49 protein-coding genes and 1 tRNA gene (1 of these 50 only partly in view) are annotated in these 54,440 nt (G+C 71.7%); 39 read left to right on the forward strand and 11 right to left on the reverse strand.

The features are described 5' to 3' along the window. The 27 genes from ABZW17_RS01570 to ABZW17_RS01700 form a co-directional block, all read left to right on the forward strand. Positions 1-296: the end of a sugar ABC transporter permease gene (locus ABZW17_RS01570; protein WP_354808502.1), read on the forward strand. 607 nt of this gene lie to the left of the window's left edge; the window shows 296 of its 903 coding nt (coding positions 608-903); the start codon falls outside the window, past its left edge; its stop codon occupies positions 294-296. Then, positions 296-1,129, forward strand: a complete 834-nt coding sequence (locus ABZW17_RS01575; protein WP_354808504.1) for a carbohydrate ABC transporter permease — start codon at positions 296-298, stop codon at positions 1,127-1,129. Before ABZW17_RS01570 ends, ABZW17_RS01575 begins: the two co-directional genes overlap by 1 nt. A gap of 22 nt (positions 1,130-1,151) precedes the next feature. Next, a complete protein-coding gene (locus tag ABZW17_RS01580; RefSeq protein ID WP_354808506.1) occupies positions 1,152-1,610 on the forward strand; it encodes an SRPBCC family protein in 459 nt (152 codons plus the stop codon). A gap of 168 nt (positions 1,611-1,778) precedes the next feature. Continuing rightward, complete coding sequence (locus ABZW17_RS01585; RefSeq protein WP_354808508.1) at positions 1,779-2,588, forward strand: CoA-transferase; 810 nt, start codon at positions 1,779-1,781, stop codon at positions 2,586-2,588. Continuing rightward, positions 2,585-3,343, forward strand: a complete 759-nt coding sequence (locus tag ABZW17_RS01590; protein WP_354808510.1) for a CoA-transferase subunit beta — start codon at positions 2,585-2,587, stop codon at positions 3,341-3,343. Before ABZW17_RS01585 ends, ABZW17_RS01590 begins: the two co-directional genes overlap by 4 nt. Further along, entirely contained in the window at positions 3,340-4,521 is a 1,182-nt protein-coding gene (locus tag ABZW17_RS01595) for a thiolase family protein (protein ID WP_354808512.1), read from the forward strand. Before ABZW17_RS01590 ends, ABZW17_RS01595 begins: the two co-directional genes overlap by 4 nt. 11 nt (positions 4,522-4,532) lie before the next feature. Continuing rightward, positions 4,533-5,270, forward strand: coding sequence for a protocatechuate 3,4-dioxygenase subunit beta (gene pcaH / locus ABZW17_RS01600; protein ID WP_354808514.1), 738 nt, complete (start codon positions 4,533-4,535; stop codon positions 5,268-5,270). Continuing rightward, on the forward strand, positions 5,267-5,821 hold the full coding sequence (pcaG, locus tag ABZW17_RS01605; protein ID WP_354808515.1) for a protocatechuate 3,4-dioxygenase subunit alpha: 555 nt from the start codon (positions 5,267-5,269) through the stop codon (positions 5,819-5,821). The genes pcaH and pcaG overlap by 4 nt, the downstream gene beginning before the upstream one ends. Before the next feature lie 5 nt (positions 5,822-5,826). After that, positions 5,827-6,603 carry a 3-oxoadipate enol-lactonase gene (gene pcaD, locus ABZW17_RS01610; protein WP_354808517.1) on the forward strand — a complete coding sequence of 259 codons (777 nt, stop codon included), beginning with the start codon at positions 5,827-5,829 and terminating at the stop codon, positions 6,601-6,603. Beyond that, complete coding sequence (gene pcaC / locus ABZW17_RS01615) at positions 6,600-7,001, forward strand: 4-carboxymuconolactone decarboxylase (protein WP_354808519.1); 402 nt, start codon at positions 6,600-6,602, stop codon at positions 6,999-7,001. Before pcaD ends, pcaC begins: the two co-directional genes overlap by 4 nt. 10 nt (positions 7,002-7,011) lie before the next feature. Continuing rightward, a complete protein-coding gene (locus ABZW17_RS01620) occupies positions 7,012-7,839 on the forward strand; it encodes an IclR family transcriptional regulator C-terminal domain-containing protein (RefSeq protein ID WP_354808521.1) in 828 nt (275 codons plus the stop codon). Positions 7,840-7,886: 47 nt separating this feature from the next. Continuing rightward, a complete protein-coding gene (locus ABZW17_RS01625; RefSeq protein ID WP_354808523.1) occupies positions 7,887-8,009 on the forward strand; it encodes a hypothetical protein in 123 nt (40 codons plus the stop codon). Positions 8,010-8,142: 133 nt separating this feature from the next. Then, positions 8,143-8,730: a nucleotidyltransferase family protein gene (locus ABZW17_RS01630; RefSeq protein ID WP_354808525.1), complete on the forward strand. Its 588-nt coding sequence runs from the start codon at positions 8,143-8,145 to the stop codon at positions 8,728-8,730. 28 nt (positions 8,731-8,758) lie between these two features. After that, positions 8,759-9,628: a MoxR family ATPase gene (locus ABZW17_RS01635; RefSeq protein WP_354808527.1), complete on the forward strand. Its 870-nt coding sequence runs from the start codon at positions 8,759-8,761 to the stop codon at positions 9,626-9,628. Positions 9,629-9,674: 46 nt separating this feature from the next. Continuing rightward, positions 9,675-11,441, forward strand: coding sequence for a hypothetical protein (locus ABZW17_RS01640; protein ID WP_354808529.1), 1,767 nt, complete (start codon positions 9,675-9,677; stop codon positions 11,439-11,441). A gap of 310 nt (positions 11,442-11,751) precedes the next feature. Further along, a tRNA-Arg gene (locus tag ABZW17_RS01645) sits at positions 11,752-11,825 on the forward strand. Between the two features lie 23 nt (positions 11,826-11,848). Next, positions 11,849-12,961: a VWA domain-containing protein gene (locus ABZW17_RS01650; RefSeq protein ID WP_354808531.1), complete on the forward strand. Its 1,113-nt coding sequence runs from the start codon at positions 11,849-11,851 to the stop codon at positions 12,959-12,961. Continuing rightward, positions 12,954-14,066 (forward strand): XdhC/CoxI family protein, encoded by a 1,113-nt coding sequence (locus ABZW17_RS01655; protein ID WP_354808533.1) that lies wholly within the window; start codon positions 12,954-12,956, stop codon positions 14,064-14,066. The genes ABZW17_RS01650 and ABZW17_RS01655 overlap by 8 nt, the downstream gene beginning before the upstream one ends. Before the next feature lie 215 nt (positions 14,067-14,281). Then, complete coding sequence (locus ABZW17_RS01660; RefSeq protein ID WP_354808535.1) at positions 14,282-14,806, forward strand: (2Fe-2S)-binding protein; 525 nt, start codon at positions 14,282-14,284, stop codon at positions 14,804-14,806. Continuing rightward, on the forward strand, positions 14,806-17,247 hold the full coding sequence (locus ABZW17_RS01665; RefSeq protein ID WP_354808537.1) for a molybdopterin cofactor-binding domain-containing protein: 2,442 nt from the start codon (positions 14,806-14,808) through the stop codon (positions 17,245-17,247). Before ABZW17_RS01660 ends, ABZW17_RS01665 begins: the two co-directional genes overlap by 1 nt. Beyond that, entirely contained in the window at positions 17,244-18,098 is an 855-nt protein-coding gene (locus tag ABZW17_RS01670; RefSeq protein ID WP_354808539.1) for a xanthine dehydrogenase family protein subunit M, read from the forward strand. Before ABZW17_RS01665 ends, ABZW17_RS01670 begins: the two co-directional genes overlap by 4 nt. A gap of 100 nt (positions 18,099-18,198) precedes the next feature. Beyond that, a complete protein-coding gene (locus ABZW17_RS01675) occupies positions 18,199-19,164 on the forward strand; it encodes an SRPBCC domain-containing protein (protein WP_354808541.1) in 966 nt (321 codons plus the stop codon). Positions 19,165-19,487: 323 nt separating this feature from the next. Next, entirely contained in the window at positions 19,488-20,780 is a 1,293-nt protein-coding gene (locus tag ABZW17_RS01680; protein WP_354808543.1) for a GGDEF domain-containing protein, read from the forward strand. Between the two features lie 725 nt (positions 20,781-21,505). After that, complete coding sequence (locus tag ABZW17_RS01685; RefSeq protein WP_354808619.1) at positions 21,506-22,573, forward strand: NAD(P)-binding domain-containing protein; 1,068 nt, start codon at positions 21,506-21,508, stop codon at positions 22,571-22,573. Positions 22,574-23,089: 516 nt separating this feature from the next. Further along, positions 23,090-24,643 carry a discoidin domain-containing protein gene (locus ABZW17_RS01690; protein ID WP_354808621.1) on the forward strand — a complete coding sequence of 518 codons (1,554 nt, stop codon included), beginning with the start codon at positions 23,090-23,092 and terminating at the stop codon, positions 24,641-24,643. Positions 24,644-24,653: 10 nt separating this feature from the next. Next, the gene (locus ABZW17_RS01695; RefSeq protein WP_354808545.1) at positions 24,654-25,883 is read left to right on the forward strand and encodes an MFS transporter; all 1,230 of its coding nucleotides are present in this window, start codon (positions 24,654-24,656) and stop codon (positions 25,881-25,883) included. Next, the gene (locus tag ABZW17_RS01700; RefSeq protein ID WP_354808547.1) at positions 25,880-26,833 is read left to right on the forward strand and encodes a hypothetical protein; all 954 of its coding nucleotides are present in this window, start codon (positions 25,880-25,882) and stop codon (positions 26,831-26,833) included. The genes ABZW17_RS01695 and ABZW17_RS01700 overlap by 4 nt, the downstream gene beginning before the upstream one ends. On the opposite strand, the gene iolD is transcribed toward ABZW17_RS01700, so the two are convergent. The 8 genes from iolD to ABZW17_RS01740 are packed head-to-tail and all read right to left on the reverse strand — an operon-like array spanning position 26,818 to position 35,058. Next, entirely contained in the window at positions 26,818-28,653 is a 1,836-nt protein-coding gene (gene iolD, locus ABZW17_RS01705; protein WP_354808549.1) for a 3D-(3,5/4)-trihydroxycyclohexane-1,2-dione acylhydrolase (decyclizing), read from the reverse strand. The genes ABZW17_RS01700 and iolD overlap by 16 nt on opposite strands. Then, positions 28,650-29,540 carry a 5-deoxy-glucuronate isomerase gene (iolB, locus tag ABZW17_RS01710; protein WP_354808551.1) on the reverse strand — a complete coding sequence of 297 codons (891 nt, stop codon included), beginning with the start codon at positions 29,538-29,540 and terminating at the stop codon, positions 28,650-28,652. The genes iolD and iolB overlap by 4 nt, the downstream gene beginning before the upstream one ends. Continuing rightward, positions 29,537-30,427 (reverse strand): aldolase, encoded by an 891-nt coding sequence (locus ABZW17_RS01715; protein WP_354808553.1) that lies wholly within the window; start codon positions 30,425-30,427, stop codon positions 29,537-29,539. Before ABZW17_RS01715 ends, iolB begins: the two co-directional genes overlap by 4 nt. Further along, entirely contained in the window at positions 30,424-31,353 is a 930-nt protein-coding gene (iolC, locus tag ABZW17_RS01720; RefSeq protein ID WP_354808555.1) for a 5-dehydro-2-deoxygluconokinase, read from the reverse strand. The genes ABZW17_RS01715 and iolC overlap by 4 nt, the downstream gene beginning before the upstream one ends. Then, on the reverse strand, positions 31,350-32,120 hold the full coding sequence (locus ABZW17_RS01725; protein WP_354808557.1) for an ATP-binding cassette domain-containing protein: 771 nt from the start codon (positions 32,118-32,120) through the stop codon (positions 31,350-31,352). The genes iolC and ABZW17_RS01725 overlap by 4 nt, the downstream gene beginning before the upstream one ends. Further along, positions 32,117-33,160 carry an ABC transporter permease gene (locus ABZW17_RS01730; protein ID WP_354808559.1) on the reverse strand — a complete coding sequence of 348 codons (1,044 nt, stop codon included), beginning with the start codon at positions 33,158-33,160 and terminating at the stop codon, positions 32,117-32,119. Before ABZW17_RS01730 ends, ABZW17_RS01725 begins: the two co-directional genes overlap by 4 nt. After that, positions 33,157-34,155: a sugar ABC transporter substrate-binding protein gene (locus tag ABZW17_RS01735; RefSeq protein ID WP_354808561.1), complete on the reverse strand. Its 999-nt coding sequence runs from the start codon at positions 34,153-34,155 to the stop codon at positions 33,157-33,159. The genes ABZW17_RS01730 and ABZW17_RS01735 overlap by 4 nt, the downstream gene beginning before the upstream one ends. A 24-nt stretch (positions 34,156-34,179) precedes the next feature. Continuing rightward, on the reverse strand, positions 34,180-35,058 hold the full coding sequence (locus ABZW17_RS01740) for a TIM barrel protein (protein ID WP_354808563.1): 879 nt from the start codon (positions 35,056-35,058) through the stop codon (positions 34,180-34,182). A gap of 113 nt (positions 35,059-35,171) precedes the next feature. Here ABZW17_RS01740 and ABZW17_RS01745 point away from each other — a divergent pair, with 113 nt between their 5' ends. Together ABZW17_RS01745 and ABZW17_RS01750 are read left to right on the forward strand one after the other, a co-directional pair. Further along, complete coding sequence (locus tag ABZW17_RS01745) at positions 35,172-36,194, forward strand: LacI family DNA-binding transcriptional regulator (RefSeq protein WP_354808565.1); 1,023 nt, start codon at positions 35,172-35,174, stop codon at positions 36,192-36,194. Beyond that, positions 36,191-37,189, forward strand: coding sequence for a Gfo/Idh/MocA family oxidoreductase (locus ABZW17_RS01750; RefSeq protein WP_354808567.1), 999 nt, complete (start codon positions 36,191-36,193; stop codon positions 37,187-37,189). The genes ABZW17_RS01745 and ABZW17_RS01750 overlap by 4 nt, the downstream gene beginning before the upstream one ends. A 227-nt stretch (positions 37,190-37,416) precedes the next feature. On the opposite strand, the gene asnB is transcribed toward ABZW17_RS01750, so the two are convergent. Further along, on the reverse strand, positions 37,417-39,258 hold the full coding sequence (asnB, locus tag ABZW17_RS01755; protein WP_354808569.1) for an asparagine synthase (glutamine-hydrolyzing): 1,842 nt from the start codon (positions 39,256-39,258) through the stop codon (positions 37,417-37,419). 404 nt (positions 39,259-39,662) lie between these two features. On the opposite strand from asnB, the gene kdpF reads away from it, so the two are divergent. Genes kdpF through ABZW17_RS01790 form a run of 7 tightly spaced genes read left to right on the forward strand, consistent with a single transcriptional unit; the run spans position 39,663 to position 47,575 of the window. Continuing rightward, positions 39,663-39,764 carry a K(+)-transporting ATPase subunit F gene (gene kdpF, locus ABZW17_RS01760; RefSeq protein ID WP_354808571.1) on the forward strand — a complete coding sequence of 34 codons (102 nt, stop codon included), beginning with the start codon at positions 39,663-39,665 and terminating at the stop codon, positions 39,762-39,764. Next, positions 39,764-41,425, forward strand: coding sequence for a potassium-transporting ATPase subunit KdpA (kdpA, locus tag ABZW17_RS01765; RefSeq protein ID WP_354808573.1), 1,662 nt, complete (start codon positions 39,764-39,766; stop codon positions 41,423-41,425). Before kdpF ends, kdpA begins: the two co-directional genes overlap by 1 nt. Further along, positions 41,422-43,479, forward strand: a complete 2,058-nt coding sequence (gene kdpB, locus ABZW17_RS01770) for a potassium-transporting ATPase subunit KdpB (protein WP_354808575.1) — start codon at positions 41,422-41,424, stop codon at positions 43,477-43,479. The genes kdpA and kdpB overlap by 4 nt, the downstream gene beginning before the upstream one ends. A gap of 5 nt (positions 43,480-43,484) precedes the next feature. After that, entirely contained in the window at positions 43,485-44,096 is a 612-nt protein-coding gene (locus ABZW17_RS01775; RefSeq protein ID WP_354808577.1) for a potassium-transporting ATPase subunit C, read from the forward strand. 4 nt (positions 44,097-44,100) lie between these two features. Further along, complete coding sequence (locus tag ABZW17_RS01780) at positions 44,101-46,647, forward strand: DUF4118 domain-containing protein (protein WP_354808579.1); 2,547 nt, start codon at positions 44,101-44,103, stop codon at positions 46,645-46,647. Beyond that, the gene (locus tag ABZW17_RS01785) at positions 46,644-47,342 is read left to right on the forward strand and encodes a response regulator (protein ID WP_354808581.1); all 699 of its coding nucleotides are present in this window, start codon (positions 46,644-46,646) and stop codon (positions 47,340-47,342) included. The genes ABZW17_RS01780 and ABZW17_RS01785 overlap by 4 nt, the downstream gene beginning before the upstream one ends. Positions 47,343-47,371: 29 nt before the next feature. Next, a complete protein-coding gene (locus ABZW17_RS01790) occupies positions 47,372-47,575 on the forward strand; it encodes a hypothetical protein (RefSeq protein ID WP_354808583.1) in 204 nt (67 codons plus the stop codon). Here the strand turns inward: ABZW17_RS01790 and ABZW17_RS01795 are convergent. Next, positions 47,572-48,711: an acyl-CoA dehydrogenase family protein gene (locus tag ABZW17_RS01795; protein ID WP_354808585.1), complete on the reverse strand. Its 1,140-nt coding sequence runs from the start codon at positions 48,709-48,711 to the stop codon at positions 47,572-47,574. The genes ABZW17_RS01790 and ABZW17_RS01795 overlap by 4 nt on opposite strands. Positions 48,712-48,776: 65 nt before the next feature. Here ABZW17_RS01795 and ABZW17_RS01800 point away from each other — a divergent pair, with 65 nt between their 5' ends. Further along, positions 48,777-49,418 (forward strand): helix-turn-helix domain-containing protein, encoded by a 642-nt coding sequence (locus tag ABZW17_RS01800; RefSeq protein WP_354808587.1) that lies wholly within the window; start codon positions 48,777-48,779, stop codon positions 49,416-49,418. A gap of 46 nt (positions 49,419-49,464) precedes the next feature. Here ABZW17_RS01800 and ABZW17_RS01805 read toward each other — a convergent pair whose 3' ends face one another. Then, on the reverse strand, positions 49,465-50,064 hold the full coding sequence (locus ABZW17_RS01805; protein WP_354808589.1) for a hypothetical protein: 600 nt from the start codon (positions 50,062-50,064) through the stop codon (positions 49,465-49,467). A 173-nt stretch (positions 50,065-50,237) separates the two neighbouring features. Between ABZW17_RS01805 and ABZW17_RS01810 the strand changes: the two genes are divergently transcribed. Further along, positions 50,238-50,525: an acylphosphatase gene (locus ABZW17_RS01810; RefSeq protein WP_354808591.1), complete on the forward strand. Its 288-nt coding sequence runs from the start codon at positions 50,238-50,240 to the stop codon at positions 50,523-50,525. A gap of 169 nt (positions 50,526-50,694) precedes the next feature. Beyond that, positions 50,695-54,297 (forward strand): chromosome segregation protein SMC, encoded by a 3,603-nt coding sequence (smc, locus tag ABZW17_RS01815; protein ID WP_354808593.1) that lies wholly within the window; start codon positions 50,695-50,697, stop codon positions 54,295-54,297. Positions 54,298-54,440 lie beyond the last annotated feature (143 nt).

The raw sequence follows: 54,440 nt of genomic DNA on the forward strand, positions 1-54,440 counted from the left end.
GGCAGGCGTTCCGGTACATCACGCTGCCGCAGCTGCGGAACACGTCGGTGGCGGTGCTCCTGCTGATTCTCATCGCCGCGTTCCAGGCGTTCGACGAGTTCTACAACCTGTTCGGCACCGGGCTTTCCGGCACCGCGACCGCGCCGGTGAAGCCGCCGCTGGTCTACCTGTACGACTCCGCGCTCGGCGACCAGAACTACGGCGTCGGCTCGGCGGGCGCGTTCCTGCTGACGGTGATCATCGTCGTGATCACGCTGCTGCAGGGCCGGTTCGTCGGCTTCGGGAAGAAGGACTGATGGCCGTCCTGACCGCGCCTCGCAAGGCGCCGAAGTACGTCCTCGCTTCGGTGCTTGCGGTGGTCTTCCTGCTGCCGTTCTACATCATGCTGCGCAACGCGCTGATGACGCGGCAGCAGGTCAGCTCGCCGGACTGGTCCTGGCTGCCGGACCCCCTCTCGTGGGTGAACTTCGGCGACCTGTTCGCCGACGCGTCGGTGCCGATGGCGCACTCGTTGGGGAACTCGTTCCTGGTCGCGATCGTCACGGCGCCGGTGGGGACGTTGTTCGGCTCGATGGCGGGGTACGCGCTGGCCCGGATCAACGTCCCGGGTAGGCGTGCGGTGTTCACGTACGTGCTGGTCACGCTGATGATCCCGCAGTCGGTGACGTTCGTGCCGACGTTCGTCGTCGTCGGCTCGATGGGCGGGGTCGACACGGAGTGGGGGATCATCGCGCCGAACCTGTTCAGCGCGTTCACCGTGATCCTGTTCCGCAACTTCTACCTGCGGTTCCCGGCCGAGATCGAAGAGGCCGGGCGGCTCGACGGGCTCGGCTACCTCGGCGTCTACCGGCGTCTCGTGCTGCCGAACTCGGGCAGCATGATCGCGTCCCTCGGCGCGCTGATGTTCATCGAAAGCTGGAACGCGTTCCTGTGGCCGCTGGTCATCGGGCAGGACCCGTCGTCGTGGACCGCGCAGATCGCCCTTTCGACGTTCCTGACCGCGCAGTCGGTCAACCTGCCGGCGCTGTTCGCCGGCGCTCTGGTCACCATCGCGCCGCTGGTCGCGATGTTCCTGGTCGCCCAGCGGTTCATCGTCCGCGGGATCGCGGCGAGCGGGCTCAAGGAGTAGGCCCACGCCGTAGGGTCGGGACATGACGCGTTTCGAGGTCAGCACCGGCATCGCGGCGCCGCCCCGGCGCGTCTTCGAGCTCTCCCTGGAGGTCGAGGTGCACACCGCCTCGATGGCCGGCTCCGGTGAGTGGGCCGTCGGCGGTGTCACGTCCGGCCGGATGCAGCTCGGTGACACCGTCACCTGGCAGGCCAGGCACTTCGGCCTGCGCTGGCGGATGACCTCCCGCATCAGCGCCTGCGAGCCGCCCGGTTACTTCGTCGACGAGCAGGTCGCGGGCCCGTTCGAGCGGTGGCACCACGCCCACCACTTCGAGCCGGACGGCACCGGCGGCACCGTCATGCGCGACGTCATCGAGTTCGCGGCCCCGCTCGGCCCGCTCGGGACCCTCGCCGAGCGGACCGTGCTCGGCTGGTACATGCCCCGGCTCATCCGGCTCCGCAACGAGCACCTCCGGAACGCCGCCGAGACGGCCGGCTGAAGTCCGCTCTGCTCGGTTTTTCGCTTTCCCGCTGCCTCGGCGAGGAAAAGCCCCTTCGACGTGCGTGCGTCATCCATTGGGTGGAAGACGTCTGGTCGGGTCGCGGCCCGTCGTGCTATGTTCGGTGGCAGAACGAGTGTGCGTCATGCGAACAGTGCGGAGGGTGTGATGGCGGAGCTGCTGACGCTGGAGGAGGCCGTGGCCCGGCTGGTGCACGACGGCGACACCGTCGCGCTCGAAGGGTTCACGCACCTCATCCCGGTCGCGGCCGGGCAGGAGATCATCCGGCAACGCCGGCGGGATCTCACGCTGGTGCGCATGACGCCCGACATCGTGTACGACCAGCTCATCGGCGCCGGGTGCGCCCGCAAGCTGATCTTTTCGTGGGGCGGCAACCCGGGCGTCGGCTCGCTGCACCGGTTCCGCGACGCCGTCCAGCACGACTGGCCGGTGCCGCTGGAGATCGAGGAGCACAGCCACGCGGGCATGGCGAACCGGTACGTCGCCGGGGCGTCCGGCCTGCCGTTCGCGGTGCTGCGCGGCTACACGGGCACCGACCTGCCGGCCCAGACGGCCACGATCAAGCCGATCACCTGCCCGTTCACCGGCGAACAGCTCACCGCGGTGCCGGCGCTGAACCCGGACGTCACGATCGTCCACGCCCAGCGTGCCGACCGGGACGGGAACGTCCAGATGTGGGGCATCACCGGTGTCCAGAAGGAAGCGGTGCTGGCGGCGAAACGCTCCCTGGTGACGGTCGAGGAGGTCGTCGACGAACTGGAGCCCCGCCCCGGGGCGGTCGTGCTGCCGGCCTGGGTGGTCACGGCGGTGGCGGAGGTCCCGGGCGGCGCGAAGCCGTCGTATGCGGCCGGGTACTACGAGCGGGACAACGCGGCGTACCAGGCGTGGGACAAGGTGGGCCGCGACCGCGAGGAGTTCACGAAGTGGCTGAACGAGCTGACCGGGGTGAAGGCATGAGCGCGGAGCACTCGGCCGACGAGATGATGAGCGTCGCGGCGGCCCGCGCCCTCGGCGACGGCATGTCGTGCTTCGTCGGGATCGGCCTGCCGAGCAAGGCGGCCAACCTCGCCCGCCGCGCGCACGCCCCGAACCTGACGCTGATCTACGAGTCGGGCTGCCTGGGCGCCAAGCCGTCCCGCCTGCCGCTGTCCATCGGCGACGGCGAGCTGGCCGACACCGCGGACGCGGTGGTCAGCGTGCCGGAGGTGTTCAACTACTGGCTCCAGCCCGGCCGCATCGACGTCGGCTTCCTCGGGGCGGCCCAGCTGGACAGGTTCGGCAACATCAACACGACGGTGATCGGCTCGGACTACCACGACCCGAAGGTCCGCCTCCCGGGCGCGGGCGGCGCCCCCGAGATCGCGGCCTCGTGCGGCGAGGTGTTCGTCGTCCTGCGCCAGAACCCGAGGGCCTTCGTGGAGAAGGTCGACTTCGTGACGTCGTTCGGCCACGGGAGGGGCAAGGGCGACCGCGAACAGCTCGGCCTCCCCGGCCGGGGCCCGACCCTGGTGGTGACGGACCTGGGCCTGCTGCGCCCCGACCCGGAGACGTCGGAACTGACGCTGACGCAGCTCCACCCCGGCGTGGACCTCGACCGCGCCGTCGCGGCCACGGGGTGGAAACTGAAGGTGTCCGACGACCTCGAGACCACCCCGGCCCCCACGGAGCAGGAGCTGACCCTCCTGCGAGACCTGGAGAAGGCAAGCGCATGACCGACGTCTACATCCTCGACGCGATCCGCACCCCGTTCGGCCGCTACGGCGGCGCCCTGGCCGGCGTCCGTCCCGACGACCTGGCGGCCGGGGTCCTCAAGGCCCTTCGGGAACGCACCGACCTCGATCCGTCCACAGTGGACGAAGTCACCCTCGGCGACGCGAACGGCGCGGGCGAGGACAACCGCAACGTCGCCCGCATGGCCGCCCTCCTCGCCGGCTGGCCCACGACCGTCCCGGGCAGCACCGTCAACCGCCTCTGCGGTTCGGGCCTCGATGCGGCCATCCAGGCCAGCCGGGCGATCCAGGTCGGCGACGCCTCCCTCGTCGTCGCCGGCGGCGTCGAGTCGATGACCCGCTCGCCGCTGGTCATGCCGAAGCCCGAGAAGGCGTTCCCCGCGGGCAACCAGACCCTCTACAACACCGCGCTCGGCTGGCGCATGGTGAACCCGGCGATGCCGTCGCAGTGGACGGTCTCCCTCGGCGAGTCCACCGAACAGCTCGCCGAGCGCTACGGCATCGGCCGCGACGAGCAGGACGCCTTCGCCGCCCGCAGCCACGTCAACGCGGCCAAGGCGTGGGACGAGGGCTTCTACGACGATCTCGTGGTCCCGGTCGAAGGCGTGGACCTGAGCCGCGACGAAGGCATCCGCCCGGACTCCAGCCCCGAGAAGCTCGCCAAGCTGAAGCCGGTGTTCCGCAAGGAGAACGGCACCGTCACCGCGGGCAACGCGTCCCCGCTGAACGACGGCGCCTCCGCCCTCCTCCTCGGCAACGAAGCCGCCGCCGGCCGCCTGGCCAAGGCCCCGCTGGCCCGGATCGCCGGGCGCGGCGCGGCGGGCGTCGACCCGGACGTCTTCGGCATCGGCCCGGTGCGGGCGGCGGAGATCGCCCTCGAACGCGCCGGCATCGGCTGGGACGACCTGGCCGCCGTCGAACTCAACGAGGCCTTCGCCGCGCAGTCGCTGGCTTGTCTGCGCGACTGGAAGGACCTGGACCCGGAGATCGTCAACACCCACGGCGGGGCCATCGCCATCGGCCACCCGCTCGGCGCGTCCGGCGGCCGGATCCTCGGCACCCTGGCGCACGACCTGCACCGCCGCGGCGGGGGCTGGGGCCTGGCCGCCATCTGCATCGGCGTCGGCCAGGGGCTGGCTGTCGTCCTCGAAGGCCGATAAGGGAGACGAACGTGGCCACTCCGACCGAATTCAGGCTGCCGCGCTACGGGGAAGACCCCGAAGGCACCCACCCCCCACTGGATTCCCGCGGCTACCGCTCCACGGCGCTGCGGCACCCGAAGCAGGACCTCGTCCTGCTCCCGCAGATGCTGACCGAGGTCACCGGCCCGCTGCTCGGGCCCGGCCGCCTCGGCGAGCACGACAACGACCTCACCCGGCAGCACGCCGGCGAGCCGCAGGGCCAGCGCATCATCGTCACCGGACGGCTCCTCGACGGCGACGGCCGGCCGGTGCGCGACTCCCTCGTCGAGATCTGGCAGGCGAACGCGGGCGGCCGCTACCGGCACACCGGCGACCGCTGGCCGTCGCCGCTCGACCCGAACTTCGACGGCGTCGGGCGCACCCTGACCGACGGCGACGGCCGCTACACCTTCACCACCATCAAGCCCGGCGCGTACCCGTGGAAGAACCACGACAACGCCTGGCGCCCGGCGCACATCCACTTCTCGGTGTTCGGCTCGGCCTTCACCCAGCGGCTGGTCACGCAGATGTACTTCCCGGACGACCCGCTGTTCTCCCAGGACCCGATCTTCAACTCGATCCCGGACGAGCAGGCCCGGCAGCGGATGGTCTCGCGCTACGACCACGAGATCACCCAGGCCGAGTGGGCGCTCGGCTTCCGGTTCGACATCGTGCTGCGCGGGCGCGACGCGTCGGTGTTCGAAGAGGAAGAGGACGAGGACGAATGACCAGGCTGCTGCCCACCCCTTCGCAGACCGTCGGCCCGTACCTGTCGATCGGGCTGCCGTGGCCCGACGGCCCGCACGTGGTGCCCGAGGGCACGCCCGGCGCGGTCTGGATCCGCGGCACCGTCCGGGACGGCAACGGCGACCCGGTCCCGGACGCGATGATCGAGACGTGGCAGGCCGACCCGGAAGGCGGCTTCCGCCACCCCGACGACCCGCGCGGCGCGGCGTCCGGCGAGTTCCGCGGCTTCGGCCGCTGCCCGACGAATCCGGACGGCACGTACGGGATCCTCACCCTGCTGCCGGGGGCCGTCCCCGGTGAGGGCGGCACCACGCAGGCACGGCACATCGACGTTTCGGTGTTCGCGCGCGGCCTGCTCAACCGGGTCGTCACGCGGATCTACTTCGAGGACCAGGACAACACCGGCGACGCGGTGCTGGCGACGGTCCCGGAGGAGCGGCGCGGCACGCTGATCGCGGCGAAGACCGAAGACGGCTACCGCTTCGACGTCCGGCTGCAGGGAGACGGCGAGACCGTCTTCTTCCGGGTGTGAGGCCCGTGGGTGCCGTGAAGCTGCACCGGGTCGTGGAGGGCCCCGGGGACGGGCCGGTGGTCGTGTTCGGCGGCTCGCTCGGCACTGACCTGCGGATGTGGGAACCCCAGGTCGCGCCGCTGGTCGAGCGCGGCTTCCGGGTGGTCCGGTACGACACGCGCGGGCACGGCGGCTCGCCGGTCCCGCCGGGCCCCTACGAACTCGAAGACCTGGGTGCCGACGTCCTCGCGCTGCTCGACGAGCTCGGCGTCGGGCGGGCGCACCTGGTGGGCCTGTCGCTCGGTGGCATGACCGGGATGTGGCTCGGCGTCCACGCGCCGGACCGCGTCGCGAGCCTGGTGCTGTGCTGCACGTCGGCGAAGTTCGGCCCGCCGTCGATGTGGGCCGACCGGGCCCGCACGGTCCGCGCCGAAGGCACCGCGGCGGTGGCCGAAGCGGGCGTGCACCGTTGGCTGACCCCGGGATACCGAGAGCGTCATCCGGACCGGGCCGAGTTCCTCCGCGCGATGATCGCGGCGGTCCCGGCCGAGGGCTACGCGGCGTGCTGCGAGGTGATCGAGCGGATGGACCAGCTCGACAGCCTGCCGAAGATCACCGCCCCGACGCTGGTGGTCGCGGGCGCCGACGACCCGGCCACCTCGCCGGAGGACCACGCGCGGCCGATCGCCGAGGGCATCCCCGGCGCGCGGCTGGCGGTCGTGGCGGACGCCGCGCACCTGGGCAGCTACGAGCAGCCGGGCGAGTTCACCCGGCTGATCCTGGATCATTTGGAGCGAGCGTGACGGACCGCCACGAGCAGGGCATGAAGGTGCGGCGCGAGGTGCTCGGCGATGAGCACGTCGACCGCGCGGTCGCGGGCACCACGGAATTCAGCCGCCCGTTCCAGGACTACATCACCGAGGGCGCGTGGGGCTCGGTGTGGGCCCGCGACGGCCTGGACCGCCGCACGCGCAGCTGCGTGACGCTGGCAGCGCTGACGGCGCTGCGGGCGCACAACGAGCTGGCGATGCACGTCCGCGCCGCGGTCCGCAACGGCCTGACGGCGGCGGAGATCGGCGAGGTCCTGCTGCACACGGCGGTGTACGCGGGTGCCCCGGCGGCGAACGCGGCGTTCGCCATCGCCCAGCGCACCCTGGCCGAGCTCGGCGAGCCGGGCGCCCGGCCCGCCGACGCCGGATAGGGTGCCGGGAATGGACGCGATGAGGCCGCGGATCGAAGCCCGCCTGGAACCGGCGCCTCGTGGTGCCCACCACGTGCAGTCGCTGGAGCGTGGCCTGGCGGTCATCAAGGCGTTCCACGCGGGCGCGTCCGAGCTGACCCTGAGCGACGTGGCCCGCGCAACGGGCCTCACCCGCGCGGCGGCGAGGAGGTTCCTCCTGACGCTGACCGACCTCGGCTACGTCCGCACCGACGGCAAGCACTTTTCGCTGACGGCCCGGGTGCTGGAGCTGGGCTACGCGTACTTGTCGAGCATGACGCTGCCGGAGGTGGCACAGCCACACCTGGAACACCTGTCGGCGCGCGTGCACGAGTCGAGCTCGGTCTCGGTGCTGGAAGGAACGGACATCGTCTACGTGGCCCGGGTGGCGGTGTCCCGCATCATGACGGTGAGCATCAACGTGGGCACCCGCTTCCCGGCCCACGCGACCTCGATGGGCCACGTCCTGCTGGCCGGCCTGAGCAAGGCGGAGCTGGAGGCGTACTTCATCGTGGCCAGCCTGGACCGCCTGACCGACCACACGGTCACGGCCCCGGCCACCCTGCGAGCGGAGCTGGTCAAGGTGACCGACCAGGGCTGGGCGATGGTGGACCAGGAACTGGAGGAAGGCCTCCGTTCGGTGGCAGCCCCGATCCGCGACCGCCGGAATCGCGTGGTGGCCGCGGTGAACCTGTCGACCCACGCAAGCCGCACAACGGCGGAGTCGGTGGAGAGCGACCTGGTCCCGCCCCTCCTGGAGACGGCCCAGGCAATCGAAGCGGACCTGGCCATCGGCGCCCCCAGCCACGCCCATGGCTGAGGAAGAGACGAACGGCCACCGGGCTGGGGGAGCCGCCGGCGAGGTGGGTGCCCGATGCGGCGGAGGTCGGCGGCGCCCGGCGGCCGGGCCAGCCGCTGGTGAGGTGGGTGCTCGGCGCGGCGGAGGCCGCCTGCGGCCGGCGGCCGGGCGAGCCGCCGCCGGGCTTGTAGCCGCGGCAGATGGGCATCACGCTCCGCAGCCGGCTGCGGTGTTGGTGGCCGGAGCGCCGCCCTCGGGCGGGCCGGCGACCACCACCGCCAACCGCCCGCCCGCAGAACCACTGCCCGCGGCCGGAGCGCCGTCGTGACCACCCCACCAGTCGCCGGGCTTCTCCTCGCCGCCGGGGCGGGTCGTCGCTTCGGCGGCCCCAAAGCCCTCGCCCGCCTCGAGGGCGAACCCCTCGTCCTCCGCGCCCTCCGCACCCTCACCGCCGCCGGTTGTCACCCGGTCCGGGTTGTCGTCGGTGCCGCCGCCGAGCAGGTCCGTGACCTGCTTCCCGACCCCTCCCTGGCCGTTCCGGCCGATGACTGGCAGACCGGCATGGGCGCCTCCCTCCGCGCCGGCCTCGCCGCCCTCGCCGCCGCCCCCGAACCCGTCGGCGCCCTCGTGCACCTCGTCGATCTGCCCTGGGTCGGGCCCGACGTCCTCGCCCGCGTTGCCGCCCTCGCCGCCCCCGAGACCGTTGCCCGCGCCGCCTACGACGGCGCTCCCGGGCACCCCGTCCTCCTCGGCCGCCGGTGGTGGTCCGAGATCGCCGGCACCGCGCGGGGCGATCGCGGGGCGCGGGACTGGCTGGCCGGGCGGGCCGACCTCACCCTCGTCGAGTGCGGTGACCTCGGCAGCGGGCGGGACGTCGACCGGCCCGCCGACCTCCCGGGCGGCCCGGCGTGAGCACCCTTCGCCGCCTACGATCGTCAGCGTGACGGACTCGCCCGAAGCACTCGCCGCCGCTCTGGACGCCACCGGTTACCTCGCCGATGACGGGCTCGCGACCGCCGGTTTCCTCGCCCTGCGGATGGGGCGGCCCCTCTTCTGCGAAGGCGAACCCGGCACCGGCAAGACGTCGCTCGCCCTCGCGCTGGCCACCGCGCTCGGGCGGCCGCTCGTCCGCCTCCAGTGCCACGAAGGCATCGACGCCTCCCAGGCGCTCTACGAATGGGACTTCCCGCGGCAGCTCCTGCACCTGCGCGCCCTCGAAGCCGCCGGGGACGGGCACCTCGACGTCGAGACCGCCGAACGCTCGCTCTACACCGAGCGGTTCCTGCTCGCCCGGCCGCTGCTGCAGGCCCTGATCAGCGCCCCCTGCGTCCTGCTCATCGACGAGATCGACCGCGCCGACGACGAATTCGAGGCCTTCCTCCTGCAGTTGCTGGACGAACACGCCGTCACCATCCCCGAATTCGGCGAAGTCCGCGCCGAACAGCCGCCGCTGGTCGTGCTGACCTCGAACCGGACGCGCGAAGTGCACGACGCGCTCAAGCGCCGCTGCCTCTACCACTGGCTCGAACACCCGGACCTGGTGCGGGAGGTCGCCATCCTGCGCCGTAGGATCCCGCAAACAGGCGAAGTGCTGGCACGGCAGATCGCGGAAGCGGTGCACCGGCTCCGTGAGATGGACCTGCTGAAGCCACCGGGAGTGGCGGAGTCACTCGACTGGGCGCGAGCCCTGCTGACTCTGCAGCGTGACGAACTGGACGCGGCAACGGCGGCGCGGACACTCGGCGCAGTCCTGAAGTACAGCGAAGACCTCGACCGGGTCAGGGCGAAGCTCGACGCCCTCTTCGCCTGATCCCGGTGGGACGACGGACGAAGCCGAGACGGGGGAGGACCTGCGGATGAGCGTGGCGGAGACGACCGAGACGAGACCGGCGGCCGAAGCGGGGCCGGACCGGCCCGGACCGGCCGGAGCGACCACCGGACGGCGGGGGTGGCGCGCCCGGCTCGCCGCCGTGGCCGCGGTGCTCGGCGGTACCGCCCTGATCGCCGCGCACGCCTCGCTCTACGGCCGCTGGCTGATCGACGACGCCGCCATCACCTTCGCCTACTCACGCAACGTCGCCGACGGCTTCGGCCCGGTCCTGCAGCCCGGCGCCGCGCCGGTCGAGGGGTACTCCAACCCGACCTGGATGGTGCTGCTCGCGCTCGGCAAGCTCGTCGGCCTGTTCGACCACGGCACGCTCTTCGGCGTCAACGACCAGATCCTCTTCCCGAAGGCGCTCGCGCTCGCCTGCTGCGCCGGCATCCTCGTCCTCTTCTACTTCGGCGCGAAGACGCTCACCCGCCGGCCCGCGCTGGTCACGTTCGCCGCCGGGGCCGCGCTCGCCGCCATCCCGTCCTTCGTGATCTGGTGCTTCTCCGGGCTCGAGAACTCCTTCTACGCGCTGACGATCGCCGCGCTCGCCGTGCTGGTCCTGCGCGCGGTGCAGAGCGGCCGGCTGCTCGACACCCGGATCGCCGCCGGTGCCGGGCTGATCGCCGCGCTCGCCGCGCTGACCCGGCCCGACGGGATCATCTACGCCGGGGCGTACCCGATCGTCGTCCTGCTGTTCCTCAAGCGGGACCTGCTCGGCCGCAGCGTGCGCGCCGTCGTCGTGTCGGTCGCCGGGTTCGCCGTGCCCTACGGCGCCTACGTGGTCTTCCGCTGGTTCGAGTTCGGCCGGCTGGTGCCCAACACCGCCGTCGCGAAGGGGCAGGAGCCGCCGAACCTCGACGACCTCGCGCGGCCGGGCGAAATCGTCTCCTACGTGGGCTGGCTGATCGTCGCGGTCGCCGTCGCGTGCCTGGTACTGCTGCTGGTCCGGCCGTCGCGGCTGCGCACCGGCCTGATCGCGCTGCTCGTGCCGTTCGGCCTCACCGTCGCCGCCTACATCGTGCTCGAGTACGACTGGATGGGGCAGCTGCGCTTCGCCACCCCGGTCTGGACGCTCGGCGCGTTCGGCGGCGCGCTCGTGGTCGTCGAGGCGCTGGCCGCGGCCCGCCTGCGCGGCCGGATCGTGCTGGGCTGCCTGCTCGTGGTGGCGCTGGTCAGCTCGCTGAGCGGGCTCTACACCCAGGGCAGGACCTACCGCGCCAACGTCAAGACGGCGTTCTGCATCGTCGCCGAGCGCGACGCCCAGACCGTCAACGGCTTCGCGGACATCCTGAAGCTGCCCGACACCGCGCAGGTCGGCCTCATCGACCTCGGCGGGACGTCGCTGGGCAGCCGCATCCGGGTGCTCGACCTGGCCGGTCTGGGCGACAAGCCGATCGCCGACTACCTGCACGACGCCGACCTGCAGGGGCTGCGCGACTACGTCTTCACGCAGGCCAAGCCCGAGCTGGTCACGTTCATCGGGTCGTGGATCACCACCCTGCAGTTCGACCAGGACCCGCGCTTCGACCGCGACTACGTGACGATCTTCGCCAACCAGCCGATCGGCGACTCGACCGTCGATTCGCGCAACTGGGTCAGCTACCACGTCCGGCGCGACCTGGTCGACCCCGCGAAGCTCGCGGAACTCCAGGCGTACGCGCAGAAGACGCTGACGCCGGTGCTGGAGCTGAACAAGACGGCGGGTCTGCGCGGCTGCGCCAACATCCAGCCCGGCACGAAGGCCGCCTGACCCCGGAACACGCGCCCGCCTCGCCGGTCCACAAAGGACCGGCGAGGCGGGCGCCGTTAATTGCGTTGCCCCGGCCCAGCGCGGTCGGGCATGCTTTTCCCAGCACAGCAGAGACCGCCACCGAGAGGAGGAGATCGTGACCCGACGGCAGAACCGGATCTCGTGCGGCACGATCTCCCGCGCCGTTCGCTGACTTCCCTTTTCCTTCCGAAAAGCTCTTCGCGCCCACCCCCCGCTACCTTGGGTCGGCCGCGGCGAAGAGCGCGGTCTGCGCGCCTGCCCGGGGAGGGGCGCGTGCGCAGACCGCCCCGTCCCGGTAGCTCAGCAGGACAGAGCGCGGCGCTACGAACGCCGAGGTCCGAGGTTCGACTCCTCGCCGGGACACCGAAAAAGCGCACAATGGAGACATGACCACCGCCGCCGATCCCGTCGCCGGGTACGCCGGCTTCGCCGCCGCGCTGCGCGAAGCCGGTGTCGCCTGCGATGCGCACCGCGTCGAGGCGTACCTGGCCGCCGTGGCCGAGATCGACGTCGCCGAACCGACCCAGCTCTACTGGGCCGGACGCTTGACGCTGTGTTCGAGCCCGGACGACCTCCCGTGCTACGAGGAGGCGTTCAGCCAGTGGTTCGCCATCGAGACGACGACGCCGAAGCGCGCGAAAGCCGCCGCGCCCAAGCAGGCGCGGATCGCCCCGCTGGGCCAAGCCGAGGGCGGCGACGCCGACGGTGGCGACGGCCCTGACCAGCTGAAAGTCGCCGCGAGCAGCCAGGAGGTGCTGCGCCACCGCGACCTCGCGGAGCTCACCACGGCCGAGCGTGAACACCTCCGCGAACTGCTGGCCACGCTGAAACCCGTGCCGCCGCGGCGCCCGGCCGCCCGCCGGACACCGTCGCGGCGCGGCCGTCTCGACCCCTCGCGCACGCTGCGCGCCATGCTCGCCAGCGGCGGCGAGCCCTTGAAACTCGTGCACACCCGCCGCGGCAGCCGGCCGCGGCGGGTGGTGCTGCTCGTCGACGTCTCGGGCTCGATGAGCCCGTACGCCGACGCCCTGCTGCGGTTCGCCCACGTCCTGACGCGGTCGGCGCCCCAGTCCGTCGAGGTGTTCACCCTCGGCACGCGGCTGACCCGCGTGTCGCGGCAGCTGCGCCAGCGCGACCCGGAACGCGCGATGCTCGCGGCCGGCTCGGCGGTACCGGACTTCGCCGGCGGGACCCGGCTCGGGGAGACGCTCCAGGCGTTCCTCGACCGCTGGGGCCGGCGCGGCGTCGCGCGCCGCGCGGTCGTCACGGTGTTCTCCGACGGCTGGGAACGCGGCGACACCGGCCTGCTCGGCGAGCAGCTCGCCCGCCTGCGCCGGCTCGCGCACGCCGTATTCTGGGTGAATCCGCACGCCGGCCGCGCGGGGTACGCTCCGGTCCAGTCGGGCATCGTGGCCGCGCTGCCCCACATCGACCGGCTCCTGGCCGGGCACACCCTGGCCACCTTGGAACGACTGCTCGGGGAGATTTCCGATGCGTGACGTACTGGACGACGTGTTCCGCCGCTGGTCGGCGGGGGAGACGGTCGGGCTCGGCACCGTCGTCGCCACCTTCAGCTCGGCGCCGCGCGCGCCGGGCGCCGCGATGGTCGTCGCCCCGGACGGCACGGTCGCCGGCAGCGTGTCCGGCGGCTGCGTCGAAGGCGCGGTCTACGAGCTGGCGCGGGAGGTCGTCGCCGAGCGCAAGCCGGTGCTGCAGCGCTACGGCGTCTCCGACGACGACGCCTTCGCGGTCGGCCTGACCTGCGGCGGGATCATCGACATCTACGTGGAGCCGGTCGACCGCGAATCGATGCCGGAGCTCGGCGACGTGGTCGCGTCCGTGCGCGGCGGCGAGCCGGTCGCGGTCGTGACGGTCATCGAGCACGAGCACGAGGGCCTGGTCGGCGAGCACATGATCGTGTGGCCGGACCGCACCACGGGCTCGCTGGGCTCGTCGCGGATGGACGACGCCGTGGCCGACGACGCGCGCGGCCTGCTGGCCAGCGGCCGCACCGGCACCCTGCACTACGGCCCCGACGGGCAGCGCCGCGGCGAGGGGATGGCGGTGTTCGTCAACTCCTTCGAGCCGCCGCCCCGGCTGCTGGTCTTCGGCGCGATCGACTTCGCCGCCGCGATGGCCCGTATGGGCGCCTACCTGGGCTACCAGGTCACGGTGTGCGACGCGCGGCCGGTGTTCGCCACCACCAGCCGCTTCCCGGACGCGCACGAGGTCGTCGTCGACTGGCCGCACCGCTACCTGCAGGCGGAGGCCGATGCCGGCCGCGTCGACCGGCGGACGGCGATCGCGGTGCTGACCCACGACCCGAAGTTCGACGTGCCGCTGCTGGAGGTCGCGCTGCGCCTGGAGGTCGGATACGTCGGCGCGATGGGGTCCCGCAAGACCCACGACGACCGGTTCGCGCGGCTGCGCGAAGCCGGGATCACCGAGGCGGAGCTGGAACGGCTGTCCTCGCCGATCGGCCTCGACCTGGGCGCCCGCACCCCGGAGGAGACGGCGGTGTCCATCGCGGCGGAGATCATCGCGCTGCGCTGGGGCGGCGGCGGCCAGCGGCTCGCGGAACTGACGGGCCGCATCCACGGCTGACGGCGCCGCGCTGGTCCGGGTGGCGGACAAAAGTTCACCCGTCCGGCGTTCCGCAGTTACGGCGTTCCCCTGCGGGATGGCCGCGCATCTGCGGAACAGGTAGTTGAACGTGTGACATCAGGGCTTGTCCGCGCGATGGTCGCGTAGCACGCTCGGGGTCTGTGAGCCCGATCACGATCGGGCAGGCCGTTCCCGAACCGGCTTTTGGAGGCCTGATGCGCATCACCGTCACCGTCGACGGGACGAAGTACACCGACGAAGTCGAACCCCGCACCCTGCTCGTGCACCACCTGCGCGAAAAACTCGGGAAGGTCGGCACCGTCGTCGGCTGCGACACCAGCAACTGCGGCGCCTGCACCGTCCACCTGGACGGGCACAGCGTCAAATCCTGCTCCGTCCTGGCCGTGCAGGCCGACGGCTGCGAGGTCACCACCATCGAAGGCCTCGCCCGCGACGGCAAGCTGCACCCGGTGCAGCAGGCCTTCCACGACAACCACGCCCTGCAGTGCGGGTTCTGCACGCCGGGGATGATCATGCAGTCGATCGACCTGCTGGCCGACAACCCCGACCCGGACGAACAGGCCGTCCGCGAAGGGCTCGAAGGCAACCTCTGCCGCTGCACCGGCTACCAGAACATCGTCCGCGCGGTCCGCGACGCCGCGCAGCACATGAGCCCCGGCGCCGGCCCCGAAGCCGAGCGGATCGCCGAGAACAAGCACGTCGGCGTGGGTGGTGACTGATGACCGCGACGATCGAGCCGGAGGTTGGCAAGTCCCGCCGCCGCAAGGAGGACGAGCGGCTGATCACCGGCCGCACCCGCTGGACCGACAACATCACGCTGCCGGGGATGCTGCACCTGGCCGTCCTGCGCAGCCCGTTCGCCCACGCCAAGATCGTCTCGATCGACACGGCGGCGGCGAAGGACGCGCCCGGGGTCATCGCCGTCTACACCGCGCAGGACCTCGACCCGGACGGCGCGGTCGGCATGCCCTGCGCGTGGCCGATCACGCCGGACATGAAGGCGCCGCGGCGCCCGGTGCTCGCGGCCGGCACGGTCAACTTCGCCGGTGAGGGCGTGGCGGTCGTCGTCGCGCGGTCGTCGGCCGAAGCGCACGACGCGCTCGAGGAAATCGACGTCGAGTACGACGAGCTGCCGGTCATCCTCGACATGGAAGCCGCGATCGCCGACGGCGCCGCGCTGGTCCACGAGGACCTCGGCACCAACACGAGCGCGGTCTGGAAGTTCGACTCCGCCGAGGCCGGCACCGGCGGCAACGTCGAGGACGCGATCAGCTCGTCGGAGGTCGTGCTCAAGCGCCGCTTCCGCCAGCAGCGGCTCGTCCCGGCGTTCATGGAGCCGCGCGCCTGCGTCGTCGACCCGACCGGCACCCAGATCACCATGTGGTCGGCCACCCAGATCCCGCACATCCTGCGCGTGATGTCGGCGCTGACGCTCGGCATCCCCGAGCACAAGCTGCGCGTGATCGCCCCGGACGTCGGCGGCGGTTTCGGGGGCAAGATCGGCGTCCTGCCCGAAGAGATGATGTCGCTGCTGGTCGCGCAGAAGCTCGGCAAGCCGGTCAAGTGGAACGAGACGCGGTCGGAGACGATGCTCGCCGCGCACCACGGCCGCGACCAGATCCAGGACCTCACCATCTCGGCGACGCGCGACGGCCAGGTCACCGGCCTCAAGGTGGAGCTGCTGGCCAACCTCGGCGCGTACAACGGCCTGGTCGGGCCGGGTGTGCCGATCCTCGGCGCGTTCATGTTCAACGCGATCTACAAGATCCCGGCGTACCACTTCGCGTGCACCAACGTGTACACGACGACCACGCTGACCGACGCCTACCGCGGCGCCGGCCGCCCGGAGGCGACGTTCGCGATCGAGCGGATCATGGACGAGCTCGCCGTCGAGCTCGGCATGGACCCGCTGGAGCTGCGCGAGAAGAACTGGATCAAGCACGAGGAGTTCCCGTTCACCACCGTGTGCGGGCTGACCTACGACTCCGGCAACTACGAGGCCGCCACCGAGAAGGCCAAGCAGCTCTTCGACTACGACGGCCTGCGCGCCGAGCAGGAGAAGCGCCGCGCGTCGAAGGACAAGGTCCAGCTCGGCATCGGCATCTCGACGTTCACCGAGATGTGCGGGCTGGCGCCGTCGCGGGTGCTCGGCTCGCTCGACTACGGCGCCGGCGGCTGGGAGTACGCGTCGATCCGGATGCTGCCCACCGGCAAGGTCGAGGTGCTGACCGGTGCGTCCGCGCACGGCCAGGGCCACGAGACGGCGTGGAGCCAGATCGTCGCCGACCAGCTGGGCGTCGCGTTCGAGGACGTCGAAATCCTGCACGGCGACACCCAGTCGTCGCACAAGGGCATGGACACCTACGGTTCGCGGTCGCTGGTCGTCGGCGGGATCGCCGTCGTCAAGGCCGCGGAGAAGGTCGTGGCCAAGGCCAAGCCGATCGCGGCGCACCTGCTCGAATGCGCCGAGGACGACCTGGAGTTCGCCGGCGGCAAGTTCACGGTCAAGGGCACGGACACGTCCACGACGATGGGCGACGTCGCGCTCGCGGTGTTCGCGGCGCACAACCTGCCCGACGGGGTCGAGCCGTCGCTCGACTCGGACGCGACGTTCGATCCGGAGAACTTCTCGTTCCCGCACGGCACGCACCTGTGCGCCACCGAGGTGGACACCGAGACCGGCCGGATCAAGCTGCGCTCCTACGTCTGCGTCGACGACGTCGGTGTCGCGGTGAACCCGCTGATCGTCGAGGGTCAGGTGCACGGCGGGCTCGCGCAGGGCATCGCGCAGGCGCTGTTCGAGGGCACCGAACACGACGAGAGCGGCACGTTGACGACCGGCACGTTCGCCGACTACCTGCTGCCGTCGGCGGCCGACCTGCCGTCGTTCACCACCGACCGGACGGAAACGCCGTCGACGACGAACCCGCTCGGCGCCAAGGGCGTCGGCGAGGCGGGCACCATCGCGTCCACCCCGGCGGTGGTCAACGCGGTGGTCGACGCCGTGCGGCAGTTCGGCGTGGACGACATCGAGATGCCGCTGACCCCGATGCGGGTCTGGCACGCCATCCAGCACGGCACCACCGACGCGGGCGGCCCCGGCCGCGGCGAAGCCGGTGGCGGCCTCGGTTCGATCGACGCCACCGGAGGTGCGCAGTGATCCCGGCCCCCTTCGACTACGTCCGCCCGTCCACAGTGGACGAAGCGGTGCAGGCGCTGGCGTCGGCGGGTGAAGACGCCAAGGTGCTGGCGGGCGGGCAGAGCCTGCTGCCGGTGCTGCGGATGCGCCTCGCGGCACCGACCACGCTGATCGACCTCGGGCGCGTCGCCGAACTGCGCGGCGTCCGCGAGGACGGCGACGCACTCGTGATCGGCGCGATGACCACGCACTACGACGTCCAGCGCGACGCGTTGGTGGCCGCGCACGCGGAGTTGCTGAAGGCGGCGACCGACACGGTGGCCGACCCGCAGATCCGCCACCGCGGGACGCTGGGCGGCGCGATCGCCCACGCCGACCCGGCCGGGGACCTGCTCGCACCGGTCCTGGCCCTGGACGCGTCCCTGGTGCTGGCCGGTCCTTCGGGACGTCGCACGGTGCCGGCCGCGGAGTTCTTCCGCGACCTGTTCACCACCGCGCTGGCGCCGGACGAGCTGCTGGTCGAGGTCCGCGTGCCCAAGCACACGGGGTGGCGGGCGCACTACGAGAAGTTCAACCGGGTCGCCCAGGCGTGGTCGATGGTCGCGGTCGCGGTCACCGTCCGGACGGAAGGCGGAGTCATCGAGGAGGCCCGGGTCGCGCTGACGAACATGGGTTCGACCCCGATCCGCGCCTCGGGCGTCGAGTCGGCCCTGGTCGGCGTCCAGGCGTCGGCGGACTCGATCCGCGCGGCGGCTTCGCACGCGGCGGAGGGCACGAATCCGCCGGTGGACAGCAACGCCGACGTCGAATACCGCCGTCACCTGGCCGAAGTGCTGACGGGCCGCGCGATCGCGGCGGCGGCCGGAACCTGACGCACGTCCCCGGGGCCCGCGGTTCGCCCGCCGGGCCGCGGCCCCGGGGCGGCTAGGGTGGGGTGCGGACACCCAGGTTCGGCAGAGAGGAGGTCGGCCCGTGCGGCTCGACCACGAATTCACCGTCCCGGCACCGATCGGCGAGGTCTGGCAGGCGGTCGTCGACCCGGAGCGCGTCGCCCCCTGCATGCCCGGCGCGACGCTGACCAAGGTGGAAGGCGACAAGTTCAGCGGGACGGTGAAGGTCAAGCTGGGTCCGATTTCCCTGCTGTACAAGGGCAACGGCGAGTTCCTGGAGAAGGACGAAGCGGCCCGCAAGGTGACGATCAAGGCCTCGGGCAAGGATTCCCGCGGCTCGGGCACGGCGGCGGCCACGGTGACGTTGACGCTGACGGAGGCCGACGGCGGAACCCACGGAGCGGTGTCGACGGACCTGGCGATCACGGGCAAGCCGGCCCAGTTCGGCCGCGGGTTGATCAGCGAGGTCGGCGGCAAGATTTTGGACACGTTCGCGGGCTGCCTGTCGGGCAAACTGACCCCGGCGCAGGACGCGGCGGCCGCGGTGGGCGCGGCAGGTGCGGTGGGCACGGCCGGCGCAACGGGCGCGGCGGCCCGGCAGGGATCGGCCGGGAGCGTGCCGACGGCACAGGGGGCGGCTGGAGGTGCCCCGGCGGGGCAGACCCCGGCTGGAGGTGCCCCGGCGGCGAAGGCGTCGGCCCAGCAGAGTTCGGGCGGAGGTGCCCCCTCGGCGCCGGCGCAGCCGGTGGCCGAACCGGCCGTGAAGCCGGTGCCGGATGCTGCGGAACAGCCGGCCGAGCCGACCGCCACAGCCGAGCCCCAGCCGGCGGTGAAGGCGGCCCCGACCACGGCGGAGATCAACACGGAGCCGAAGTCCAAGCCGGCGGACCGTCCGGCATTGCGTAGCGTCCCGGCACCCCCGGAGACCGAGGCGATCGACCTGCTCGACTACGCGGGACAGTCCGTGCTCAAGCGAGTGGTGCCGGTGCTGATCGGGATCGCCGCGGTGGTCGGGTTGGTGGCGATCGTCCGCGCGCTGCGGAAGTGAGCTGACCGGAGCCGAACGTTCGGGTGGTCGGCGCTTTGCGCGAGTGAGCTGGCTGGCGACGATTGGACCGCTCCGGTGGTGATGCCCCACGCGCGGGAAGCGCGGTTGTCCTCCGTCGACGGTTCGAACGGGTTTCGATGATCGCCTGGCGGCCTGCGTGCGCTGATCTACCCTGCGCGGGTCTTCGAACGGGCGCGTCGCCGGTAAACCGCCCGGACTGGCGACGCCGCTCGCCGGAACGGCTACGCTGGGCAACCTGTCGGCCGAACTTCGCGCAAGGGGTACGTCACGATGGCGGTTCGTCACGTCTGTGACCTCGGCTCTTGAGAGCCCAGGCCGCCGTGCGCCGGGAAGCGGTTTCCACCTGGCCGGGCTGGCCCGCGCGATGGGCGATGTGGGGTAGCGCCAGAGCCCGCTGGATCGCCTACGCGCTCGGTTGTGAACTGCTGGCCGTCGTCGCGACGGTGACCGCGCTGGTCACCGGGTTCGGTGGCCCCGTGCGTCCGGTGTGGTTCGCCGTGCTGGTCGCGTTGGGGGTGGCGCAGGCCGAGATGTCGCGCCGCATCGAGCGGTTGCGCCGGTGGATGAGCGGGCAGACGCACATCAACGTCACGTCCGTCTGGTACCTCGCCGGCGTCGTCCTCCTCCCGCCGGCTTGGGTCGCGCTGCTGGCCGTTGTGCTCTACACGCACCTGTGGGTGCGAGTGTGGCGTCAGGTGCGTACGCGGCCCGCGCACCGCTTCGTCGCGAGCACGGCTTGGGCGATGCTTTCGTGTTTCGCGGCTTCCTCCGTTCTCGCGGTCTTGGGGCTGCACGGGATGCCGTTGCAGACGGCGCGCGGGCTGTTCGCGTTGTGTCTTGCGGCCGCGGTTTTCGAGCTGGTGAACGTGGGCGTGGTCGCGGCCGGGATCTACCTGTACACGAGCCAGCGCTCGGCGGCGGACCTGGTCGGAACGTGGGAAGACAACGCTTTCGAGCTGGCGACCCTCTGCCTCGGCGGACTCGCCGCGCTGGCGCTGGTCGAGCAGCCGGTGCTGGTGGTGTTCGTCGTGGCGCCGCTGCTGCTGTTGCACCGGTACCTGTTGCTGAAGCAGCAGTTGCAGGTCGCCGCGGTCACCGACGAGAAGACGGGGCTGCTCAACACCGCGGGCTGGCACGAGTCCGCGGTCCGCGAGCACTCCCGCGCCCAACGCCGCGGCGCGGCCGGCGACTTCGCCGTGTTGATGATCGACCTGGACCATTTCAAGCGGATCAACGACACGTACGGCCACCTGACCGGCGACGACGTGCTGGCCGCCGTCGCGGTGGCGATCTCGGGTTCGGTGCGCCAGGGCGACACGGTCGGCCGGTTCGGGGGCGAGGAGTTCGTCGTGCTGCTGCCGGGCATCGGCCGCGCGGACGTACTGGCCATCGCGGAACGGGTGCGGGTGGCGGTGGGCGAGCTGAACGTGGTGATTTCGACGGGGACCGGCACGGTCCGGGTGAGTGGCTTGTCGGTGTCGATCGGGGTGGCGCGGCATCCCGACGCCGGTCCGACGCTCGACGATGTTCTGCGGACTGCGGATGCTGCCTTGTATCGGGCCAAGGAGGCTGGTCGGAACCGGGTTGCTGTGTGACGCGGACGGTTCGGTCGGGCGGGCCGGCGCGCTTCGGGCGGGCCAGGGGGTCGGTCGAGCGGTGCCGCCTAGGTTTTCTTGTAGGTCATCGGAGCCAGAGGACGATGGCGGTGTTGGTGAGTTCGGCTTGGTGGCAGTGGCGTGTCGGGCGTGTCGGGCGTGTTGGGTGGACAGGTCGCGGAGCTGTTTGAGCCGGTCGAAGCCCATCGGCGGCGAGGACGCCGACTCCGTCGCTGCAGCTCCCTTTTCCGGGTGCCGGTGGCGTGCCGGGTCGGATGAGGTGGCTTGGTGGGCCGCTCGGGGATGGCGGGCTTGGGCGGAACGAAGGCGGTCGTGGTGGTGGATTGAAGGTGGCGCCGGGTGGGCGCTGGTTGCGTGACGGGTGGCTGGGGATAGGGCTGGTGGGGTCGGAGGGCGCCGGTGGGGTGGTGGGGCGGGTGAGTGGGCTGCCGGGATGGCGGGCTGGGGCGGAACGAAGGCGGCCTTGGCGGTGGCTCGAAGGCGGTGTTGGTCGTGTGGCGGTGGCCTGGGATGAGGCTGGCTGGCCCGGAGATGCGGGTTGGGTGAGTGGGCTGCCGGGGGCGGCGGTGGGGCGGGAGGAAGGCGGTCGTGGGGTGGCCGGGCGGTGAGGGGCCTGCTGAACCCGGTGACGTAAGCCGACTGCAGGGGGTGGTGTTGTGATCGAGGGCGCGAAATATGCCGACGCTTCTGTTGTTGGACTCTCTATGAGCCGTGCGGATCACGAGACTGATGTGGTGGTGATCGGGGCTGGGCAGGCTGGGCTCTCTGCTGCCTACCACCTGCGGCGGGCCGGGTTCGGGAATCGGCGTGGGTTCGTTGTGCTCGATCACGGGAAGCGGGCCGGGGGTGCCTGGCAATACCGGTGGCCGTCGCTTGTTCTCGGGAAGGTTCATGGGATTCATGACCTGCCCGGGATGGCTTTCGGGACTCCCGACGTGACACGGCCGGCTTCCGAGGTCGTTTCCGAGTACTTCGCGCGGTTCGAGAGCGTCTATGACCTTCCGGTGCTGCGGCCCGTTGACGTCCAGTCCGTGACGCGGGCGGGGGAACGGCTCGTCGTCTCGAGTGCGGTGGAGTCCTGGGCCGCTCGGGCCGTCATCAGTGCCACCGGGACCTGGGACCGGCCCTTCTGGCCGCGCTATCCCGGGCAGGAGACCTTCGCCGGACGACAGCTGCACACCGCCGACTACGGCGGGCCCGAGGAGTTCCGGGGGCTTCGGGTGGTCGTCGTCGGGGGTGGGGCGTCCGCGGTTCAGCTGCTCATGGAGTTCGCGCCCCTTGCGCGGGCCACGGCCTGGGTCACCCGGCGGCCGCCGGTGTGGCGGGACGAGCCCTTCAGCGAAAACTGGGGACGCGGCGCCGTCGCCAAGGTCGATGAACGGGTGCGGGCCGGGCTGCCGCCCGAAAGCGTGGTCAGCGTCACCGATCTCGCCGTGACGCCGGAAGTGCGGGCCGCGCGGGCGGCCGGTGTCCTCGACCGGCGGCCGATGTTCGAGCGCATCACGCCGGACGGTGTCGTCTGGGCGGACGGCTCGCGGTTCGACGCCGACGTGATCCTCTGGGCCACCGGGTTCCGGGCGGCGATCGACCACCTCGCGCCGCTGCACGTTCGTGAACCGGGTGGCGGGATCCGCATGGACGGCACGCGGGTGGTGCTCGAGCCGCGGCTGCACCTGGTGGGCTACGGGCCGTCGGCGAGCACGGTCGGGGCGAACCGGGCGGGGCGCGCCGCGGTGGCGGAAATCCGGAAACTGCTGCGTTCGGACGGGTGAACCGGGTCTTCGGCGGACGGTCGGGGTGCGGGGTGTGAGGGCCATGCATCCGAAACTACCGAACATCTGTGCGAACGCCATCGCTGAATCGGGTGATCTTGCGGTGGCGGATATTTCCGCGCGATAGCAACGAAAAAGCCGGTCCACATGCGACTGCCGGGAGCCGGGCAGGCCGACGTCCATCGAGTGAGGCGTGGTGCCGACCAAACCTGGCGCGGACCCCGCTGTGATCCCAAGCGCCGGATGGCCGGTCCCAGGCCCCGGCGCAGTATCCCGTTCATCGGCACACCCCCTGAACAGCGGAAACCGTGAAAAACTCACCCTCTTGACCGATTCAAGGACAAGACACGTCTTGTCATCCGGAACGTCCCCTCGTTAAAGTCCGCTTAGTTAGGAAACTTTCCTAACAGTTTTACCTCCGTTAACCCGACGCCGCAGCCCACCAGCCACCGCCAGGCCCGTAAGGAGCGCGACGTGCCGTCCACCCGCCTACGTCCCTTGACCCGACTCACCCCGGTGCTCGCCGCCGTGGTGCTGCTGCCCTCCGCCATCGCCGCGGCTGCCACCCCGCAGGCCGCCGATGTCCTGCTGTCGCAGGGGAAACCCGTGGCCACCTCGACCGTCGAAAGCTCGTCCTACGCCGGTGCCAAGGCCGTCGACGGCAGCACCACCACCCGCTGGGCCAGCGCCGAGGGCGCCGACCCGCAGTGGCTGCGGATCGACCTCGGCCAATCCGCCGGCATCCACCGCGTCGTCCTCAACTGGGAAGCCGCCTACGCCAAGAAGTACCGGATCGAGGTCTCCGACGACGGCACGAACTTCACCACGGCCGCCACCGTCGACACGGGCGACGGCAAGATCGACGACCTCGGCGGCCTCACCGCCCGCGGCCGCTTCGTGCGCTTCGTCGGCCTCACCCGCGCCACCAGCTACGGCTATTCCTTCTGGGAGATGCAGGTCTACGGCAGCACGGACTCCTCCGGCGACACCCAGGCCCCGACCACCCCGGCCGGCCTCGCCGCGGGCACGGCGACCGCCACGAGCGTCCCGCTGACCTGGGGCGCCGCCACCGACAACGTCGGCGTCACCGGGTACGACATCCTCCGCAACGGCACCGTCGTCGCCACCAGCGCAACGACGTCCTACACCGACACCGGACTCACGCCGGACACGAGCTACACCTACGCGGTCCGCGCGCGCGACGCCGCGGGCAACGCCTCACCCGCGAGCACGCCGGTCACGGTCAAGACCGCGGCCGGGAGCGCCGGGTTCGTCCTCGCGGCGGCCGGTGACATCGCCGAACAGTGCACCGCGAGCAGCTCGAGCTGCGTCCACCCCAAGACCGCGAAGCTCGTCGAGAACATGAACCCCGCGGCCGTCATCACCATGGGCGACAACCAGTACGACGAACCGACCCTGTCGGACTTCAAGAACTACTACGACAAGACCTGGGGCAAGTTCAAGAACATCACCCGCCCGATCCCCGGCAACCACGAGTCCTACTCCGGGTTCACCGGCTACGAGCAGTACTTCGGCGCCATCGCCAAACCGCAGGGCAAGCGCTACTACAGCTGGGAAATGGGCAACTGGCACTTCGTCGCCCTCGACTCCAACGACTTCGTCACCCACGACGAGTTCGCCGAGCCGCCCCAGATCACCTGGCTGAAGCAGGACCTGGCCAGCAACACGAAGGGCTGCGTCGCCGCGTACTACCACCACCCGCGGTGGAGCTCCGGTGACCACGGCGACAACATCGACAGCATCGCGCTGTGGAACCTGATGGTGTCGAACAAGGTCGACCTCGTCCTCAACGGCCACGACCACGACTACGAACGGTTCCTGCCGCAGAACGCCGACGGCAAGGCGGACGCGGGAGGCCCGGTCGAGATCGTCGGCGGCAGCGGCGGCGCCAACCTGTACGACCTGAGCCCGGCGCACGCCACGACGGCCAAGCTGCTGAAGACCTTCGGTGTCCTGAAGCTGTCGATGACGGACACGACGTTCCAGACGCAGCTCATCGGCGTCGACGGCAAGGTCCTGGACAGCAGCCCGACCTACACCTGCCACTAGGAGCCCGGGCATGTACATCGCGGCAAGCCGTACCTCGGACCTGGCCTCGGGAACCGACCGCAAACCGGCGCTGAAGCGCGTGTCCGCCAACGTGCTGGCGCTCGGGATGGTCAGCCTGGTCACCGACGTCTCCTCGGAGATGGTCACCGCCGTCCTCCCGCTCTACCTGGTGCTCGGCCTCGGCCTGAACCCGTTGCAGTTCGGGCTGCTCGACGGGCTCTACGCCGGGGCGACCGCGGTCGTGCGGGTGCTCGGCGGGCACCTCGCCGACCGGTGGCGGCGGCTCAAGGCCGTCGCCGGGTTCGGGTACGGCTTGTCCGCGGTGTGCAAGCTCGGCCTGGTCGCGGCCGGTTCGTCGGTCGCGGCCATCGGCGTCGTGCTCGCCGCCGACCGCACCGGCAAGGGTTTGCGCACCGGCCCGCGCGACGCGCTGATTTCGCTGTCCAGCGAGCCGGCCACCCTCGGCCGGTCGTTCGGGGTGCACCGGGCGATGGACACCGTGGGCGCGTTCCTCGGCCCGCTGGTGGCCATGGCCGTGCTCGCCCTGAGCCTCGGCAGCTACACCAGCGTGTTCTTCACCAGCTTCTGCGTCGCGGCGATCGCCGTGCTGCTGCTCGCCCTGTTCGTCCGCGACCGGCCCGGCGCGGTCGACCGGGCCGCGGTGTCCGCCCGGTCCGCGCTCGGCCTCCTGCGGCAGCAGGACTTCCGGCGCGTGACGCTCTGGGCGGCGCTGCTGGGCCTGGTGACGGTCGGCGACTCGTTCGTCTACCTGGCCCTGCAGCGGCGCTGGGAGATCGCGGCGACGTACTTCCCGCTGCTGCCCCTGGGCACCGCCGGGGTCTACCTGCTGCTGGCCGTGCCGCTCGGCAAGCTCGCCGACCGCGTCGGCCGCTGGCCGGTGTTCCTCGGCGGGCACGTGGCGCTGTGCGTGGCCCTGGTGCTGCTCTGCGGCCCGGCTTACGCGGCGCTTCCCGTGGTCGCGCTCGGTCTGCACGGCGTGTTCTACGCGGCCACCGACGGCGTCCTGATGGCCGCCGCCGGCCCGCTCGTCCCGGCCGGCCTGCGCGCCACCGGGCTGGCCGTGGTGCAGACGGGCCAGGCCGTGGCCCGGATGCTCTCCTCCGTCCTGTTCGGACTGGCGTGGACGCTGTGGGACCTGCGGCCCGCGGTGCTCGTCGCCGCGGCCTGCCTGGCCGCCGTCGCCCTAGCCGCCGCCTTCGCGAAACCGGTGCGCCCGTGAAGAAACTCGTCCTCGCCCTCACCGGCACGGCCCTGCTGGTCGCCGCCGCCGTCACGTACACGGTCAGCGCGCGGCACGACACCGCGGCCGCCGAACCCGCCGCCGCGCTGACCCTGGCCCCCGGCCGGCTGCTGTTCCGCGACACCGCCACCGGCCGCGTCGGTGCCGTCCCGCTCGGCGAAACCACGGCGAAACCGCAGCTCAGCGGCTTGAAGTGCGACCGGTTCGCGGTGGCGAGGCAGACGGCGGTGTGCCTGGCCGTGCGGCCCGGCACGCTCCCGGCGATCACCGACGTCCTCGTCCTCGACGACCACCTCGCGGTCCGCCACACCGAGACCCTGCCGGGCACCCCGAGCCGCGCCCGCGTCTCCCCGGACGGCAAGCACGTCTACTGGACGCTGTTCGTCACGGGCGACTCCTACGCCGAGACCGGCTTCTCGACCCGCGCCGGCCTCTACGACGTCGAGACCGGCCGGCTGGTCAAGACGATCGAGGAACTGCCGGTCTTCAAGGACGGCGAACGCTACTTCGCCGCCGACGTCAACTACTGGGGCATCACCTTCGCCCCCGACGGCAACCGCTTCTACGCCACGCTCGGCAGCAAGGGCAAGACGTACCTCGTCGAGGCCGACTACGGGCGCTACCGCGGGAAGACCCTGCGCGAGAACGTCGAGTGCCCGTCGCTGTCCCCGGACGGCAGGCGGGTCGCCTTCAAGAAGAAGGTCGGCGACGGCGTCTGGCGGCTGTCCGTGCTGGACCTCGCGAGCCTGAAAGAGACCGAGCTCGCCGAGACCCGCAGCGTCGACGACCAAGCGCTCTGGCAGGACGACCGCACGATCCTGTACGGCTTGGGCAACGCCGTCTGGGCGGTCCCGGCGGACGGTTCCGGCGCACCGCGGCAGCTGGTCGCCGGGGCCGCGTCGCCCGCCGTCACTCAGGATCCGAGGTAACGCACCTGACCGCCCTTCCCGCGCTCGTAGCCGTCCCTCCCGGCCAGGTGCTCGGGCACGCCGACTTCCCACCACGCTCCGGCTTCGGTCCACGCCGACGGCTGCGTCTTCACCACGACGACCGCCGGACGCTGCTCCGAGACGGCCGCTTCGCGAGCCGAGGCGTACGCGCCACGGAGAGAGTCCACTGTGGACGCAGTGAACACCACGCACCCCAGCGATTCCGCGTGACGCGCGAAGTCGACCCGCGGCGGCGAAGCGTGCGAAGTCGTGCAGTCGGCGTAGAAGTTGTTGAACGGCTTCCCGCCCTGACCCTCCTGCAGCCGCGCGATCACGGCGTACCCGTCGTTGTCGCAGACGACGGCGACGAACGGGTGACCGGCGAAGGCGGCCGAGAACAGCTCCGAGTTCAGCATCAGGTACGAGCCGTCACCCAGGAGCGTGGTGACCAGACCGGGGTGGGCGATCGCCGCGCCCCACGCACCGGACAGCTCGTAACCCATGCACGAAAAGCCGTACTCGACGTCCATCGAGACCGAGCCGGATCCGCGCCAGCCGCCGATCAGCTCGCCCGGCAGCCCGCCGGACGCCGTCATGACGTAGTCGCCGGCCGCCGACAGGTCGTTGACCACGCCGACGACCTGGGCGTAGGACGGGAGCTCGCCCGAGGCCGACCGCAGCGACGAGATGTGCGCGTCCCAGGTGGCTCGCTCGGCCGCGGCCCGGGACGTCCATGACGGGTCCACCCGCCAGCTCTCCAGCTGGGCCGCGAGATCCGTCAGACCCGCGTCCGCGTCCCCGACCACCGACAGCGCCCCGTGCTTCACCGCGTCGAACCGGGCCGCGTTGAGCGACACCAGCCGGACGCCGGGGGAGAAGACCGTCCAGGACGCCGTCGTGAAGTCCTGCAGCCGGGTCCCGACCGCCAGCACGACGTCGGCAGCAGCCGCGACGACGTTCGCCGACGTCGAGCCCGTGATGCCCAGCGGCCCTGCGTGCAGGGGGTGCTCGTGCGGCACCAGCGTGCGGCCCGCCGTCGTCTCCACGATCGGAATCCCGTGCCGTTCGGCGAAGTCCAGCGCGCGCTGCCCGGCCCCGGAGTACCGGACGCCGCCGCCCAGCACCAGCAGCGGGCGGTGAGCCGCACGCAGGAGCCCGGCCGCCTCGGTGGCCGAGCGCCGGTCCGGACGCGGGCGCAGCGGCCGGTGCGTCACCGGCTCGAACAGGGCCTCCGGGAAGTCGTACGTCTCCGCCTGGACGTCCTGCGGCAGGGCGAGGGTCACCGGACCGGCGTCGGCAGGGTCCGTGAGGACTCGCGCGACCTGCGGCAACGTCGAGATCAGCTGTTCGGGCCGGGTGATCCGGTCGAAGTAGCGCGAGACCGCGCGGAAGGCGTCGTTCACCGTCGCGGTCGCGTCGCCGAACGGCTCGATCTGCTGCAGCACCGGGTCCGGCGCGCGAGTGGTGAACGTGTCGCCCGGCAGCAGCAGCACCGGCAGCCGGTTCGCGTGGGCGACGCCGGCCGCGGTCACCATGTTGAGCGCGCCCGGCCCGATCGAGGACGTCACCACGCCGACCTGACGCCGGTGCGTGGCCTTCGCGTACCCGACCGCAGCCAGCGCCATGCCCTGCTCGGTGTGCCCGCGCCAGACCGGGATGTCCCCGCGGTGTTCCTCCAGCGCCGTGCCGAGGCCGAGGACGTTGCCGTGCCCGAAGATCGCGAACACGCCGGGGAACAGCGGGACCTCGCGCCCGTCCAGGGTTTCCGAGCGCTGGGCGAGGATCCAGCGGACCAGCGCCTGAGCCGTCGTCAGCTTCACTGCACACGTCCTTCGTGGTTCGTCACCGGGCACCGCGGGTCGAGCTCCTGCGACGCCCACGTGTCGCGGACCCAGCCGTGCGCGGGGTCGTCGCAGAACGCCATCGAACGTTCCGGAGCCGGCCCGGCCAGGACGTTCAGGTAGTACAACGGGTAGCCCGGCGCGGCCACGCACGGCCCGTGGTAGCCGCGCGGGATCAGGAAGACGTCGTGGTCGCGCACGGCGACGTCCTCGTCGAGCTCGCCGTCCGCGGTGTACGTCCGGTGCAGGCCGAAGCCTTCGCGCGACGGCGTGACGCCGTCGCGGCCGGCGATGCGGAAGTAGTAGATCTCCTCGTTGACGACCTCGCATTCGGTCGCTTCGTCGTGCTTGTGCGGCGGGTACGACGACCAGTTGCCGCCCGGCGTGATCAGCTCGCACGCGTTCAGCTTGTCCGCGTGCTCCCACACCCCGGGCACGCCGAAGTTGGTCACCTGCCGCGTCGCCTGCCCGGCGCCGCGCACCTCCACCGGGACGCCCTCGGCGGGGCCGTACCGCGGGGTGAGCCGCCGGGTGCAGCGCGCCATCGGCAGCGCGACCTCGAGACCGTCCGTTGTCGACAACTCGACTTCGGCCTCGCGGGGGACGTACGCGAAGTCCGTCACGCGCGTGAAGACCGAGGAGCGCCCGGTCAGCTCGAAGGTCTCCCCGTCGACGCGGACCGTCGCCGAACCGGCCAAGGGCAGCACGAACGCCTCGAATTCGCCGGTGTGCAGGACACGCGTCGCACCGGGGGCCAGGGAAAGCACTCGCAGCCCGGTGTAGGTCCAGCCCGCGCTGTCCGGGGTCAGCCGGACCGGGTCGGCCTCGTCGGACAGCGTCCCGAACGGACGGTGCAGCTTGCTCACTTCGCGGCCTCCAGAACCTTCGCGGCGGCTTCCACGGCGGCACCGACGTCACCGCCCGGCGGGTAGAGCAGGGTGCGGCCGACGACCAGGCCGCGCACGACGTCGTGGCGCAGCGTCCGGCCCCACGAGGCCAGGTCGGCGGCCGGGTCGCCCGACGGCACGCCGCCGAGCACCACCACCGGCAGCGTGGTGGCGCCCAGGACGGCCGCCGAGTCGGTGGGCGGCAGCTTCAGCCACGTGTGCGCCGACGTCACGCCGAGCCCCGAGGCCACCGTAACCGCTCGCGCGAGCGACACGGGATCCTGCTGCAGCACCAGTTTCCCGTCCGAACGGCGGTACGGGAGCGGCTCCACCATGGCGACCAGGCCGTACGCGGCCAGCTCGGTGACGGCGTCGGCGCAGGCCTGCAGCGTCGGGATCGTGCCCGGGTCGGAGTCGACCAGGCGCAGCAGCATCTTGCCGCCGTCGAGCCCGCAGTCGACCAGCGTGCGGGCGTCGTAGCCGGTGAACCGGTCGTCGATCTCCCAGTCGGCGCCGGCCAGGCCGCCGCGGTTCATCGAGCCGAAGACGACCTTGTCGTGCAGCGCACCGAGCAGCAGGAGTTCCTCGACGACGTCCGGCGTGCCGAGGAGGCCGTCGACCGCCGGGTTGGCCAGCGCGACGAGCAGCCGTTCGAGCAGCGTCCGCCGGTCGGCCATGGCCAGCGGGTCTTCGCCCACACCCAGCGCCCCTCGTGCCGGGTGGTCGGCGGCGACCAGGAACAGCGTGCCCTGGTCGGACAGCAGCTTCGACCGCCGTCGCCGGGTCGCGTACGCCTGCCGGACCGCGCCGGGGTTCGTGGCGCGGACGTGCAGGAGTTCCCGCCAGCGTTCGTCGGTGAGGATCACAGCAGCTCCTCGATCTCGGCGGCGGTCGGCATGGCGTCGGCGCAGGCCAGCCGGGACGCCACCAGCGCGCCCGCCGCGTTCGCGTACTCCGCGATGCGCTCCGGCACCCAGCCCGACAGCAGCCCGTGGATCAGGGCCCCGCCGAAGCCGTCGCCGGCGCCCAGCCCGCAGACGACCTCGACGCGCTGCGGCGGCACGGTCGACCGGCCGTCCGGGGTCGCCACCAGCACGCCTTCGGCGCCCTTCTTGATCAGGGCCAGCCGCAGCCCGCGTTCGAGCAGGCGGTCCGCGGCGGTGTCCGGGTCCGCGGTGCCGACGGCGATCTCGACCTCGGCGCGGTTGCCGACCGCCACCGTGACGTGGTCGAGCAGCCCGCCGATCTCCTCCCGGGCCTGCTCGGCCGACGGCCAGAACATCGGCCGGTAGTCGAGGTCCAGGACGGTGTGCTCCCGGCGGCCCCGCGCCTCGAGGATCTTCCGCTGGGTCGTCCGGGCCGGTTCCGCGGACACGCCGGTGCCGGTGACCCACAGCAGCGGCACCGACGCCACGACGTCCCACGGCACGTCTTCGTCGGTCAGCGTCAGGTCGGGGGCGAGGGGGGAGCGGTAGAACAGCAGCGGCGGGTCCGCGGGCGGGTTCAGCTCGCAGAACACCACCGGCGTCTGCAGGTCCGGCGAAGTACCCACGAACTCCGGTGAGACGCCGAAGCCGGCGAGGGCTTGGCGGACGTAGTCGCCGAAGCCGTCCGGGCCGACCTTGGTGAGGACCGCCGTGCGCCGGCCGAGCCGGGCGGCGGCGACCGCGACGTTGGTCGCGGTCCCGCCGAGCGACTTGGCGAACGTGCTGACGCCGGCCAGCGGGACGCCGCTCTGCTCCGGGTAGAGGTCGACCCCCACCCGGCCGATCGTCAGCGCTTCGAGGTTCATGCTTTTTCCACCTGCCGAAGCTCGTGTTTGAGAGCTTCCAGTTCCGCACCGCCCGCCATCTGCCGGGTCAGCTCGTTGATGTCGATGTCCTTCTTCTCGTACGACCCGAGCGGCGCACCCCGCTTGAGCAGCAGGAACCGGTCGGCGACCGGGTAGGCGTGGTGCGGGTTGTGCGTGATCAGCACGACGCCGAGCCCGCGATCGCGCGCCTGGGCGACGTACTTGAGCACCACCCCGGCCTGCTTGACGCCCAGCGCCGCCGTCGGCTCGTCCAGGATCAGCACCTTCGCGCCGAAGTACACCGCGCGCGCGATGGCGACGCACTGGCGCTCGCCACCCGAGAGCGTCCCGACCGGCTGCTCGACGTCTCGCAGGTCGATGCCCATGTCGGACAACGCCTTCTTGGTCGTCTCGCGGCCCTTCTTCCGGTCGAGCATGCCGAACTTGGTGGTCGGCTCCGAGCCGAGGAAGAAGTTGCGCCAGACGCTCATCAGGGGCACCACGGCGAGGTCCTGGTACACGGTCGCGATACCGCGGTCGAGGGCCTCGCGCGGCGAGGCGAACTTCACGGGCTCGCCCTCGACGAGGAACTCGCCCCGGTCGTGCTGGTGCACCCCGGCGAGGATCTTGATCAGCGTGGACTTCCCGGCGCCGTTGTCGCCGAGCACGCAGGTGACCTCGCCCGCGTTGACCACAGTGGACACATCGCGCAGCGCGATCACGCTGCCGTACGTCTTCCCGATGTCCTTGACCTCGAGCAAGCTCATCGGCGGACCCTCTCCGCGCGGCGCCGGAAGGCGTTGTTGACCAGGACCGCGGCCAGCAGCATGACGCCGAGGAACAGCATGAACCAGTCGCTGTTCCACTGCGCGAACACGATGCCCTGCCGCGCCATGCCGAAGATCAGCGCGCCGATCGCCGCGCCCACCGCCGAGCCGAACCCGCCGGTGAGCAGGCAGCCGCCGATCACCGCGGCGATGATGTACTGGAACTCCAGCCCGATGCCCTGGTTGGCCTGCACGCTGGCGAAGCGCAGGATGTTGATCGAGCCGACCAGCCACGCGCCGAGCGCGGTGCCCATGAACAGCAGGATTTTCGTGCGCACCACCGGCACGCCGACCGAGCGGGCCGAAACCTGCGACCCGCCGACCGCGAAGATCCAGTTGCCGAACCGGGTCCGCACCAGCAGCCACGCGGCGATCGCCGTGACGACGATCCACCACACGATCGACGACTGGAACTCCGTGCCGCCGATGCTGAACGTCGAGGCGAACAGGCCGCCTGCCGACTCGTAACCGCTGGTCGAGCGCATGCCCGAGACCTGGACGGTGTTGGTGACCAGCCGCGTCACACCGAGGTTGAGCCCCTGCAACGCCAGGAACGACCCCAGCGTGACGATGAAGCTGGGCAGCCCGGTCTTCATCACTAGCCAGCCGTTGAACGCGCCGACGCCGAGCGCGAACACCAGTGACGCCAGCAGCGCGAGCCAGACGTTCCAGCCCGCCTGCGTCGCCAGGATCGCCGTGACCAGCGACGTCGACGCCGTCATGACGCCGGCCGAGAGGTCGAATTCGCCGCCGACCATGAGCAGCGCGACCACGACGGCCATGATGCCCAGCGTCGAGGAGTCGTCGAGCCAGGTCGCCACGCCCAGCGGGCTGAGGAACTGGCCGGTGACCACGGAGAAGAAGACGAAGACCAGCACCGCGCCGAGGAGCGCGCCGATTTCGGGGCGGACGACCAGCCGGTCGGTCAGCCCCTTCTTGGCGACGCGCTCGTCGGGCTGTGCCTGGATCGCTGCGGTCATCGCGTGCCGCGCTGCGCGTACGGGGCGATGGTGTCGACGTTGGCCTTGTCGACGAAGCCCGGGCCGGTCTGGACGGGCTTGCCGCCGCCGATGGTGTTGCCGTTCTCCTTGTACAGCTTCAGGAACACGATCGGCAGGTAGCCCTGCTCGTACTGCTGCTGGTCGACGGCGAAGAGGATGCTGCCGTCCTTGATGCCCGCGACGACGTCGGCGTTGAGGTCGAAGGTCGCCACCTGCGCCTTCGAGCTGGCTTCCTTCGCCGCGGCGACCGCGCGGGCCGCGACCTGCGAGTTCAGCGCCAGCACGGCGTCGATCGACGGGTCCGACTGCAGCGCGCCGCGGATGCGGGCCTGCGCGTCGGTCGGGTTGGAGATGTCGACCTGCAGCGTCGTGACGTTGCCGAAGGTCTGCTTCGCGCCGTCGCAACGCTGGTTCTGGCCGATGTTGCCGGCCTCGTGGATGACGCACAGCAGCTTCGTCTTGCCGGCCGCCTTGAGCCGCTGCCCGGCGCCCTGGCCCGCGAGGCCCTCGCTCTGCCCGACGTGCGCGATCGCGCCGAACTGGGCGCTGAAGTCCTCGCCGGAGTTGATGGTGATGACCGGGATGCCGGCCTTCACCGCGTTCTGGATCGACGTCTGCAGGGCCTGCGGGTTCGCCATCGAGACGACCAGGCCGCCGACCTTCTGCGCCACGGCGTTGTCGATCAGCCGCGCCTGGTTGCCCGGGTCGCCGTCGGAGAAGTAGTCGACGCCGACGTTCAGGTCCTTGCCCGCCTGCTCGGCGCCGTTCTTCACGACGTTCCAGAAGGCGTCACCGGCGCTGCCGTGCGTCACCACGGCGACCTTGAGCGGGCCGCCCGCGTTGGGGGCCGCGACGGTGGCCGAGCTGGGGCTGCTGCTGTTCGAGTTGTCGGCGGTGGGGCCGCTGCAGGCGGCGAGGACCAGCCCGGCGGCGGAGATCGCCGCCACACCGGCGAACTTCTTGAGTGAGAACACAGTCGCTCCTTTGAGACCAGGTTTTCAGAGGGAGTCGGTGATCTTCGCGAGGTGGGCCAGGCTGCGCTCGGTGTCCCGCCGGGGCAGGTCGTCGGGGCTCTCCGCGCCGAGTGCGGTGTCCTGTTCGAGGACGTACCAGCCGTCGTAGCCGGCCGCCTGGACGGAGCGCACCATCGACGCCACGTCCACGTCCCCCGCGCCGAGCGGGGTGTACATGCCCCGCCCGACCGCGTCGGTGTAGCCGAGCCGGCCCGCGCGGACCTGCGCCGCCAGGTCTTCCCGGACGTCCTTGAGATGCACGTGCCTCACCCGTTCGGGATACCGCTGCGCCAGCTCGACCGGATCCGTCCCGCCGATCATCAGGTGCCCGGTGTCGAGGCACAACCCGAGATCGGAGTCGGCGAGGAAGCGCTCGACCTCGGCCTGCTGCTCCACGTGCGTCCCGACGTGCGGGTGCAGCACCGTGCGCAGGCCGTGGCCGGCCGCGATGTCCCGGATCCCGCCCGCCGTGCTGACGAGCGTCGCCCATTCGGTGTCGGTGAGCCGCGGCCGGTCGTCGTAGCCGTCGAGGCCCGTCGCCGCGGCGAGGACCAGGACGTCACCCCCGCACGCGGCGAAGAGCGCGGCCGACTCTTCGGCTTCTTTGAGGGCGTTCTCCTGGTTTCCGTGCAGGACGACGGCGAGGAAGCCGCCGACGAGCGTCAGGTCGTACCCGGCGAGCAGCTCGCGCAGGGCGGCGGGCTCGCGGGGGAGGTACCCCGGCGGGCCCAGCTCGGTGGCCTGGACGCCGAGGGCCGCCATCTCGCCGAGCACGGTGGCCGCGTCCAGGACCCGGCCCCAGCCCGGGACTTCGCAGACGCCCCAGGAAATCGGGGCGGCGGCCACGCGGATCGTCGCTGTCACAAGGGGCCTCCGTCGGTCCGTTGGAGCGCTCTATTGATTAGAGCGCTCTAATCTTGTAGCGTCCGTCACAGCAAAGTCAAGGCCGAGTTTCCGGTGCTCAGGGGAGGTGCGGGATGGTGCGTCCGACCATGGAGGACGTCGCCGCGCGGGCGGGAGTTTCCCGCGCGCTCGTCTCGCTGGTGATGAACAATTCACCGAAGGTGTCCGCCGCCCGGCGCGCGGCGGTGCTGCGCGCGGCCGAAGAACTCGGCTACCAGCCGCACGTGATGGCGCGGTCGCTGGCCAGCCGCACGTCCACCGTGCTCGGGGTGATGGTCAACGACCTGCGCAACGCCTTCTTCGCCGACATCGTCGAAGAGCTGGACACCGCCGCGCAGGTGGCGGGGTTCGACCTGGTCCTCAACACCGGCGGCCGCAGTCCCACGCGCGAGTGGAACGCGCTGCACAACCTGCTTTCCTTCCGCCCGGCGGGAATCATCCTGCTCTCCCCGGTCGTCCCGGCGTCGGCGATCCAGGTCGCGGCCAAGCAGTGCCCGGTCGTGCTGGTCTCGCGGACGATCCGTTCGTCCATAGTGGACACGGTGAACGACGACGGCGAGGCGGGCTCGGCGCTGGCCGTCGACCACCTGGTCGGCCTCGGCCACCGGCGCATCGCGCACCTCGACGGCGGCGGCGCGGCCGGTGCGGCGCAGCGGCGGCGCGGCTTCGAGTCGGCGATGCGGCAGCACGGTCTCGAGCCGGTCGTCGTGCGCAGCGAGCACACCGACATCGGCGGCGAGAACGCCGTGCGGGAGCTGCTCGCCACGTACGAGCGCCGCGAGCTGCCGACGGGTTTGGTCGCCGGCAACGACTTCAACGCCGTGGGCGCGATCTCGGCGCTCGAAGAGGCCGGGCTGCGGGTGCCCGAGGACGTCTCGGTCGTCGGCTACGACAACACTTCGCTCGCCGCGCTGCGGCACCTTTCCCTGACCACGGTGGACCAGCCGCGCAAGGACATGGCGCGGCTGGCTTTCGAAGCGCTCATCGAGCGCGTCCGCGGGGAGCGTACGGAGCCGGTCCGGCACCTGCTGCACCCGTCACTGGTGGTCCGCGCGACCACCGCCGAGTTCTCGCAAACAGGAGGAGCTGCACGATGAGGTTGGGACTGGCGGGCACCGGCCGGATCGGGACCGCGCACGCGGAGACGCTGAAGGGGTTCGAGGAGGTCGAGTCGGTCGTCGTGGCCGACGTCGACACCGCGCGGGCCGCGGCCGCGGCCGCGAAGCTCGGCGTCGAATCGGCTTCCCTCGACGAGCTGTTCGCCGCGGGTCTCGACGGCCTGGTCGTCACGGCGGCCACGGACGCGCACCCGGGCCTGATCATCGCCGCGGTCGACGCGGGGATCCCGGTGTTCTGCGAAAAGCCGGTGGCCGCGGACATCCCGGGCACGCTGGCGGTGATCGACCGGATCAGCGCGTCGGACGTGCCGGTCCAGATCGGCTTCCAGCGCCGGTTCGACGCGGGCTACGCGGCGGCCCGGGCGGCGGTCGCGTCGGGTGAGCTGGGCTGGCTGCACACGCTGCGGGCGACGACGTTCGACCCGGCGCCCCCGCCGGCGGAGTACGTGGCGCACTCGGGCGGGCTGTTCCGCGACTGCGGCGTCCACGACTTCGACATCATCCGCTGGGTGAGCGGCCGCGAGGTCGACGAGGTCTACGCGATCGGCGCCAACCGCGGCGAGCGTTTCTTCCGCGACGCGGGCGACGTCGACACGGCGGCGGCGACGCTGACCCTGGACGACGGAACGCTGGCCACGGTCTCGCTGACCCGCTACAACGGCGCGGGCTACGACGTCCGCCTCGACGTGCTGGGCGCGGTGTCCGGCGTGGTCGTGGGCCTGGACGACCGGGCGCCGCTGCGGTCGGTGGAGCCGGGCGTCGCGCCCCTGCCGGGCCCGGCGTACCCCGGGTTCATGGAGCGCTTCCGCCCGGCGTACACGACGGAGCTGCGGGCGTTCCTGGACGTGGTCACGGGCCGGGCGCCGTCACCCTGCGGCGCGGCGGACGCGTTGGAGGCGTTCTACATCGCGGAGGCGTGCGAGGTGTCCCGCCGGGAACGGCGCCCGGTGAAGCTGGCGGAGATCCGCCGCTAGGCCGTGACGCGCCAGTGCTCCACGATCCGGCCGCTCGATCTGCATCCGCCGGGCCGGCTCCGGCCGAAGGCGTGGACCAGCAGGTGGGCGGCCACGAAGTCGCCGTCCGCCAGGAGGTGTACCTCCTCGAACCGCAGCTGCGGTGCTTGCCGCCGGAGGTCCGTGACGGGTCCGGGTCGAGCCGCGCGTGGCCGCCTTCGTCCGGGCGGCCACGCGCGTGCCCTGGCTCAGCCGAGCTGCAGCTCCGGGGAATACATCTCGATCCAGTGGTACAGGTCGAGCACCCGGTCCAGGCCGATACGCATCGCCGGGTCCATGGTCGCGGAGTCCACTTCGGACGCCCGGTGCGCCCACGCGCGGTCGACCAGGCCGAACACCTCGTGCTTGGGCTCGGCCAGCACCTCCTTGACCTGCTGCTGCAACGCCGCCGCGTACCCCGGGTCCTGCGTCGACGGGTACGGGCTCTTCACCCGCTGCGCGACCGACTCCGGCAGGACGTGAGAAGTGGCGTGGCGCAGCAGGCTCTTCTCCCGGCCGTCGAAGGTCTTCAGCGACCACGGCGTGTTGTAGACGTACTCCACCAGCCGGTGGTCGCAGAACGGCACGCGGACCTCGAGGCCCACCGCCATCGACGCGCGGTCCTTGCGGTCGAGCAGCATCCGCACGAACCGGGTCAGGTGCAGGTTGCAGATGGTCCGCATCCGCGCTTCGAGCGCGGACTCGCCGTCGAGGTGCTCCACCGCGGAAACGGCCGAAGAGTACTGGTCGGCGATGTAGGACTCGACGTCGAGCTTCTTCACCAGCTCCGGCGTGTACAGCGACGCCCGCTCGTCCATCATCGACGTCCGGAACGCCAGCCACGGGAACGTGTCCGCGTTGACGGCCTTCTCGTCGTGGAACCACCGGTAGCCGCCGAACACCTCGTCGGCCGACTCGCCCGACAGGGCCACCGTCGACTGGCCGCGGATCGCCTTGAACAGCAGGTACAGCGACGTGTCCATGTCGCCGAGGCCGGCCGGGATGTCGCGGGCCCGCAGCACCGCGCGCCGGACCTCGGGGTCGGTCAGGTCGCCCGGGTTGAGCATGACGTCCTCGTGCGCGGAATCGACCAGCTGGGCGACGTCCCGCACGAACGGCGAGTCCGCGGTGTCGCGCATCTCGTCCGGCTTGAAGTTCTCCTCCTGGCCGAAGAAGTCGACGGAGAACGTGCGCAGCTGCTCACCCTGCTCCGCCAGGCGCGCGGCCGCGAGGCCGGTGACGGCGCTCGAGTCCAGGCCGCCCGACAGCAGCACGCAGCGCGGGACGTCGGCGACGAGCTGCCGGTGGACGATGTCGGTCATCAGCTCGCGCACGCGCGCGACCGTCGTCTCCTGGTCGTCGGTGTGCTGCTTCGCGTCCAGCTTCCAGTAGGTGCGGGTCCTGATGCCCTCGCGGGACACGGTGACGATCGTGCCCGGCTGCACCTCTTCCATGTCCTTCCACAGCGACCAGCCGGGCCGCTTGGTGAAGCCGGCCAGCTCGCGGAAGCCGTCGAGGTCGACGACCTTCTTGGCGAGCGGGTTGGCCAGGATCGCCTTCGGCTCGGAGCCGAACAGCACGCCGTCGCGCGTCGGGTAGTAGTAGAACGGCTTGATGCCCATCCGGTCGCGGATCATGACCAGGCGGTCGTCGCGCTCGTCCCAGATCGCGAAGGCGTACATGCCGTTGAGGTGGTCGACGACCGCGTCGCCCCACTGCAGGTAGCCGTGCAGCACGACCTCGGTGTCGCTGTCGGTCTCCCACTTGTGGCCGAGCTTCGTCAGCTCTTCCTTCAGCTCGGTGAAGTTGTAGGCCTCACCGCTGTAGACCATCGCGAGGTCGCCGTTCGGCGTGTGCACCGTCATCGGCTGACGGCCGCCGGGCAGGTCGATGATGGCCAGGCGCCGGTGTCCCAGCGCGACGTGCGTGCGCACCCACGTCCGGGAGTCGTCCGGGCCGCGGCAGGCCATGGTCTCCGTCATCGCGTCGACCACGTCCGGGCGGCGGGTGAGGTCGGCGTCGTAGGAAACCCAGCCGGCGATACCGCACATAGGTGATCCCCTCTCCCAAAGATTTGCTTAGCCGATACAACTATCGGTAACCCAGGTGTAACACGACCCGAAGATCTTGTCTGCCCGAATTGCACGTTCCGCACCTGTTCGGTTACGCGTTGTGTCGCGAGTCACTGACCAACTGCATACGGTGAGCAACCGGCAAACGTTTGCGTGACCGCCGCCACCAGCCATAAAGACGGCGTAAATGCGTGTCAGGAAGCCGTCAAGGCGCCATCAGCCCGAGGTCGCACGGGGGTCCCGGAACCGCACAGTGAACGTCGTCCGGTCACCGAACCCGGTGACCCGTCTTGAGAGGTGCCTGTGGCCGACTTGCTCTACGCCGTGCTGCTGATCGGCGTTTTCGTGGTGCTGGCCCTGGTGCTGCGCGGCTTGGAGAAGCTGTGAGCGGCGCCGGAACCCTGGCCAACGTCGTCGGCGGGCTGCTGGCGCTGGGCCTGCTCGTCTACCTCTTCGTCGCGCTGATCAAGCCGGAGAAATTCTGATGTCCGACACTACGGCCGGGCTCATCCAGCTCGGCCTGCTCCTCGCCGCCCTCGCCGCGGTCTACAAACCGCTCGGCGACTACCTGGCGCGCGTCTTCTCCACCGAGAAGCACCTCAAGCTCGAAAAGGGCCTCTACCGGCTCTTCCGTGTCAACCCCGACTCCGAGCAGCGGTGGCCGACCTACGCCGCGGGCGTTATCGGCTTCTCGTTCGTCTCGGTCGTCCTGCTCTACCTGCTGCAGCGCCTGCAGCCGCTGCTGCCGTGGAACCTGGGCCGCGGGTCGGTCAGTCCCGGCGTCGCGTTCAACACGGCGATCTCGTTCGTCACCAACACGAACTGGCAGTCCTACGTCCCCGAGACGACCATGGGCCACTTCGTGCAGATGGCCGGGCTGACCGTGCAGAACTTCCTCTCGGCGGGCGTCGGCCTGGCCGTCGCGATCGCCCTGACGCGCGGGTTCGTCCGGGCGAAGACCGACCGGCTCGGCAACTTCTGGGTCGACCTCACCCGCGGCACGGTCCGCGTGCTGCTGCCGATGGCGTTCGTGTTCGCCCTGGTCCTGGTCGCGCTCGGGGTGGTGCAGAGCCTCAAGGCCGGCGTCGCCGTGACCAACCCGGACGGCAGCCACAGCACCATCGCGCTGGCTCCGGCGGCGAGCCAGGAGGCCATCAAGGAACTCGGCACCAACGGCGGCGGCATCCTCAACGCCAACTCCGCCCACCCGTTCGAGAACCCGAACGCCTGGACGAACCTGATCGAGCTGTTCCTGATCCTGGTGATCCCGGTCAGCCTGACCCGCGCGTTCGGGACGCTGGTCGGCAACCGTCGCCAGGGGTACGTGCTGCTGAGCGTGATGGGCCTGCTGTGGGCGGCTTCGCTGGTGCTCATCTGGTTCTCCGAAGCCAAGGCGAGCAACCCGGCGGCGCTGGCCGCGGGGGCGAGCATGGAAGGCAAGGAGCAGCGCTTCGGCATCGGCCTGACGTCGATCTTCGCCGACACCACCACGGGCACGTCCACCGGCGCGGTCAACGGCGCCCACGACAGTCTCTCGGGCCTCGGCGGCGGGGGACCGCTGCTGAACATGCTCTACGGCGAGATCTCGCCCGGCGGCGTCGGCACCGGCCTCTACGGCATCCTCGTCATGGCGATCATCGCGATGTTCCTGGCCGGCCTGATGGTCGGGCGCACACCGGAGTACCTGGGCAAGAAGCTCGGCAAGCGCGAGGTCACCTGCGCCGCGATCGCCATGCTGGCGATGCCGACGGTCGTGCTCCTCGGCTCCGGGATCGCCCTGCTCCTGCCCGGCACGGTGGGCGCGCTCGGCAACGGCGGCGCGCACGGCCTGTCCGAGATCCTTTACGGCTACGCGTCCACCGGCAACAACAACGGCAGCGCGTTCGGCGGCCTGACCGCGACGAACGACTGGTTCCAGTCCTCGTTCGGCGTCGCCATGGCCTTCGGCCGGTTCGTGCCGATCCTCGCCGTGCTCTGCCTGGCCGGTTCCCTGGCCGCCCAGCGCAAGGTGCCCGAAACCGCGGGCACCCTGCCGACCACCGGGCCGCTGTTCGCCACCCTGCTCACCGGCACGGTGGTGCTCGTCGCGGCCCTCACCTTCATCCCGGCGCTCGCGCTCGGGCCCATCGCGGAGGCACTCGCATGACCGTCACCGAAGAACGACCTCAGGTGACACCCACCGAACCCGCCGGCCGGGTCGGGGCCGGGGTGTTCAGCCCGCGCCAGCTCTGGACGTCGCTGCCGGAGGCGCTGCGGAAGCTCAACCCGAAGCACCAGCTCGGCAACCCGGTCATGTTCGTGGTGTGGGCGGGATCCGCGCTCACCACGGTCTTCGCGATCACCGACCCGAGCGTGTTCACCATCCTGATCGCCGTCTGGCTGTGGTTCACGGTCCTGTTCGCGAACCTCGCCGAGGCCGTCGCCGAAGGACGCGGGAAGGCGCAGGCGGAGAGCCTGCGGCGGTCGAAGAAGGAGACCGTCGCCCGCCGGCTCACCGAAACCGGCTCCGAGGAGCAGGTGCCCGGCGTCGAGCTGAAGATCGGTGACCTGGTCGTCGTCGAGGCGGGCCAGGTGATCCCGGGTGACGGCGACGTCGTCGAGGGCATCGCGACCGTCGACGAGTCGGCGATCACCGGCGAGTCGGCCCCGGTCATCCGCGAATCCGGCGGGGACCGCAGCGCGGTCACCGGCGGCACGACCGTGCTGAGCGACCGGATCGTCGTGAAGATCACCACCAAACCAGGCGAGTCCTTTGTGGACCGGATGATCGCCTTGGTGGAGGGGGCTTCCCGGCAGAAGACGCCGAACGAGATCGCCTTGACGATCCTGCTCTCGACGTTGACGATCATCTTCCTGCTCGCCGTCGTCGCGCTGCAGCCGATGGCCCGCTACTCCGGGTCGGAGCAGTCGGTGATCGTGCTGACCGCGCTGCTGGTCTGCCTGATCCCGACGACGATCGGCGCGCTGCTGAGCGCGATCGGCATCGCGGGCATGGACCGCCTGGTGCAGCGCAACGTCCTGGCGACCAGCGGCCGCGCGGTGGAGGCCGCGGGCGACGTCTCGACGCTGCTGCTCGACAAGACCGGCACCATCACCTTCGGCAACCGCCGCGCCACCGAGCTGATCCCGGTGGGTGGGTCCACACCGGACGAACTCGCCCGCGCCGCCCGGCTCGCCAGCCTGGCCGACGAGACCCCCGAGGGCCGCAGCGTCGTCGAGCTCACCGAGAACCACGCGGACCGGGACGAGCACGGCGAGTTCGTGCCGTTCACCGCGCAGACCCGGATGAGCGGCCTCGACATCGGAAACCGGCGGATCCGCAAGGGCGCGGCGAGCGCCGTCCGCGCCTGGGTGCGCGACAACGGCGGCGAGTTCCCCGACGAGACCGAGCGGGTGGTCGACGAGATCAGCGCCCAGGGCGGCACGCCGCTGGTCGTCGCCGAGGACGCCGGGACCATCACGGTGCGCGGCGTGATCCGGCTGTCCGACGTGGTCAAGCCGGGCATGAAGGAGCGCTTCGCCGAACTGCGCGCGATGGGCATCAAGACGGTGATGATCACCGGCGACAACCCGCTCACCGCCAAGGCGATCGCCGCGGACGCCGGTGTCGACGACTACCTCGCCGAAGCCAAGCCCGAAGACAAGATGGCCCTCATCAAGCAGGAGCAGGAGGGCGGCCGGCTGGTCGCGATGACCGGCGACGGCACCAACGACGCCCCGGCGCTCGCCCAGGCCGACGTCGGCGTCGCGATGAACACCGGCACCTCGGCGGCCAAGGAAGCCGGGAACATGGTCGACCTCGACAGCAACCCGACGAAACTGATCGAGATCGTCGAGATCGGCAAGCAGCTGCTCATCACCCGCGGCGCGCTGACCACCTTCAGCGTCGCCAACGACCTGGCCAAGTACTTCGCCATCCTGCCCGCGATGTTCACCGGCATCTACGCCCAGCTCGGCGGGCTGAACATCATGCACCTGGCCACGCCGAAGTCCGCGATCCTCTCCGCGGTCATCTTCAACGCGCTGATCATCGTCGTGCTCATCCCGCTGGCCCTGCGCGGCGTGCGGTACAAGCCGTCGTCGGCCTCGGCGCTGCTGCGCCGCAACCTGCTCGTCTACGGCCTCGGCGGCATCGTCAGCCCCTTCCTCGGGATCTGGCTGATCGACCTGCTCGTGCGCCTCATCCCTGGAATCGGGTGACTTCCGTGAACACGCTCGTCAAGCAGACCTGGGCGGGGCTGCGCGTCCTGCTCGTGCTGACCGTCCTGCTCGGCATCCTCTACCCGCTCGCGGTGTGGGCGATCGCCCGCATCCCCGGCCTGGAGGGCAACGCCGAAGGTTCGATCGTGACGCAGAACGGCCAGGCTGCCGGCTCGTCGCTGATCGGCGTCGACCCGGTGCCCGCCGACCCCGCCCGCGACCCCTGGTTCCACACCCGACCCTCGGCGCTGTCGAAGGACGCGCTCGGCCCCGGCGACCCGTCGACCTCCGGCGCGTCCAACAAGGGCCCGTACAACGAGGACCTCGTGAAGACCATCGGCGAGCGCAAGGACGCCATCGCCCGGCGTGAAGGCGTATCGCCCGATCAGGTTCCGCCGGACGCCATCACCGCGTCGGGCTCGGGCCTCGACCCGGCGATCAGCGTCGCCTACGCCGACCTGCAGGCCGCACGGGTCGCGAAGAACACCGGGCTGCCGCTCGATCGGGTGAAGCAGCTGATCGAAGCGAACACCTCCGGGGCGGGGATCGGCGTTCCCGGGGTGAATGTGCTTCCGCTCAACTTGGCCGTGCAAGCCGCGGCCGGAGGGGCACACTGACAGCGTGACCACCGAAAACGTCAAGCCGCGCCGGGGAGAACTGAGGATCTACCTCGGCGCGGCTCCGGGCGTCGGCAAGACCTTCGCCATGCTCGGCGAAGCCCGCCGCCGGCTCGACCGCGGCACCGACGTCGTCGTCGGGCTGGTGGAGACGCACGGCCGGGCCAGGACGGCGGAACTGCTCGACGGGCTCGAGGTCGTCCCGCGGCGGCCCGCCGAGCACCGCGGCCGCGCGTTCGACGAGATGGACGTCGACGCGATCCTCGCCCGCGCGCCGGAGGTCGCCGTGGTCGACGAGCTCGCGCACACCAACGTGCCGGGCTCGCGCAACGCCAAGCGCTGGCAGGACGTGGACGCCCTGCTGGAGGCCGGCATCGACGTGCTCTCCACGGTCAACGTGCAGCACCTGCAGAGCCTCAACGACGTCGTCGAGCGGATCACCGGCGTCACGCAGCAGGAGACCGTGCCGGACGAGGTCGTCCGCCGCGCCGAACAGCTCGAGCTCGTCGACATCACGCCGGAGGCGCTGCGGCGGCGGCTGGCCCACGGCAACGTCTACCCGGCCGAGCGGATCGACGCCGCGCTCGGCAACTACTTCCGCCCCGGCAACCTCACCGCGCTGCGGGAACTCGCCCTGCTCTGGGTGGCCGACCAGGTCGACGTCGCCCTGCAGCGCTACCGCGCCGAGCAGCGCATCACCGACACGTGGGAGGCGCGCGAACGCGTGGTCGTCTCCATCACCGGCGGCCCGGAGAGCGAGACGCTCATCCGCCGCGCCAGCCGGATCGCCACCCGGGCCGGCGCCGAACTGCAGGTGGTGCACATCCTGCGCGGCGACGGCCTCGCCGGGATCGGCCCGACCGCGATGGCCCGCTGCCGCACGCTCGCCGAAGAAGTCGGGGCCACGTTCCACACGGTCGTCGGCGACGACGTGCCGACCGCGCTGCTGGACTTCGCCCGCGGCGTCAACGCGACCCAGCTGGTCATCGGGACTTCGCGGCGCTCGCGCGTGGCGCGGCTGTTCGACGAGGGCATCGGTGCTTCGGTGGTCCACCGGTCGGGGCCGATCGACGTGCACATGGTCACCCACTCCGAGGCGGGCGGGCGGCTTCGGGCGCGGCTGGCCGCGAGCCCGCTGGGGCTGTCGAGGCTGGTCGCGGGCTGGGTGCTGAGCGTCGTGCTGCCGGTGCTGGTCACGCTGATCGGCGTGGTCGTGCCGAGCGGGCTCGACTTCGCCACCGACGTCATCTCCTACGTGCTGGCCACGGTGATCGTCGCCCTGGTCGGCGGCCTGGGCCCGGCCCTGGTCGCGGCCGTGCTCGGCGCCGGCCTGCTCAACTTCTTCTTCACGCCGCCGCTGTACACGCTCAACGTGCACACGCCGCAGAACCTCGTGACGCTGATCGCGATGGTCGTGGTCGCGGTGCTCGTCGCGCTGGTCGTCGACCAGGCCGCGCGCCGGGCCACGCAGGCGGCGCGGGCGCGGACCGAGGCGGCGCTGCTGGCGTCCTACGCGCGGACCGTGCTGACCCACGCGAACCCGATCGAGCGGCTGCTGGCGAAGGTCCGCGAGAACTTCGCGCTGGTGTCGGTGACGCTGCTGGAGAAGCAGGGCGGCGAATGGCAGTGCGTGGCGACCGCGGGGGAGCACCCGTGCGCGGACCCGGACGAGGCCGACGTCGACATCGCCGTCACCGCCGACGTGCACCTCACCCTGCGCGGGCGGACGCTGCCCGCGGCCGACCGGCAGGTCCTGGAGGCCGTCGCCGGGCAGGCGCTGCTCGCCCTGCGCCAGCAGCGCGCGGCCGCCGCCGCGGCCCGCGCCGAGCGCAAGGCCGAGGCGACCGAGCTGCGCACGACGCTGCTGTCGGCGGTCGGGCACGACCTGCGCACGCCGCTGACCTCGATCAAGGCGTCGATCGGCAGCCTGCGCGCGGTGGACCTGAACCTGTCCGAAGAGGACACCGCGGAGCTGATGGAGGCCATCGAGCTGTCCGCCGACCGGCTGGCCGGGCTGATCGACAACCTCCTCGACTCGTCGCGGCTGGCGACCGGGGCGGTCAAGCCCCACCTGCGCCCGGTGGGCTACGACGAGGTCGTCGCGCACGCCTTGTCCACTGTGGACGGCTCGGCGGCGGTGCTGGTGGCGGTGGACGACCAGCTGCCCTCGGTGCTGGCCGACCCCGGGCTGCTGGAGCGGGTGGTGGCGAACGTGCTGGACAACGCCCTGCGCCACGGTGTCGACGAGAGCGGCGGCGGCCCGGTGTCGGCCCGGGCCAGCACCCACTCCGGCCAGGTCGAGCTGCGGATCGTCGACCACGGCAAGGGACTGCGCAAGGGGGCCGCGGACTCGGCGTTCGCGCCGTTCCAGCGGCTCGGCGGCGACCGCGACACGACGCCGGGCGTCGGGCTCGGGTTGTCGGTGGCGAAGGGGTTCACCGAGGCGATGGGGGGCACGATCCGCGCCGAGGACACCCCGGGCGGCGGGCTCACCATCGTGGTTTCGCTGCCCGCGTTCAGCGTCGAGTACGAAGAGAAGGGGGTGCGATGAGCGACCCGGGGGCCACCGTGCTGGTGGTGGACGACGAGCCGCAGATCGTGCGGGCACTGCGGATCAACCTGACCGCCCGCGGCTACAAGGTGATCACCGCGCACGACGGCACGGCCGCGTTGAAGGCGGTGGCCGAAACCAAGCCGGACGTCGTGGTGCTCGACCTCGGCCTGCCGGACCTGGACGGCACGGAGGTGATCGCGGGCCTGCGCGGCTGGACGACGGTCCCGATCATCGTGCTGTCCGCGCGCGGCGACTCGGCGGACAAGGTGGAGGCGCTCGACGCGGGCGCGGACGACTACGTGACCAAGCCGTTCGGTATGGACGAGCTGCTGGCCCGCCTGCGCGCGGCGGTCCGCCGTTCGGCGGTGGCGGGCGCGGACGGCGCGGACGCGGTGGTGGACACGGCGTCGTTCAGCGTCGACCTGGCGGCGAAGAAGGTCCGCCGCCACGACGGCGTGGAGGTCCACCTGACGAAGACGGAGTGGGGCGTGCTGGAGCTGCTGGTCCGCAACCGCGGCCGGCTGGTGGCGCAGAAGCAGCTCCTGCACGAGGTGTGGGGCCCCTCGTACGAGACGGAGTCGCACTACCTGCGGGTGTACCTGGCCCAGCTGCGGCGGAAGCTGGAGCAGGAGCCCTCCCGGCCCCGGCACCTGCTGACGGAACCGGGGATGGGGTACCGCTTCGAGGTCTGAAAGCGGCCCCGGCCGGGTAGTTCTCCCGCATGACCACTGGGGTGCGGAAGAAGAACGGGTGGGCCAGAGCCGCCGGACTGGTGCTCGTGGTGGCCGTCGGCTACTTCGCTGGTGTCGGGGTCGCGGCCGTGTTCGGCGCGGCCGACCCCTGGGCCTTCGGCCTGATCGGGGCCGGCCCGGCCGTCGTCGGCTTCTTCGCCGACGACCTGCGACGCCGCGTCCGCGGCGGCTAGAACCAGAACGTCGGCTGCTCGATCCCGAACTGCAGCTTCGCGTACCGCTTGGACGCCGCCGCCGAGAAGTAGATGTGCTGGGCGGCCGCGTGCAGGTCGCGGAAGCAGCGCTGCACCGGCTGGTCCGCGTGCAGGGCACCCGCGCCCGCGTAGCCGAACGCGGTGTCCACCGCGCTCAGCGAAGCGCGCATCGCCTGCTGCGTCGCCAGGAGGAACTGGCCGCGCTGCCCGGCGTCCGGGACGTCGCCCGCGCACGCCGTGTCCCACAGCTGCCCCAGCGCGTCGAAGACGAACGCGCGGGCCGAGCGCAACCGGCCCTCCGCGTGGGTCAGGGCGAGCTGGACGTCGCCGTCCTCGGCGATCGGGCCCGGGCCCGGCGGGCGGAACTTGACCGGCGCGAACTCCGTGAACTCGTCCAGCGCGCGCCGCGCGATGCCGAGCGGGACGCCCACCAGCAGCGTGCCGACGAAGGTGAAGAACGGGAAGCGCCACAGCGGGCCGTCGTGGCGGGCCGGGTTCGTGAACGGCGAAATCGTGTGTTCCTCGCGGACGACCGCGTCGATCTCGACGTCGTGGCTGCCGGTCCCGCGCAGGCCGGTGACGTCCCAGTGCTCCACCACCCGCACCTCGGCGGCCGGCACCACGGCGAGCCGCCAGTCCCGCGGGTCGCCGCCGGCGAAGGCGCCGTTGAAGAACAGGTCCGTGTGCGGGCTGCCGCTGCAGAACCCCCACTTCCCGGCGAGGGTGAACTTCCCGGCGCCGTCCGGGGTGAGGCGGCCCATCGGCGCGAACACGCCGCCGCCGATCGGGTCCGGGGTGCCGGCGACGAGCGCGGCGGCGACGGCCGGGTCCAGCCAGGCCAGGAACGCCGAGCCGTTGCCGATGGTGATCGTCCAGCCCGCGGAGCCGTCGGCGCGGGCGAGTTCCTCGACGACTTCGACGATCGTGGCGGGCGGCAGCTCCAGGCCGCCGAGCTCGCGCGGAGTCGCCAGCCGGAACAGCCCGGCCGCGCGGGCCCGCTCGACCAGGTCGCGGGGCAGGGTCTGGAGCCGCTCCGCCTCGACGGCCCGCGCGCCCAGCTCGGGCGCGAGGTCCCGCGCGGCGGTGACGGCGTCGGTGGTGGCTTGTTCCATCATGGTCAGCGCCCCCTCAGGGTGTCATGATAGATGGACATCTATTCGATAGAGGAGTCTCTACCTAAATGGACGGCCCTGTCAAGCGCCGGTACGACACTTCGCGCCGTCAGGAGCAGGCGCGCGAAAACCGCCGCCGGATCCTGGCGGCGGCGTCGGCGCTGTTCCGGGAGAAGGGGTACGCGGGCACCGCGATGCCCGAGGTGGCCAAGGCGGCCGGCGTCTCGGTGCAGACGGTCTACAAGGCGTTCGCGAACAAGGCGACGCTGCTCAAGGCCGTCTTCGACGTGACGGTCGCCGGCGACGACGAGGACGTCCCCATCGCCGGGCGCGACTTCATCGCCGAGATCCAGGCCGAGCCGGACGCCGCCCGCAAGATCGAGCTGTACCTCGACCACCTGGTGGGTGTCGTCCCCGCGGTGTCCCCGGTCCAGCTGCTGGCCCGCGACGCGGCGGCCGCCGACCCGGCGGCGGCCGAGGTGTGGGCGCAGATGCGGCAGGAGATGCTGACGGCGATGACGTACTTTTCGGCCGACCTGCTGGCCACGGGCCAGGTCAAGCCCGGCCTGACCGCCGACGACGTCCGCGACATCCTGTGGACCTACCACGGCCCGGAGCAGTACGAGCTGCTCTGCCTGGAGCGCGGGTGGTCCCCGGAGCGCTACGGGAAGTTTTTGCGGGACGCGATTGTGGCGGCCGTCCTGGCGTAGGTACGCCGAAGGCCACCGCCGCGGCGGTGGCCTTCGGATGGGGGTGTTACGCCGTGGCGCTGGTCCCGGTCGTGCTCGACGAGGGGGCGCCGGCCGAGCTCGAACCGCCGCCCGACGGCGAGGTCGGGGTGGTCGTCGTCGGCGTGGTCGGGGTCGTCGGGGTCGGTGTGGGAGTCGGGGTCGTCGTCTTCGGCGGGGGCGAGGCCGACGTGTGGACCGGCGGCGGTGAGCTGTCGCCGGTGTCGTTGCGCGGGGGCGGCGGAGGCGGCGGGGCCTGGGTGACGACCGTGGTGGTCGTCTTGCCGTCCGGGCTGACCGACACCACCGTCGTCGGCGCGCTGCTGGACGTGGGGCTCGACGTGGTCGGGGGGCCGGCGGTCGGCGGGCCGCTGGTCGACGGGGCGGTCGACAGCGTCTGGACGCCGGCCGGGACGGCCGCCTGGCCGCCGGGGCCGCCCGTGCCGCCCGCCGTGGTCGCCGGGGCCGGCCCGGCGAGCTCGGCCACCGCGGCGAACGCGGTCGCGACGACCAGCCCGGCCACCCCGAGCACGACGTACCCGGTGCGGTTCGGTTTGCTGCTCTTGGGCGGCGCGGTGTCGATCCTGGTGATCCGAGAGCTCGAATCCGACCCGGCGGGGCGGGGCATACGGGGCTCCTTGGGGAATTCGGGGAGGCGCGGGCGAGGCCGCATAACGGGCAAAGCCACGGCGGGGGAGCGACCTCGGCGGCGAGGCTATCACCGGCGTGCGGGTATTCCCCCAGGTAGTGGCCTTGATCCGTTACTGTGCGCGGTCAGTCGACCCGAAGGGGAGGAACGGCGTGAGTGAGGGAGAAACCCACACCCGGTTGACGGCGTGGGTCCGCGGCCGCGTGCAGGGTGTCGGTTTCCGCTGGTGGACGCGCAGCCGTGCGCTGGAGCTCGGCCTGGTCGGGAGCGCGAGCAACCTCGCCGACGGCCGTGTCGAGGTCATCGCGGAGGGTAGCCGTGACCACTGTCAGCGGCTGTTGTCCGCGTTACGGTCGGGAGAATCACCCGGAAGTGTGGAGCACGTCGCCGAGCGCTGGTCTGACCCGAAAGGGGGACTCTCGGGGTTCGTCGAGCGGTAGTGCACCCCTTGGTCCGTCCGGGGCCGGTGTGGCTCGTGGTGTTGCTGGGACGTCGCCGGGTGTGCTAAGGCGCGCCGAGGAGGGGGCGCGTCCGGCGGGACCCGGAGGCCCCCAGGTAGCCTGGGACGATTGAAACGCCAGTACCGGCAGCCAGAGGGGTCAGCACCCAGTGCACCTGAAAAGCCTGACGCTCAAGGGCTTCAAGTCCTTCGCCTCGGCCACCACGCTGCGCTTCGAGCCCGGCATCACCTGCGTGGTCGGGCCGAACGGCTCGGGCAAGTCGAACGTGCTGGACGCGCTGCGCTGGGTCATGGGCACCCAGGGCGCCAAGGACCTGCGCGGCGGCAAGATGGAGGACGTCATCTTCGCCGGCACCGCGGGCCGCGCCCCGCTCGGCCGCGCCGAGGTCACCCTCACCATCGACAACGCCGACGGCGCCCTGCCCATCGAGTACTCCGAGGTCTCGATCACCCGCCGGATGTTCCGCGACGGCGCGAGCGAGTACGAGATCAACGGCGACCGCTGCCGCCTGATGGACGTCCAGGAGCTGCTCTCGGACTCCGGCATCGGCCGCGAGATGCACGTCATCGTCGGCCAGGGCCAGCTCTCGGCCATCCTCGAGTCCAAGCCCGAGGAGCGCCGCGCGTTCATCGAAGAGGCCGCCGGCGTCCTCAAGCACCGCAAGCGCAAGGAACAGACCCTGCGCAAGCTGGCCAACATGCAGGGCAACCTCGACCGCCTCGGCGACCTGACGACCGAGCTGCGCCGCCAGCTCAAGCCGCTGGGCAAGCAGGCCGAGATCGCCCGCAAGGCCCAGTCGGTCCAGTCCGAGCTGCGCGACTCGCGCCTGCGCCTGCTCGCCGACGACCTGGTCACCCAGCGGAGCACCATCGAGCGCGACGAAGCCGACGAGCGCACCGCCCGCCAGCGCCGCGCCGAGGTCGAGCAGCACCTCGAGCTCGTCTCCGCCGAAGAAGCCGAGCTGGAGGCCTCGCTCGCCGAGGACGCTCCGCTGCTCCAGACCGCGCAGGAGACCTGGTACAAGCTGTCCGCGCTGGCCGAGCGGCTGCGCGGCACCGTCCGCCTCGCCGTCGAACGGCAGCGGCACCTCTCCGCCGACGTCTCGACGTCGACCGGCGGCCGCGACCCGGAAGAGCTCCTCGAAGAGGCCGAGCGCGTCGCCGAGCAGGAGGAGGAGCTCAACGAGGCCGTCATGGAGGCCCGGGAGCTGCTCGCCGAGACCGTGCTGCGCCGCGAGGACCTCGAACAGCGCGTCCAGGCCGCCGAGCGCGCGCACTGGGCCGCCGTCCGCGCCATCGCCGACCGCCGCGAGGGCATGGCCAAGCTGACCGGCCAGGTCGAGGCGCTGCGCAGCAAGAACGGCGCCACCACCGACGAGATCGACCGCCTCAGCGTCTCCATCGAGGAAGCCGCCGAGCGCGCCGAGATCGCCGTCGAAGAGCTCGAGATGGCCCAGGCCGAAGGCGGCGCGGAGGAATCCGACGACGCCGGCCTGATGGACCGCCACGACCGCGCGGTCGAAGCCAACAACGCGGCCAAGGCGCGCGTCGAAGAACTGGTGAAGGCCGAGCGGGCCGCCGAGCGCGAGATCGCGTCGGACAGGGCGCGCGTCGAGGCGTTGTCCATGGGGCTCAAGCGCAAGGACGGCGCGGGTGCGCTGCTCGGCGCGTCCCACGAACTGCCGGGCCTGCTCGGCTCGGTCGCCGCGCTGCTCACCGTCGAGCCCGGGCACGAGGTCGCGCTCGCCGCGGCCCTCGGCCCGGTGGCCGACGCGGTCGCCGTCGCCGGTGGCGAAGACGCGCTGCGGGCGCTGAAGTACCTGAAGGACACCGACTCCGGCCGCGCGGGCATCCTGCTCGGCGGCCCGGAGTTCAGCGCGGACACGTACTCGTGGCCGACGCTGCCGGAGGGCGCGCGCTGGGCCCGCGAGGTCGTCACCGCGCCCGCGCAGCTGCGGCCCGCCGTCGAGCAGGCCCTCGACAAGGTGGCCGTCGTCCGCGACCTCGACGCGGCCCGCCACCTGGTCGCGGTGCACCCCGAGGTCCGTGCGGTCACGGCCGAAGGGGACGTTTTCGGCGCCCGCTGGGCGATCGGCGGGTCCGGCCAGCGCGAGAGCGTGATCGAGGTCCAGGCCGCCGTCGACGAGGCCGGGGAGCGGCTCCGGCTGGCCGAGCGGTCGCTGGAGCGGTACACGGCCGAGCTGGAGGGCGCCCGCGCCGAGCAGCAGGCGCGTCGCGAAGAGGTGTCGCAGGCCAAGGACGCCCTGGGCGAGGCGAAGGTCCGGCGCGCCCGGTCCTCGGAGCGGCTCAACCGGCTGCAGCAGGCCACCCGTCAGGCGCAGGCCGAGGTCGAACGGCTGTCCGGGCAGCGCGCGAAGGTCGAGCAGAGCCGCGTGCAGGCCCTGGCCCAGCTCGCCGAGCTGGAGGAACGGCTCGCCGCCGTCGCCGAGCAGCCGGTCCAGGACGACCCGGACACCGCCGAGCGCGACGCCGCCGTCGAAGAGCTGGCCGTCGTCCGGCAGGAGGAGATGGAGGCGCGGCTCGCGCAGCGCACCTCCGAAGAGCGGGCACGCAGCATCGCGGGCAAGGCCGAGGGCCTCCGCCGCGCCGCACACGCCGAGCAGCAGGCCCGGGAACGCGCCGAGCGCGCCGCCGCGGCCCGCAAGCGCGGCGCCGGGATCGCCAACGCCGTGGTCAACGCGGGTGAGCTCGCGCTGGAACGCATCGAGCACTCGGTGCAGCGCGCCGCCGCCGAGCGCGACCAGGTCCAGGCCCGCCGCCAGAGCCGCGAGCAGGCGCTGACGAGTGTCCGCGCCAAGGTCCGCGAGCTGACCGGCGAGCTGGAGAAGCTGACCGACGCCGTGCACCGCGACGAGGTGTTGCGCGCCGAGCAGCGGCTGCGGCTGGAGACCCTGGAAGCCAAGATCGCCGAGGACTTCGGCATCGGCCTCGCCGACCTGGTGCAGGAGTACGGCCCGGACGTCCCGGTCCCGCCGAGCGCGGGCGAGATGGCCGAGTACGAGGCGGCCAAGGAACGCGGCGAGGACGTCACCCCGCCGCCGCCGATGCCCTACGACCGCGACACCCAGGCCCGCCGCGCCAAGCGCGCCGAGAAGGACCTTTCCCTGCTGGGCAAGGTCAACCCGCTCGCCCTGGAGGAGTTCGCGGCGCTGGAGGAGCGGTACAAGTTCCTCTCCACGCAGCTGGAGGACCTCAAGGACACCCGCAAGGACCTCGAAGCCGTCATCAAGCAGGTCGACGAGAAGATCCTCGAGGTCTTCGCCGGCGCCTACGCCGACGTGGCCCGCGAGTTCGAGACGGTGTTCGGCGTGCTGTTCCCGGGCGGCGAGGGCCGGATGGTCCTCACCGAGCCGGACGACCTGCTGGCCACCGGCGTCGACGTCGAAGCGCGCCCGCCGGGCAAGAAGGTCAAGCGGCTGTCGCTGCTGTCGGGTGGCGAGAAGTCGCTGGTCGCGGTGGGCATGCTGGTCGCGATCTTCCGCGCGCGCCCCTCACCCTTCTACGTGATGGACGAGGTCGAGGCGGCGCTCGACGACACCAACATGCGCCGGCTGATCGGGCTGCTGGAGCAGCTGCGCGACTCGTCGCAGCTGATCATCATCACCCACCAGAAGCCGACGATGGAGATCGCCGACGCCCTCTACGGCGTGAGCATGCAGGGCGACGGCATCACGAAGGTGATTTCGCAGCGCCTGCGTTCGACCGAGGAAGAGCCGGTTCCGGTCAGCTGACCCGCAACCCTGCTTGAGTCGCCTGCCGCAGCCTGTCGTGAGTGGTAAGGCGAGTTCTAACCCGCCTTACCACTCACGACAGCCCCGGCCGAACGCGCGCCGCCCCCAGGTGGGGGGGTCAGCCCGGGCCCCCCCAGGCGGGG

This window comes from Amycolatopsis sp. NPDC004625 (assembly GCF_040609695.1).
Lineage (GTDB): Bacteria > Actinomycetota > Actinomycetes > Mycobacteriales > Pseudonocardiaceae > Amycolatopsis.

Bases quoted from the DNA above. Each gene is read 5' to 3' on its own strand.
- ABZW17_RS01575 (WP_354808504.1), top strand. From the start codon at position 296: ATGGCCGTCCTGACCGCGCCTCGCAAGGCGCCGAAGTACGTCCTCGCT.
- ABZW17_RS01580 (WP_354808506.1), top strand. From the start codon at position 1,152: ATGACGCGTTTCGAGGTCAGCACCGGCATCGCGGCGCCGCCCCGGCGC.
- ABZW17_RS01585 (WP_354808508.1), top strand. From the start codon at position 1,779: ATGGCGGAGCTGCTGACGCTGGAGGAGGCCGTGGCCCGGCTGGTGCAC.
- ABZW17_RS01590 (WP_354808510.1), top strand. From the start codon at position 2,585: ATGAGCGCGGAGCACTCGGCCGACGAGATGATGAGCGTCGCGGCGGCC.
- ABZW17_RS01595 (WP_354808512.1), top strand. From the start codon at position 3,340: ATGACCGACGTCTACATCCTCGACGCGATCCGCACCCCGTTCGGCCGC.
- pcaG (WP_354808515.1), top strand. From the start codon at position 5,267: ATGACCAGGCTGCTGCCCACCCCTTCGCAGACCGTCGGCCCGTACCTG.
- ABZW17_RS01620 (WP_354808521.1), top strand. From the start codon at position 7,012: ATGGACGCGATGAGGCCGCGGATCGAAGCCCGCCTGGAACCGGCGCCT.
- ABZW17_RS01640 (WP_354808529.1), top strand. From the start codon at position 9,675: ATGAGCGTGGCGGAGACGACCGAGACGAGACCGGCGGCCGAAGCGGGG.
- ABZW17_RS01650 (WP_354808531.1), top strand. From the start codon at position 11,849: ATGACCACCGCCGCCGATCCCGTCGCCGGGTACGCCGGCTTCGCCGCC.
- ABZW17_RS01655 (WP_354808533.1), top strand. From the start codon at position 12,954: ATGCGTGACGTACTGGACGACGTGTTCCGCCGCTGGTCGGCGGGGGAG.
- ABZW17_RS01660 (WP_354808535.1), top strand. From the start codon at position 14,282: ATGCGCATCACCGTCACCGTCGACGGGACGAAGTACACCGACGAAGTC.
- ABZW17_RS01665 (WP_354808537.1), top strand. From the start codon at position 14,806: ATGACCGCGACGATCGAGCCGGAGGTTGGCAAGTCCCGCCGCCGCAAG.
- ABZW17_RS01685 (WP_354808619.1), top strand. From the start codon at position 21,506: ATGAGCCGTGCGGATCACGAGACTGATGTGGTGGTGATCGGGGCTGGG.
- ABZW17_RS01695 (WP_354808545.1), top strand. From the start codon at position 24,654: ATGTACATCGCGGCAAGCCGTACCTCGGACCTGGCCTCGGGAACCGAC.
- iolC (WP_354808555.1), bottom strand. From the start codon at position 31,353: ATGAACCTCGAAGCGCTGACGATCGGCCGGGTGGGGGTCGACCTCTAC.
- ABZW17_RS01725 (WP_354808557.1), bottom strand. From the start codon at position 32,120: ATGAGCTTGCTCGAGGTCAAGGACATCGGGAAGACGTACGGCAGCGTG.
- ABZW17_RS01730 (WP_354808559.1), bottom strand. From the start codon at position 33,160: ATGACCGCAGCGATCCAGGCACAGCCCGACGAGCGCGTCGCCAAGAAG.
- ABZW17_RS01745 (WP_354808565.1), top strand. From the start codon at position 35,172: ATGGTGCGTCCGACCATGGAGGACGTCGCCGCGCGGGCGGGAGTTTCC.
- ABZW17_RS01750 (WP_354808567.1), top strand. From the start codon at position 36,191: ATGAGGTTGGGACTGGCGGGCACCGGCCGGATCGGGACCGCGCACGCG.
- asnB (WP_354808569.1), bottom strand. From the start codon at position 39,258: ATGTGCGGTATCGCCGGCTGGGTTTCCTACGACGCCGACCTCACCCGC.
- kdpA (WP_354808573.1), top strand. From the start codon at position 39,764: ATGTCCGACACTACGGCCGGGCTCATCCAGCTCGGCCTGCTCCTCGCC.
- kdpB (WP_354808575.1), top strand. From the start codon at position 41,422: ATGACCGTCACCGAAGAACGACCTCAGGTGACACCCACCGAACCCGCC.
- ABZW17_RS01785 (WP_354808581.1), top strand. From the start codon at position 46,644: ATGAGCGACCCGGGGGCCACCGTGCTGGTGGTGGACGACGAGCCGCAG.
- ABZW17_RS01790 (WP_354808583.1), top strand. From the start codon at position 47,372: ATGACCACTGGGGTGCGGAAGAAGAACGGGTGGGCCAGAGCCGCCGGA.
- ABZW17_RS01795 (WP_354808585.1), bottom strand. From the start codon at position 48,711: ATGATGGAACAAGCCACCACCGACGCCGTCACCGCCGCGCGGGACCTC.
- ABZW17_RS01800 (WP_354808587.1), top strand. From the start codon at position 48,777: ATGGACGGCCCTGTCAAGCGCCGGTACGACACTTCGCGCCGTCAGGAG.
- ABZW17_RS01805 (WP_354808589.1), bottom strand. From the start codon at position 50,064: ATGCCCCGCCCCGCCGGGTCGGATTCGAGCTCTCGGATCACCAGGATC.